Genomic DNA, 57671 nt, shown 5'->3' with positions numbered 1-57671 from the left:
TATTTAACTGCAAACTTAACTATTTTTCAGTTCAAAATGTGTATTTTCGCCCGTTAAATAGTAAACATGCATTTATGAATATTCAAGTTATCAATAAATCGAAGCATCCGCTTCCGGCTTATGCCACTGAATTGTCCGCAGGAATGGATATCCGTGCTAATCTTTCTGAACCTATCACACTGGAACCGTTGCAACGTTGTCTGGTGCCGACAGGACTATATATTGCCTTGCCGAAGGGATTTGAGGCACAAGTTCGTCCACGTAGCGGACTGGCGATCAAGAAAGGAATTACGGTGCTCAATTCTCCGGGTACGATTGATGCGGATTATCGTGGGGAAGTTTGTATCATTTTAGTCAATCTCTCCTCTGAAACGTTTGTGATTGAAGACGGTGAACGTATCGCGCAGATGGTGATAGCGAAGCACGAACAGCCTGCATGGCAGGAAGTAGAGGTGCTGGATGAAACAGAACGGGGAGCCGGTGGTTTCGGACATACCGGAGTATGATGAATGCTTAATGGAGAAAATAGAATGAAGATAAAAATAGGATGGCTGTTCGTGACGGTATTGATGCTCACTTCATGTGGGGGAATCCGGTCTGTGCGTACAGCAAAAACAACAGCGAAAGCAGATGGAGCTTCTTTGATGAAGGAAACATTGCTTTCTGCTGAACAACAGCGTAAATATGACTACTTCTTTTTAGAAGCCATGCGGATGAAAGGAAAGAATGAGTATGATGCGGCATTTGGATTGCTACAGCATTGTCTGGATATCAACCCCACTGCTTCTTCTGCGCTTTATGAAATATCGCAATATTATATGTTCCTTCGCCAGGTGCCGCAAGGTCAGGTTGCTTTGGAGCAGGCAGTGGCTTTTGCGCCTGATAACTATTGGTATAGTCAGGGATTGGTCAGTTTGTACCAGCAACAAAATGAATTGGATAAGGCTGCGGCTTTGCTTGAGAAGATGGTGACCCGTTTCCCGTCGAAACAGGACCCTTTGTTCAGCCTTCTTGATATTTACAGTCGCCAGGAGAAGTATAATGATGTCATTTCTACATTGAATCGTTTAGAGAAACGTTTGGGTAAGAATGAGCAGCTGTCTATGGAGAAATTCCGGATTTATCTTCAGATGAAAGATGATAAGAAGGCATTTCAGGAAATAGAAAGTCTGGTACAGGAATATCCGATGGATATGCGTTATCAGGTGATACTGGGAGATGTATATCTTCAGAACGGGAAAAAGCAGGAAGCTTATGATGCATACCAGAAGGTACTGGCTGTAGAGCCTGATAATCCGATGGCTCTCTTCTCGATGGCTTCTTACTATGAACAGACCGGGCAGAAAGAATTGTATCAACAGCAACTGGATACGTTGTTATTGAACAAAAAGGTGACTTCTGATACTAAAATCAGTGTCATGAGACAGGTGATTGCGGAAAATGAACAGTCGTCCGCTAAAGATAGCACTCAGGTGATTGCCTTATTTGACCGGATGATGAAGCAGGATATGGATGATCCGCAGATACCGATGCTTTATTCTCAATACCTGTTGTCGAAGAATATGGAACAGGAGGCTGTGCCGGTATTGGAGCAGGTGGTTGATCTGGATCCTACCAATAAGGCTGCCCGTCTGATGCTGGTTAGCGCGGCGGTGAAAAAGGAAGATTACAAGCAAATTATCAAGGTCTGCGAACCGGGCATTGAAGCTACTCCGGATGCGTTGGAACTTTATTATTATCTGGCTATCGCTTATCATCAGGCAGAACAGGGAGATAGTGTATTGAGTGTTTGTAATAGAGCATTGGAACATATAACTCCCGATACCAGAAAAGAAGTCATTTCAGATTTTTATTCTATCATGGGGGATATTTATCATACCAAGAAACAAATGACGGAGGCTTATGCTGCTTACGATTCGGCTTTGGTATATAATCCTTCCAATATTGGCGCATTAAATAATTATGCTTATTATCTGTCTGTGGAACGTCGTGACTTGGACAAGGCGGAGGAGATGAGTTACAAAACGGTGAAAGCCGAACCTAATAATTCGACCTATCTCGATACTTATGCATGGATTCTTTTTGAAAAGGGAAACTATGCCGAAGCCCGTATCTATATTGACAATGCAATGAAGAACGACGGCGAGAAGAGTGATGTGATTGTGGAGCATTGCGGAGATATTTATTTTATGACCGGCGATGTGGAAGGTGCGTTGAAATATTGGAAGAAGGCACTGGAAATGGGTAGCGAGTCGAAAACGTTGAAACAGAAAATAGAGAAGAAGAAATATATTGCGGAATGAAAAGAATCATTTATCTACTGTTGTTGGTGGTAGTGGTGTTGGCCGGCTGTAAGAGTTCGAAGCACTTGGCAACTTCGGAAACTAAGACTTCGACAAAGGCTCCGACATCCAGTTACCTGGCTTCCAAGCTTCAGTTGACTATTCCCGGCAAGAAGGGAAGCATGTCTGTAGGGGGAACCATGAAGATGAAAACTCATGAGCGGGTACAAATCTCCTTATTGATGCCTATTCTGCGTACAGAAGTGGCACGTATAGAAGTTACTCCCGACGAAGTTTTATTGGTAGACAGGATGAATAAACGCTTTGTTCGTGCCACTAAAGCTGAATTGAAAAATGTATTGTCGAAGAATGTGGAGTTTTCCCGTTTGGAAAAGATATTGATGGATGCCTCTCTTCCTGGTGGAAAGACAGAGCTGACAGGAAAAGATATAGGAATTCCTTCATTAGAAAAGGCAAAAGTCCAACTTTATGAGTTCTCCACACAAGAGTTTTCGATAACTCCGACGGAACTGACGTCCAAATACAACCAGATTCCCTTGGAAGAATTAGTAAAAATGCTGGTAGCTTTATTATGATGAAACGTTTCTTTGTTATTCTAATCAGTTGCCTTTGGTTGGCAGTTCCTCTTTTCGCTCAATCGAACAAGTTGATTCGTGAGCTGGAAAGTAAACGCGGTGCGCTGCAAAAACAGATTGCCGAATCGGAATCTATATTGAAGGATACAAAGAAAGATGTGGGAAGCCAGTTGAATAGTCTGGCTGTGTTGACCGGACAGATTGAAGAGCGGAAACGCTATATCATGGCTATCAACAATGATGTGGAGGCTATCCAGCGTGAGTTGGCTTCATTGGAGCGCCAGTTGCACGGGCTGGAGAAGGATTTGAAAGATAAAAAGAAGAAATATGAAGCTTCTGTCCAGTACTTGTATAAGAATAAGTCGATAGAGGAGAAGCTCATGTTTATTTTTTCGGCAAAGAATCTGGGGCAGACTTATCGGCGTATGCGATATGTTCGTGAATATGCCACTTATCAACGTCTGCAAGGGGAAGAAATCCTAAAGAAACAGGAGCAGATACGCAAGAAGAAAGCGGAACGTCAGCAAGTGAAAGCCGCCAAAGAGAACCTGCTGCAAGAACGTGAGAGCGAAAAGGTGAAGTTGGAAGAGCAGGAAAAAGAGAAACGTACGTTAGTGACTAATCTGCAAAAGAAGCAGAAAGGATTGCAGAATGAGATAAATAAAAAACGCAGGGAAGCCAATCTGCTGAATGCCCGCATCGATAAATTAATTGCGGAAGAAATAGAGCGTGCCCGTAAGCGTGCGCAGGAAGAAGCTCGTCGTGAAGCGGCTGCCCGTAAGAAAGAGGAAAGCAAGGAGGGAAAATCTGCTGCAACGGAAACGGCTGCTAAATCGAAACCTCTTGAGGCTTATACCATGAGTAAGGCGGATCGGGAATTGTCGGGTAACTTTGCCGCGAATCGCGGGAAATTGCCAATGCCTATATCCGGCGCTTATATTATCACCAGCCGTTACGGACAATATGCCGTAGAGGGTTTGCGCAATGTGAAACTGGATAACAAGGGTATTGATATTCAGGGAAAACCGGGTGCACAGGCGCGTGCCATTTTTGATGGGAAGGTGGCGGCTGTGTTCCAATTGAACGGATTATTTAATGTCCTCATTCGTCATGGCAATTATATTTCTGTTTATTGCAATCTTTCTTCTGCCTCTGTCAAAGCCGGTGATACGGTGAAGACGAAGCAATCTATCGGTCAGGTTTTTTCTGACGGCACGGATAATGGACGGACGGTATTGCACTTCCAGTTGCGTAGGGAGAAAGAAAAGTTGAATCCTGAACCTTGGCTGAACCGATAATTGAATAAAAAACACGTAGAATGAAGTTAACTAAAATACTAATATGCTTACTGATCTTCTGGACCGGAACACTATCCGCGTCTCCTTATTTTTCGTTCAAGAAATATCAGGTAGAAGATGGATTGTCTCATAATACCGTGTGGTGCGCCCTTCAAGATAGTTATGGCTTTATCTGGTTGGGTACCAGTGACGGACTGAACCGTTATGACGGGCGGGGCAATAAAGTGTATCGGAATGTTCTCAACGAAAAGTTCTCATTAGAAAACAATTTTGTAGAAGCCTTGATAGAGGTGGACAAGAATCTCTGGGTTGGAACAAACTCCGGACTTTATATTTATGACCGAGATACCGATCGTTTCTCTTACTTTGATAAAACGACGCAGTATAATGTGTATATCAGCAGTGAGATTAAAAAGATTATCAAGACGGAAAATGGTCTTATCTGGATTGCGACTTTGGGCCAGGGATTTTTTATTTATGATCCGAAAACAGAGGTGTTGACTCAAAATAGTGTTCAGACGTCTTTTGTATGGGACCTCTGTCAGAGTGCTGATCGGAAGAGGGTCTATATATCTTCCTTACAGGAAGGACTTTTGTGCTTTGACGAAAACGGCAAGTTTCTCCGGACGTATGAAATCTCATTAGATATAAATGCTTCTGATAGTTATAAAGTGAACTGTATTCAGAATATCGATGGAGATATTTGGATTGGTGCGGGAAGTAATCTGTTGAGCCGTTTGGATGAACGAACTGAAGCTATAGACAATTACAGTGGTTCGGCGTTTAATTTCGGAGCTGTTCATTGTTTGTTGAAGTATACGGATAAAGAGCTGTTGGTAGGAACGGATAACGGGCTTTATCTATTCGATCAAAATACAAACACATTTCAGCGGGCGGATAATCCGGCCGATCCGAGAAGTTTGAGTGACCAGACTATCAATGGAATGATGTGGGATGCCGAAGGGGCTCTTTGGGTGTTGACCAATTTGGGTGGGATTAACTATATGTCCAAGCAGACTAAACGTTTTGATTATTATTCGCCTGCCTATCTGTCCGGAGTGCCGGGAGCGGGGGAGGTCGTTGCTCCTTTCTGTGAGAATAAAGATGGGAATATCTGGATTGGAACTCAAAGCGGTTTGTATTTTTTCAATGTTGCCACCCGGGAACTTTCTCCTTATGCAATAGGAGGAGCTAAAAATCAAAAGTATGACATCCGTTCTTTAATGCTGGATGGCGACTATTTATGGATCGGTACTTATGCCGGAGGAATACGGGTTATCAATTTACGCACAGGGGCAGTGAAAGCCTATACTCATTCTCGTGGAATCCCCAATACGATTTGTAGCAACGATGTGTTGTGTATTTATAAAGGACGAAAAGGAGAAATTTATGTAGGAACGAGTTGGGGATTGTGTTGTTATGACCCGGTTCGAGATAACTTTATGACCATCACAAGCATCGGTTCAATGGTTTCTGTTGTCGATATCTATGAGGATATGTACAATCATCTCTGGATTGCGACTTCCAATAGTGGTGTGTTTTCTTACAATACAATGAATGCTCATTGGAAACATTATCAGCATGAACGGGAAGATTCGACTACGATCACCAGTAATTCGGTCATTACTTTATTTGAAGATGCGAAAGGAACCATGTGGTTTGGAACGAATGGGGGAGGACTGTGTTCTTTTGATGCTAAAGAGAAAAGATTCATTGAGTTTGATCCGCATAATACTTTATTACCTAACAAGGTTATTTATGCGATTGAGCAAGATCAGGGAGGTGATTTCTGGGTATCCAGTAATGCCGGAATCTTTAAGATTAATCCTGTTACCAAAGATCATTTCCGCCAGTTCACGATTAATGACGGCTTGCAAGGGAATCAGTTTATAGCTCGATCTTCATTGAAATCATCCGAAGGAAAATTGTATTTTGGTGGGATCAACGGCTTTAATGTATTTCAGCCGGAACAGTTTGTAGATAACAAATATATTCCTCCGGTTTATGTGACCGATATCCGGTTGCCTTATCAAACCGATGAGCAGGAGGTGAAGAAACTGCTTCAGTTGGATAAACCGCTTTATATGGCTGATAAGGTGACTTTATCTTATGAAAACAATAGTTTCTCCATCCGTTTTGTCGCTCTTAGTTTTGAAGATCCGGGGAAGAACCGGTATTCTTACATACTTCGGGGAGTGGACAAGGAGTGGATTCTGAATACTGATAATAATATGGCTTCTTACACCAATTTACCTCCCGGTGAGTATCTGTTCGAAGTCAGAGGCTCTAATAATGATCGCCAGTGGAATGAGAATACTATCACTTTAAAGGTGGTGATTACTCCTCCCTGGTGGCGTAGTACCTTTGCTTACTTCGTTTATGTCCTCATGCTGTTGGGATGGATCGGTTGGATGGCTTGGCGATGGAATCTCCGTGTTAAACGCAAATATAAGCGGCGGATGGAAAAATATCAGATTACCAAGGAACAGGAAGTTTACAAGTCGAAGATTAGCTTTTTCATCAATCTGGTGCATGAAATACGTACTCCGCTTAGTTTGATACGGCTTCCTTTGGAAAAATTATTGGAGAAAGAACGTGAAGGAAAAGATCTCAAGTATTTGTCTGTGATAGATAAGAATGTAAATTATCTGCTGGGGATTACTAATGAATTGCTTGATTTTCAGAAAATGGAGAGTGGTACGCTGCATCTGAATTTGAAAAAGAGTGATATTAAAGAACTTGTCAGTGACGTTTATAATCAGTTTACAAGCCCTGCTGAATTAAAAGGTATTGATTTGCAACTGACTGTGCCTGAACAAGAGCTGGTGTCTACGGTGGATAGGGACAAATTAAGTAAGATTCTTGTCAATCTGATGGGAAATGCCATCAAATATGCGCATGCGCATATTGACTTGAAGCTGCTTGTCACTGATGGGGGATATGAGATACAAGTGAACGATGATGGTCCCGGAATACCAAATGAACAGAAACAAAAGATATTTGAGGCTTTCTATCAACTGCCTGACGATAAGGTGGCCACAGCAGTAGGCACTGGCATCGGATTGGCTTTTGCGAAATCTTTGGCAGAAGCTCATCAGGGAGATTTGCGTCTGGAAGATAATGTTGGAGGTGGTTCTTCGTTTATGCTGTCTCTTCCGTTCAAAGAGTGGGAGACGGAAAAAACGAGCGATATTGTAGAAATATCCCCGGAGCATGCAGATGCTTCTGAAACGATCTCTTCGGAGTATGCTGGAAAGAAGTTCACAGTTCTGTTGGTTGAGGATAATGTTGATTTGCTGAATCTGACTCGTGAGTCATTGGCGGAATGGTTCCGTGTGTTGAGGGCTTCCAACGGTCGTGAAGCACTTGAAGTGCTTGCGAAGGAAAATGTGGATGTGATAGTGAGTGACGTAATGATGCCGGAGATGGATGGGCTGGAACTTTGCAGCAAGGTGAAGTCTGAAATCTCTTATTCACATATTCCGGTTATTTTGTTGACGGCGAAAACCACTTTGGAGTCTAAAGTCGAAGGACTTGAATGTGGAGCGGATGTATATGTTGAGAAACCATTCTCTGTTAAACAGCTCCGTATGCAGATCGAGAATCTGTTGAAGTTGAGGCAGTCTTTCCATAAATTGATGGTGAGCTTGGCAGGAGATACGGTTGCTGTTTCGACAACGGATTTTGCGATGTCTCAAAAGGATTGTGAGTTTATAGCTAAGATACAGGGAGTGATAGCCGAACAGTTGGCAGATGAGAACTTCTCGATAGATACCCTGTCTGAACAGATGAATATGAGCCGTTCTAATTTCTATCGGAAGATAAAGGCTTTGTCCGGAATGTCGCCTAATGATTATTTGAAGACACTTCGTATGAATAGAGCTGCTGAACTGATAATGGGCGGTACCCGTATTTCAGAAGTGGCAGTGCAGGTAGGATTTACTTCTTCCTCTTATTTTGCGAAATGTTTTAAAGCGCAATATGGTGTACTGCCTAAGGAATATACAGGTCAGCCTCCGATTTCAGGTGAGGCTTGATAAAGAAGGGATAAAAGCATATAAAAAAACTCCTGTCGTGCAATATCATTGGATATTTTCCGACAGGAGTCAAATATAAAATAATTAATCGAGTAGACTTTCTAATTAATTGAGTAGGCTTTATTTCTTTTTCTGTCCCGGGTAAGGCTCTACCATGCAACGTTTAGCCCATGCTTCATAAGCCTTTGTCATTTCAGCTACTTTTTCAGGGTATTGTGCTGCCAGATTATGCATTTCGCTCCGGTCTTCATTCAGGTTGTATAATTCCCATTTAGCGTTTTCTCCCGGACGAACCAGTTTCCAACCGTCATTAGAGAGGAATGCACGTTCATTGTAATGTTCGAATCCAAGATAATCATGTCCTTCACGATGTCCGGTCTTGAAGATAGGAACCAGACTCTTGCCTTCCAATGGAATGATGTCATTTCCTTTATATTTGGTAGGATAAGTAGCGCCTGCCATATCGATACAAGTAGCCATGATGTCCATCACATGTCCGATTTCGGGAGTCGTTTTGCCGACATTCTTCTTGATACCTTTTGGCCAGTGGGCAATCATTGGAGTACAGATTCCTCCTTCATAAGATTTGGCTTTCCAAAAACGGAACGGCGTGTTGGCTACGTTTGCCCAGCGTGCTCCCAGTGAAGCATAAGTTGTTTCCGGGCCAGGCAGCACTTCTTTGTTATGAGGATAAACCATTTTCTCCCCTTTACGTGTCATATCAGGACGGTCATTTTCTCCGGGAGAGTAGTTCTGACAATCTTCATTGCTGCATCCATTGTCGGAAAGGAATAAAATCAGTGTATTTTCAAGTTGTCCTGTCTTTTCCAGGGCGTCGATAACTTGTCCTATCCCCTGATCCATACGGTCGATCATGGCAGCATGAACAGCCATGGCACGAGCATCCCATTCAGCATGTGGGTTATCTTCCCATTTATCTTTGAACTGTCTATCAGACAGGAAATTATCCATGTTAGGGAATATACCAAGCTGTTTCTGACGTTCGTAACGGGCGTTACGGATAGCTTCCCAGCCAACTTTATAGGTATCCTTATATTTTTCAATATCTTCCGGCAGTGCATGCAATGGCCAGTGTGGTGCTGTGTAAGCCAGGTACATAAAGAATGGTTTATCGTCTTTGGCATACTCTTTCACTTCTTTCACTGCACGGTCTGAAAGCGCCTGTGTGATGTAATATCCGTCGGGTACTTCTTTCACGGGTACTTCACCTTCTACCAGACTGAATGGGTCAAAATAGTCTACTACTCCGTAGATAGTACCATAGTGGGTATCAAATCCGCGATTTACCGGATAATGACAAAGATCAGAATAGGTTTCGTGATATACGTGATGTGCGAGCCATTCGCGTTGATCTTTGCGTAGTGGAGTTTCTGCGATGTGCCATTTACCTACCATGCTGGTAGCATATCCTGATTCTTTCAATACCTCTGCGATGGTAACGGCATTGCGTGAGAGTGTTCCCCGGTAACCCGGCAGGTGGTCATCGAAGGTCATACGTCCGATTCCTGCCTGATGTTGATAAAGTCCTGTCAACAGGGAAGCACGCGTCGGACAACTACGGCTGGTGTTATAGAAATGATTGAAGCGTACTCCTTGTTTTGCCAGTTTGTCCAGATTAGGTGTGTGAATTTCACTACCGTAGCATCCCAGGTCAGAATAGCCTAGGTCATCTGCAAGAATTACCAGGATATTGGGTCTTTGATCGGACTTTTTTCCTTTGGCCTCTGCTGCAGAATGTCCAGCAACCATCAAAGCGGTTGGTAATAGTAAAAATTTAGAATTCATAAGTTTAATGTTGGTTTATAATTTGTTTTTCACTGTATTACTCTTTTCCTTTGTCTTTGTTTTCCTCAAACCATTTACATACTTTCTTGCTCAACTTTGCAACCAAATCAGGATGCTCATTTGCGATATTATTCTTTTCGAACTTATCCTTTTCCATATCATATAGTTGCGCATCGCTTCCGTCACCGTTCACTAATAATTTCCACTTTCCACTGCGTATAGCTAAATGGGGGCTTCTGTCATAAGGGTTTCCTGGAAAGCCAAAATGTTTGTTTCGTCCGAAGTCCCACATTAAATCGGTCTTGCGTTTGGCTTCCGATTTACCGAGAAGAACTTTTGAGTAGTTCTGCCCATCGCCTTTGTAACCTTTTTCTGTTTTGATTCCGGCTATAGAACACAAAGTCGGATATAAATCTACTGCGCATAATACAGACTCGTTATTTACCTGTCCGGCTTTAATTTTCTTTGGATATCTAACGATGAACGGCATACGGATTCCCCCTTCATAAAGACTATTTTTAGTACCTCTCAAATAAGCGGAACGTACAGATTTAAAGCTGGGTGCAGGACCATTGTCGCTAGTGAAAATAATGATTGTATTTTCTCCCACTCCCAACTCATCCAGGGTTTTGATGAAACGTCCGAGTTGTTTGTCCATTTCTGCAAGTACAGGAGCAAATGCTTCTTGTGTTTCCCAGCTTTTTCTTTCCTTTTGTTTGAATTCCGGTACCCAAGGGGTATGCATATCATCCGGCCATAGGTTTAGGAAGAAAGGTTCGCCTTTATGCTTTTTTACAAACTCAATACTTTTGTCTACAAAGTATTCGGTACGTCTCCAACGTTTTACACTGTCTTTATCCGACCAGATCCATTTGGTAGCAGTGATTGCTGGTTCCGGGTCCGGGCTTTCGTAGGTTGATATGTATTCGTCAAAACCGTAATTCTTAATAGAAGGAGCGTTATGTACGTCGCGTCCGCCTCCCATGTGCCATTTTCCGATGTGTCCTGTTGAGTAACCTGCATTTTGGAAAGCACGTGCCATGGAGGGTAACTTATCATCAAGGAAATTACGTTGTTCGCATCTCTTATTAGCAGCTTTGTCGTTCAGGAAAGTGTTGATTCCCACTTCAAGAGGAAAGAGACCTGTGGTCAATCCACAGCGAGACGGAGAACTAACCGGCGCAGAAGAATAATACTGGTTGAATAATAACCCGTCTTGTGCTAGCCTGTCAATATTAGGTGTAGGAGCGAATTTGCCTCCATAACAACCTATGTCACCGATACCCATATCATCGATATAGATAATTACTACATTAGGTTTTGTTTCTGCTTGTGTGTTAGCAATGGGGAGTAAGGCTCCCAGCCAGGGTAAATGTTTTTTCAGATTCATAATTATTGTGATTTAATTAACTTTAGTTTTTCATGATGACTTTTCGCAAAAGTAGGGAAGATATCAGAGAAGGAAGGAAAAATACTAATCAATAAAGGAAAAAAAATGGTAGAATGATAGATTTCTTCTTTCTTCTATTGAGAAAACACGAATAGAGAAGCTCGTAGAAACCGAAAACTTCTCTATTCTTCTAATTATTCTATGATAATACGATCATTGGAGAAAGTATCTTGAATGGGAGCTTTACTTCGCCACGGTTTTAGTCAGTAATTGTACCCATGAGTATTTAGTGTTTTCTACCCAATTATCCGGTGAGACTTCGATAGTACCAGTTTTTGCTGTTATTTTTTGTATGTAAATCAATCCTTTCTTTCCATTGGCAGTTTTGAACAGGTAAACTTTATCTGCCTGAATAGCTAAGACTTCGGAGGTTGGATCTGCCAGATTTTCTATCGGAGTTGCATCTACTTGGGAGATTGCATTAAATTCTGCTTGTGATAAAGAGGTTTCAGCAAATAATGTGTGTTGTAAACCATTAATTGTCATCAAACCATACTCACTTCTTTTAGCAGGTGAAACAAGAGCAGGTACTGCTTCACTTCCCGGAGACAAGATAACATCTCCGAGTGAGAAATCTACTTCGTTTGCATATTTCATGGCATCAGCAGCCATATAGGTGCGTCCAAGAAGCCATGTTGCATAGTAACAACCATAATAAGCCGAAGCTGTCTCTACTATTTCTCCATCTTTTCCATAATCCGGATCGGAGAATAAAACGGAAGGAGTAATCTCTACCAATAACTTACGTTGGTAAGTATTACCGTCGGTACCTAAAACGACTACTGTAATACAGGCATTCTCTTTTAAAGAAGTAAACTTGTAAGTTGTCTCGTAATTAGCGGTTCCGTCTTCAAATGACCGGGCAGTTTCTTCTATCAGGCTCCCTTGTATTCCAGTCTTGGAGTCTGCCTGATAAATTTCAAAACTCATGATCTCTCCCTGAACTTTAACAGTTGCTGTGTATTCTGCAACTCCTTTCTCTAATGACACTCTATTGTTTTGATCGACACCTGTAAATTCAATCTTGACAGGTGCTTCATAATCAACTTCATATTTATCTGCACAACCGAATAATCCAAATAAACTGATTGACAGAATTAATGCAATTATACTATTTGTTTTCATGACTTTATTTTTTTAAGTAAACATTCTATTTAGATTAGTATCCTGGATTCTGGTAGATATTCGGGCAGTTATTAACTTCATCCTGTGGTATTGGAGCCAAGTTCATGCGCTCGTTATAATTACGTGTGTCTAAAGTTACCCGTTGATATTCACCGTTAATTTTCTTTATTCCGACAGCCGGTAACCTCATTACATCTTTTGCTATCAGCCATCTTCTTATATCAAAGAATCGATGATCTTCAAAACAAAGTTCTACACGGCGTTCTTTGCGTATGCGTTCCCGAAGGGTTGCCTGATTATAATCTGCGGCCAGTAAGTCTGTCGTGATACCGGCACGACGACGTATCCTGTTAAGCTGGGCTATTGCTTTTTCTCTGGCTGTATTCGTATCTTCAGCCTCATTCTCGGCTTCTGCATAATCGAGCAGGATTTCTGCATATCTCATCATTGGAAAGTCCATGTAAGTGGTACCACCTTTTCGATGATCGATACGGTCATCCAGGAACTTTGTCAGGAAGTATCCGCTTCCCCATCTATATGATTTTGACAGGTCTATTGTAGCTGGCTTACCGTTGACTAAAGGCCAGGTAGCACCATCACATAGAATACTCTGTGCCAAACGGGGATCCCTGTTAGCATAAGGAGAATTTTCATTGTAACCGGAGTTCGGGTTAATAATAGCTTTCGTATTTGATTCGTAACCGAGAATGGGCTGTGAGCCGTCGAGCATATCATAACAGTCTACCAGCCATTGGTTCGGACAAGTCAGTAGTTCTTTATTTACATTCCAGGGGTCAAAGGCAGGCATCATTCCGTAAAGGTCATTTGCCGGTGCACGGAGAAATCCCATGATTACCTCACCATTGGCACGGGTATTGAATAATCGTGTGTAGCTTTTTTCGGGAGTGGTCGGATCTTCATATAAACGATAGAAATCTCCATTGTCAGCATATTCAATCATATCGTAGGCAGCATCAGCCGCTTCTCTCCAAGTTACTCCGGACGCATTGTGTAAAGGACTTGCTGCATAAAGTAATGTGCGTGCCAGATAGCCTAGGGCTGCTCCCCGGGTAGCTCTTCCGTAATCTGCTGCATCGTATTTGTCGGGCAATACTCCCGGCTCTGCAAGTTCTTTGAATTCATTAGCAATCCAACGGACTGTGGTTTCTAACGATTCACGTTTGATTTCGTCATAAAGCAACGGATCGAGTTCTTTGTCTCCGATTACTAATGCTCCGTAGAAACGAAACAGTTCGTGGTGATACAATGCACGCAGAAAGCGTACTTGGTTTTTCAGGGAAATCTTCTCTGCATCCTCCAATGGTGAACGGTCTACGTTGTTCAGGAATGTGTTTGCAGAGCGGATGGCCTTATAGTAGAATATCCATGGATGGTCACCGCCAATCAAACCTTTGGAAGCATCAATTCCCCCTTTGATAAATTTCTCGAGTTCGGGAATAACTGCCCCTCCGGCACGGGTTGTATTTCCGGCTCCATCGTCTGTTGCGTTGTCAAGCATACAAGGCGAACCACCAATGTTTGCCAAAAAACCAAAACTGCCAAGGCGGTCTCTCCCCATGCGCATACGTGCATACAAGTCGTATGCAACTTTGCGGGTCAATGTAATGTCCGAATAAACTTTCTCTGTATCCGTAAGATCCAGTTCGGTTTCTTTCATCAGGCTATCTGCACTACAACTGGCAAGCAGGACAGCCGTTACAAAGGATATAAATAGTTTTCTCATAAATTATTCATTTCAAACATTAGAAATTCAGGTTGATACCAAAATTTATTACTTTTTGTTGTGGATAGAATTGTCCATTACTATTGTTCGATGATTCAGGGTCTACCTTCTTTACGTTATCCCATGTAAAGAGATTGTAGGCATTCGCATATACTCTAAGTGAACGTACTCCGAATTTTTTCAATAGTTTGCGAGGTATAGTGTAACCTAACTGAATGTTTTTCAGACGCAAGTATTTGGAATCTTTCAACCAATAGTCAGATTTATAATAATTAGGATGCGCGGCAGTGGCTGCCTTAGTGAAACGTGGGTACGTTGCTGTTGCTGCTGTTTCTGGTGTCCATCTTCCGATATGCTCTTCGTAATAATTACCCCAGAAATTATCCCATGCAATATCCTGTTGCAGATAGATGGATGAACGGGCAGCTCCCTGAAGCAATATACTAAAATCAATTCCTTTCCAGTTCAAACCGGCAGCAAGAGAGAAAGTCATTTCGGGTACCGGATTATAGCCGATAGGAGCTTGGTCGTTAGAATCGATCACTCCATCATGATTCAAGTCTTTATATTTAATATCTCCAGGTCGGCTTACTTGTCCGAATTGAACGGGAGAACTTGCTACGTCTTCATAAGAACTAAAGAAACCGTCGGAAATATAGCCGATAAACTGTCCGATAGGATTTCCCGTTTGTGACATATAGGCATAGGGCTTTACAGATTCACTTTTCTCTACAATTTCATTGTGTGCATATCCATAAATCCCTTTTATGGAATATCCGAAATCTCCTTTTTGATCTTGATAGCCTATTTCCAAATCATATCCCTGATTTGTTACGACACCATAGTTTATGGGAGCCAATCCGTTTGAACCGGCTGCTTGAGAATATCTTTCCGGTTCACATAGGATATTACTACGACGCTCTTTAAAAAAGTCGATACTGGCAGATATTTTATCTTTCAACCATTTGGTCTCAAGTCCTAAGTTATATTTCCGTGCAACTTCCCATGTGATATTTTCATTGGCGCTTTTTCCTTGAATCAGACCTTTAATCGCAGGATTATGTGTCTCTCCAAAAGTGTAGCCTAGTCCTTCATCGTATCCTGAACGATAATAGTAAGAGAAACCTCCCAGCTTGTCATTACCAACTTCACCATAAGAGAAGCGTAGTTTAGTAAAACTTAAGATAGGGTTTTCTTTAAAGAAAGGTTCGTTAGTCAGTACCCATCCCACTGATGCTGCAGGAAAGAGCTGATAACGGTGTCCTTCCGCAAAACGGTTTGAGCCGTTATAGCCTGCGTTAACTTCGAATAGATAGCGATTCTCATAATCATAGTTCACACGTCCTACTAAAGCCTGATAGATATGAGGTACATAAGAATAGCGTCCACCGGGAGTGGAAGTGTAACTCATATTATAAAGTACCAGTCCGGATATATTATGCCCGGAGAAGGATTGTTTATAACGAACTGCCGCTTCAGCATACTTGCGATGTGTAGCTGCCGTTTTATTGGTGGCTTTTGTTGGCAACACCATTTCAAGCCCTTGTTTATAAGTTCCGTTTACAGGATTATATTGATAGATATTGGGACGCTGCTGTATGCTTCGGTTATTGCTCCAGCCTGCATCGTAAGAGAATTTTCCGTCTATACTTAATCCTTTTAACAGTTTTCTTAGGTTATACTTGAATGCAAAATCTGTCTCAAGTTTATTATTGAAATCAAGAAAAAAACCTGAATAGCATAATGTCACGAGTGGATTCTGTCTCCATATACCATCGGCGGCGGCATAAGTTCCATTCGCGTTTAAGATTGGGAATGCTTGAGGAGAATTGCGATAGAACATGCCGAACAGGCGCAGTGCTTCCTGTCCGTCAGCATCATAGCCATAGGGGCGGTTCTGACTTCCGAAACGATAAGCAAGATTCACGGATACCTTGAAATCTTCAGTTAGATTGATATCGATATTCGAACGAGTGGTGAGCCTACTGTACTTATATTCCGAATTATAACCTTCTTTGTATAAGCCTTTTGCTACATCGGGTGAGGCTGCTAAAAGAGCTTGTATTGTCTCATGTTCTTTAATTTTGTCTACGTCTGTCTCAAACATACCGGTTTGAGTGAAGTATCCCACAGAGACGAAGTAACGTACTGTTTTATTTCCGCCGGATAGGTTTACATTGTATTTCTGTTGGAGACCATTTTTCGTAAACATATCTACAAAGTCATTGTCCGGGTGTGTAAACGGACTTTTCTGGGTACGATATAGATAGTTGTCATATTCTGACAGGAAAAGGCCGCGAGTATTACCGGTATCGGAAGGGTCAAAGCCATCATTGATAGCACCCTCACGCATGAATCTTGAAACGGATTCTGAATTTAGGGTTTGGGATATGCGATTGAAGGAAGTAACACCAAATTCAGATGAGAAAGAAATTTGAGTTTCTCCTTCACGACCTCTCCGGGTAGTTACCAATATCACACCATTGGCTCCTCGTACACCGTATACGGCTGTTGCAGAAGCATCCTTTAACACGGAGATAGTTTCAATATCATCAGGGTCGATTTGCGCCATAGGTCGTTCTACCCCGTCAATCAGTACTAAGGGGCTAGAGTCGTTCAATGAAGCACGACCACGAACAAACATCGTAGCCTGATCACCGCCGGGACGTCCGCTCTCTTGTCGGGTTACTAGTCCCGGGATGCGGCCACCTAAAGCGTTTGTGACACTTGATACAGGCATGCTTTTCAAGTCTTCAGTTCCGACATTAGAAATTGAACCGGTCAGAGATACTTTTTTCTGTGTTCCATATCCCACCACAACAACTTCATCTAATTGTGCAATGTCTTCTTCCAAGGTGATATTGATAAAAGGATGATTCTTTTTTATGGCAATAGATTGTTCTATAAAGCCGATCATTGAGATAAGAAGTGTTTGCTCTGCTTCGTTGGACAATGTAAGAGTAAATTTTCCATCCAAACCAGTCACTATTCCATTATTAGTCCCTTTCTGAAGGACAGTAGCGCCAATCATCTCCATTCCTTGGGCATCTTTAACAATTCCGCTAACTTTGGTTTGTGCACAGACATGCCAGATGGAGCTGGTTAAGCATATGAATAATATTATTATCTTTTTCATGTTTTCTATCTATTAAATAGTTTTGATGCCCGTTACCAACCTGGATTCTGTTGGATGGAAGGGCTTTCCTTGATTACTTTCAGAGGAATAGGATGATAATACATGTAATCTTTAAAATTGCGTGCTTCATCTACTGTAATGCGTGTATAATGAAGCCCGGAAGCATTTTCTTCTACTTTCATTCCGATAATAGGTTCTCTAAGTTGATTGCCATCCATCCAACGTCGCAAATCGAAGTAACGATGTTCTTCAAAACAGAGTTCGATACGGCGTTCTTGCTTCACTTTTTCCATAAAGTTGTTATCGGTCACCCCATTAAGAAATTTATCATTTGTTCCGAATCCTGCTCTGGTACGTATTTTTTGTACGGCTTCTATTGCTGTCAAACCATAGCCTTCTGGATCCGCATTCATGCCGTAAGCGTGGTGCATGGCTTCTGCGTAGGAAAGTAGGATATCAGATAAGCGAATCATCGGGAATAAGTGGAAAACGGTACCCACATTGGCCTGTCCGAAGTTCAGTGTTTTGTCCAGGAATTTAGCTAAGTAATATCCCGTATTGGTCGAACGGTTCTTCACTTGGTTGAGTCCGTCTATGGTTGTGTTATCACTAATTCGCGTATAAATGGTATTCTTTCCATAAACCGAACCGTCATATCCGATAATTGCTGTCAAACGCGGGTCTCTGTTAGTATACATGCTTGCACCGTCAGAAGAATGGGTATAATCGCTTCCATCTTTCATGGTAAATGCATCGATCAATTGCTGTGAAGGTACTGTACCTCCTCCCTGATCTTTTGAGATTGTAGGGGGATAATGTCTGTTTTCCAGACCATTGTCCTTAGCAGCTGTATAGAATAGGATATATTCCGGATTAGGATTGGCATTGATAAAGATCTTGTCGTACGTTTTAGCAGCAGTAAGAGCTATCAGATTATATTTTTTATTTCCATTCGGAGATATTGTTCCGTCTGCATTTAGATTGATTACATCTGCACAAGCTTTGGCTGCAAGTTTCCAACGTTCCGTCACATCCGAGCCGTCAGTATAGCCTAGTAGTGGATCGTTATTATCCGTTCTGTTGTAGAGTGGGCTTGCGGCATAGAGTAATGTCTTGGCTTTAATAGCAAGTGCCATTCCTTTAGTCATACGGCCATAAGAACCATTCCCACCTTCCGGATCAACTTTCAATACAGCGGCAGCACTCTCACATAACTGTACGATGTGATTGACGCAGTCTTTGAAAGAGTCTCTTGCCTTTGTCTGCAGTTCAGGATCGTCGACTTCGTAAATACGATCGACAATAGGAAAGCCTCCGTAGTGTCTTAACAGGTTAAACTCAAATAAGGCTTGTAAACATTCAGTTTCCGCACAATAGGTATCTTTAAATGTCTGGATGTCTTCTTCTGTCTTATTTTGTAACACCAAGTCAGCCTCACGCAAATATTTGCGGGCAAAAATGGCCTGTTGAATTCCCTTGTATGACTTATTCCAACATTCTTCAATCGGATTTGAAGAAGTGACATACCCACGAGACAACTTATGAATATCCGAATCAATGATTGTACTTATTCCATCATTGGTGGCTGCATCTAAAAAGGCATTTCCTACGTGGTTGAAGCCTTCGGGAATATATGCATACACCTGATTAATCGGTTTCAGATAGTTCTGTTCATTCGTAAAAATATCATCAGGCTGGGCCCAGTCATAGGGCATGTCATCCAGATAATCACAACCGGAAAATGTTAGTGTTGCGCTTATTGCCAAATAAATTATCGATTTTTTCATGCTATCAGAATTTTAAGGAACAACCTATACTCATGTTTCTCGTCAAAGGAGCTGCCAGTGAAGGAGCTTCAGGATCAACCCATTTATATTTTGTCCAGGTAATCAGATTCGTTCCGCTAAGGAAAAGTCTCAATCCCTTAAGATGGATTTTCTGTATCATTTTTGTAGGAAAGTCATAGGCAACTTCCAGTGTTTTTAATCTTAAGAAATCAGCATCCTTTACATTTAATGTACTTATCTGCCTGTTATTAAGACTGGCATTGTCCAGTGTTGTTAAACGTGGGAATGTTGCATGCTGGTGTTCTGGTGTCCAGTAATCAAGTTGATGTTCAAATATGGTTCCGTTATCTGTGAAAGGATTCATCACAATGTCCGAATATTGATGAGAGACTTTTGCGGCTCCCTGAAATAATGCGGTGATCGAAAATCCTTTGTAGCCGACTCCTAAGTTAATACCATACATGATTCTGGGAATGTCTCCGTAACCGATAGGTACCATATCGTTTACATCAATCTGTCCGTCTTTGTTTATATCTTCATAACGTACATCACCTGGTTGGACATCAGAGAATGTTTGTACAGGAGAGGCTGCTATTTCTTCCCAAGAATTGAAAAAGCCTTTTGCAATGTATCCTCGATTTTCTCCTAAAGGCCGTCCCTGATTCTTCAACCATTCGTATGGCTGATCTACTTCACCGTTTGCAATCAGTTCATTCGTAGAATAAGAGAATGTACCACCTATGAAATAGCTCCAGTCTGCAATATTTGAATTCAACATGGCAGATAAGTCTACTCCATGGCTATTGATTTTGCCTATATTCTGCTTAAATTCCTTTACATTGCCGACAAGAGAACTGATTTTGTTATTTACTACATACATATCATGACGGTTGTCTTTAAAAAATTCTGCTGTAACAGATAACCGGTCTGAAAATAGTCGGGTATCTATTCCGATATTCAGAATTCTAGCTTTCTCCCAAGTCAATCCGGGATTTGGAAGTATATCCTGAATGTATCCTCCAAGCTTTGTTCCCATGTTTACCCCTGTGATATAGACTTCGTTTTGCGGCCACATACGTCCCCTGTAATAAAAGGCGTCTACGCCGGATGAGTTGCCGACTTGTCCATAAGATGCTTTTAGCTTCAGGTAGGGCACTATTTTTTTTGTATCTTTCCAGAAAGATTCGTTAGAAACAGTCCATCCGGCAGATATTGTAGGGAAGAAACCGAATTTGTGTCCCGGACCAAATTTATGAGATCCCTGATAAGCTCCGATAACATCGATGCCATATCTTTTATCATAATTATAGCCGAACCAACCATTTACGCTTTGGAATCGGGTTGGCAATACCATTTCATCATTGCTTTCATATTGTTCATAGAAAGCTAAAGCCGAAACTCCATGTTTTCCAAAGGTACGGTTATAATCTAATTGAGCCACGATACCGGTCCGGCGGAAAGAACTGGTATTATCTACCTTGTTTATCATCGAATCATCCTCGCGGGTCCGGCGGAGAACATTCTCATTCGTCGCATCCTTTTCGTAATATGCGAAAGTTATCGTACGTCTGATAGAAGAAATTGTGCGTGAATCCATGGATAGAGCAACAGAAGCTTTTAATCCCTCTGTTATGAAGGAAAGATCCTGTGAGAGTTTTGTGCGGAAAGAACCATACAATTGTTTGTCTTGGAAGTAGCCGGAGCGATTTAGCATTGCCCATGGATTTTCACGGAATGCATTTCCTGCTACAATTTTCCCATCTTCTGCATTGATAACATTGCCGTATTGATCTGTATATCCTTGGTCATTGTACCATTCTGGGAAGATTCCTTGCGGTAATGTGACTAGATTTTTATAGATATTTTCGGCTCCGCTGCCAGGGCCATTTTGACTTTGATACCAGCCATACAGATTTACATCCAGTTGGGTAGTGCGAGTTACGGCAAAATCGATATTGGAACGGATATTAAACCGTTCAGCAGAGTGATTGGTATTATAATCATGTGAATCATCTGTATTGAAGTAGCCATTGTTACGAGTATACATTGCATTCACGAAATATGTACTTTTTTCTGTTCCTCCTTGAATATTAAGATTATAGCGTTGACTCCATCGGATATCCTTCAAATATTTATCAGCCCAATCTACATTGGGATATAAAATGGAATTAGGATCATTCTTAGCATAATTCATTATATCATAGTTCGAATACAAGGGATCCAGATTGTCATTATGGCGGGCTATGTTGTGCTGTCTTGCATAATCGGCTGCGTTTAATGACTTTAATTCTTTAAGTGGTTGTTGAGCTATAATTTGAGCTGTCAATTCAACCTGCGGTTTCCCCTTTGCTCCCTTACGAGTTGTAACCAGAATAGCTCCACTGCCTGCACGCATTCCATATAAGGCTGTTGCTGCAGCATCTTTCAATACGGTAATTGATTCTACTTCGTGTGATGACAAAACAGCAAAATCCCGTTCCTGTCCATCAACCAGTACTAATACATCGGGCGAATTACTTCTTTGTCCTCTTATCCAGAATGAATTCTGTTCATTCACTAATCCACCACCTTGCACTTGTCGGGCAAAATAACCAGGTACCAGTCCGGCTAATACTGCCGAAAGATTTGTAACAGGTAGATTGCGTAACTGTTTACCCGAGATTGTGTAGGCTGAACCGTTATAATCTCCCATAGGGAGTACACGATATCCTAAATCCAAGGGTACATCTTCTTTGTTTTGGACATTTTGTGCCTGGCTTATAAGAAAACTAGGGAGTAGTCCAACCAACAAAATTTTTCTTAAAAACTTCATACGTATAAATTTTGAGTTAACACCATAGTAGATTGATTGATGATGAGGCCACCTCATTTATCACCTTCAGTGTGGTGACGATCGCTGATGGGTGTATGAGAAGCCATTTTATTGTTATCATTTTGAGACATGAGAAACCAATATAGTTCCCCATGTCTCAAATTTTTAGATTACTTCCATGATTCTACTCGTAAATCATTCACAGGATCGCGACGTAACACTAATTGTTCTTTCACTTTATAGCGTTTGTTTGCTAATTCATAGGTGTAATTCAGGTTGATTTCCGGACAAGGTTTGTCTCCACTGTTGAAGGTGTAAGTCGGACTTTGGGCAATATAGCTACCATTTCCTTCAACGATCGTAACTCCTCCTTCTATACCTTCTATTTGAACATTGTAGTCTGAACCTGATTCGTCGTTGTTGTCGATTGTCAACTGGAAACGATTGATGTTGCTTTTTGTTAAGTTTGCTACTCCGGGTCTTAACAATTTATTTTTCGCGAGAGTACTTAGTTCCAATGTATTATTATTTATCAAGTCTTTTTCTTTATACACCACAGTGGTACCTTCTATTATATTTCCATTATCATCTACTTCACTTACTTCACCTTGAAGGTAGTAAACTCCGGAAAAGGAACTGACATACTTGATTGCTACAATAGAATAATCCGCTCCCTCGCGAATAGTGTTCATGGAACTTTCTGTAACTTTGAAAGGGAGGGCATAATGTGTAGTCAGACTTAATGGATCTGTATAAAAAGCATCTGTAAACTTGATTTCAACATCTGCTACAGGTAAATTAGATTTCCGCACTTTAAATATCTCCGGATCTTCCAATATGTAATATTCTTCGGGGAGAAGTGTAAGAGGAGTACCCTCTAATAAAGAAGCATCCAAGGTAAATTTAGCCCAATCATTCATGTCAACTTCTCGTTTACCTCCTAATGATACTCCTACATATATAGGCATATCACGGTCTGATATTACTGTACGCAATGGGTTCTGTAAAGCAAAACCAACATTTGTTGTTTCATAATCATGCGTATAATCTTCATAGCAAGACGCTAAACAAGTCGTCAAAGCGAGCAATATTATTTTTGCAATTTTCATAATCGTATATAATATTAGTTATTATTCCACCCCATATTATTTTTGAGGTTTGGGTTCTTTAATAATTCGTCGTTAGGTAACGGCAAATAGTAATAGCGAAGTGCATCCAACGGACGTTGTTCTATTTCTTTTATTTCATAAGAAAGACCGTTATCTGTTTTTGTCACTTGTATTCCTTCAATAGTGGTATCTAGGGGAAGTAAACAGCGGCGTAAATCCCAAAAACGGTGATCTTCGAAAGCAAATTCTATGCGACGTTCATTTTGGATTAATTTCCGGAATGCGTCTTTACCTTCAGAAGCTACTTCTGACAAATAGGTAGCATCTGTGATACCACCTGATTTCTCACGTATGATTTTTAAGACATCATAAGCACTATATTTACAGTCGTCACCTTTACCTTCAGGTCCCCATGCTTCATTAGCGGCTTCTGCATAATTCAGCCAAACTTCTGTTTTACGTAATAATGGGTTAAAGTGCCGAGAATTCAATGTTTGAATTGGGTCCAGCATATTTTTTTGTGTAGTAGACAAGAACTTAGATAAATAATATCCCGAACGACTGGCATAAATGTGAAAACTCTCTGAATCTTTTCCACCTTCAGATACATCAATGTTTGAGTTATAAGCTCCAAACTTTTTTCCTTGATAATATAGATTCATATTGAATCGGTTATCTCTAGCTATCAGATACGGATCTTGCTCGTCATATAATGAACGTGAATCTGTTATTGGATAACCATTTTTGGCAGGAAAGGCGGCAGCTAAATTATGGGAAGGAATTGTTTGTGCATTTCCCAAATAAAAAGGAGGATAGTGTCGGCTTTCCATACCATGTACAAGTCCCATGTAGGTGCGGAAAATAAAATCGGCCGGGGTATCACTGCCAGCGTCAGCCAAATCTTTAGCAGCCATCGCTGTAAAGGTATAGTTTATCCCTGCGTTTTTGAGCACTTCATTGGCAAAAAGAGCAGTACGTTCCCAACCAGCTTGATAAGTAGCTTCATTCAATACAGTAAAATTACCCATGCCATTTATTTGAATTACATCCTTGTCTTGATAAGCCGGACTTGCTGCATAGAGCAAAGTTCTTGCTTTAAGAGCATTTGCCGCTAATCCGCAAGCTCTACCAATTTTAGATTTTCCGACAACTACATCATCTCCTGTGTAAGTTACAGGCAAACGTCTTGCAGCTTCTTCACAGTCGGAAACAATCTGGCTGACGCAATCTTTATACGAGTCACGTTTAAACAGGCTCGGCTTCGCAGATTCCTTATCACCAATGAAATGGTTGGTGATCGTATATCCCAATGCTTCTCCTTCGTCTGTTCGTCCTCCATAAGTTTGTAACAATTTGAAGCTGCACCATGCTCTTAAAAAATAGGCTTCGCCAAGTAAACGAGTCTTTATTGCCTGATCAGTTTCTTTACTTACACGATTGTATATTACATCATCTGTAACTCCTTTTTCCATGAATAGATTGATGCTTTGTATCTTATCATACATATTGTCCCAATTTCCAAGTGGATTTGTTGATCGGCTGAATGCTCCCATGCTAGCCCGGTATACACTCGAACCATAATTTCGGGTTAGTGCATTGTCTGTTGCAGCATCTAAGAAATTATCATCATAATGATCCGGAACAACCATTAAATCTGCATATACTTGCGTCAAAACGGCTTGTGCCATATCGGGATTAGTCCATACGGTCTCACTGGACCATTCATTTGTCAATTTAGGGTCAAGCAGATCTTCACAAGAAACAATACTTCCCCAAACACAGGCTAACAGTATTAATTTGCTTATTTTCATATTTGCATATTTTTTAAGTTTAGAAAGAGACGGATAAACCGCCGGTTACAGTCATATAGGCCGGATAATTTGTGATTCCGGCATTTAATCTTTCCGGGTCCAGATCCTTTATTTTAGAGAAGGTAAGCAAATTTGTACCACGTACGAATAGTTTACATTTGTTTGCAAAGAATCTACCTGCCTTATTTTCAAATGTATAACTAAGTTCTATATTTTTCAAACGGAAAAATGAGCCATTCTCTGTCCAGAAACTGGAATCACGAAAGTTATTGCTTTCTGTCGTTGTTGTTAATCGGGGCATTGTACCTGAAGGATTATTAACCTCATGGTAGCGATTTAATGCTAATTCAGAGTATCCATTCAGACCATTATTCCAATAATAAGCGTTTGTACATAATTGAGTAATACCTGTATGAAGAGTTCCTAACATATAAAGTCCAAACCCTTTGTATTTGAGGTCTACATTGATTCCCCAAGTGGTTACAGGAAAACTTTGCCCTAGGCTCATACGGTCATTATCATCTACAATCCCATTGTTGTTTAAGTCAGCGTATGCAATATCGCCGTTTTGATATATACCGTATGATTGTAATGAGTGATCTTCTAATGGAATGTCTTTTCCAAATAATCCTAGTGCTTGTAAGCCAAAAATAGTACTAGTAGGCCGTCCAATGGCTTTACGATAGCTTTCCACTCCTTCTATTTCATTCCATTTATCTAATTTATTTTTTGAATAAGTCATATTGGCTCCGACTGTGTATAAAAAGTCCCGTCCGATATTCCCTTTCCAGTTGATTGCAATATCTATACCTTGATTAGTCACTTGGCCGATATTTTCATACATGGTATAATTCCCTGCTGTAGCGGCATATTGGGCGTTATTCACTCCGATGATATCTTTTCTACATTCATGGAAATAATTGAGTTCTGTGCTTAGGCGATTATTAAAGAATAATCCTTCGATACCGATATTAAACTCTTGAGAGTATTCCCATGTTAAATCAGGATTTCCCCAGCGAGCTAAACTAACTTTATGATCTGTTTGATCCTGGAAGAAATTATAGTTGCCATTATTATTCCAACCAGTTTGATACAAGAAGAATCCAGTATTACCTGTATAGCCTAATACACCGAAACTTGCTTTTAGCTTCAGGAAGTTAACAGCTTTTGCTTCTTTCATGAAACTTTCGTTAGAAATTATCCATGAAGCTCCTACAGCCGGAGAAAAGAAAAAACGATCGTTTTTATCAAATTTGTTGGATCCCATGCCAGCCAGAGTCAGCTCGGCTAGATAGCGTTTGTCATAACTATAGTTTAAACGCAGAGAGATGTTGGCATCTTTAAAATCTTGTGTCATTCCTGTCATCTCATTCTTTGTATACCGGAATGCGCCAATTGCTGAAAAGTCATGCACTCCTAATGTGCGTTCATATCCTATATCTGCACGCATACCAAAATAGCGGTAGGTATTATTGGAGGCTATCTTTTGCGTTTTGGGCAAATCCAGCTTTTTCATCTGTGTATATCGGGTGATAGTTTCACCGTCTAAATCACTATAAGTGTCAATGGCATAAGTTGGATAAGTATTCCTTAATTCTTGACGTAAGTAACTATAATTGTCAAAAGTTACATAAGCATTAAATGTCAATCCCTTAACGTATTTATTGAAGTCAAAATTTGCTCCAAGGTTTGTTTGGCTATTTACATACCTTTCGGAAGTGTCACCTCCATAAACCATATCTGCATATAAATTGTCTACTATCCGTGTGCTGGCTCCGAAGAATGGCGTGCCATCTTCATTGGGGGTAAACTGTCCCGATAATGTTTCATTAGGAATAATGAAAGGGTACTCATTGGGACGATTAGAAGATAATGTACTGAATATGCCTGCACCATCTTTTGCTCCCCAGTTTTTCAGTTCCACACGAGCTGCAACATCTGCTGTTACTGTAAGAAAATCGGTGATTTTAATATCCAGATTACCACGTGCATTCATACGGTGTAAAGCCGAACGTTCTCCAACTTTTTCTAATCCGGAACCACCAGTATATCCACCAACTAATGCGTATTTCACACCTTCATTACCTCCATTAAACTCAATTGTACCTTTTCGGTAGATATTTTGGTTCAATAAGAATTCATTGTAATAATCAACATTTGGATACAATACATCATTGACTCCACTACTATTTCTGTATCCTTCTAATTGTGTGTCAGTATAATAAGGATTCATTCCATCGTTTATACGAGCTTCATTAAACAATTTTGAATAGTTGTAGGAATCCAGATATTTAGGTACACGTGTAGAGGGTTGTACACCGTATTCTACCCCGACACGAACAATTCGTTTATGGGCTTCTCCTCTTTTAGTACGTACCAAAACCACTCCGTTTGTGGCGGCTGCTCCATACAGGATTTTGGCTGTAGCATCTTTTAAAACTTCGATGGATTCTATTTCTTCCGGTAAAATATCATCTATCGGGCGTTCTATTCCGTCAATAATAACCAAGGCTGTATTTGTTCCATTATTGTGTTGTCCGCGTACATATAATGTTGATGTGTTATAGCCCAAGCCGCCATCACCGGAAATAGCAATTAGCCCGGCAGCCTGTCCTTGTAAGGCATTGGATAATTGTAAATCAGGGTATTTTAATACATTTTCCATAGATAACTTGGATACTGTACCTACCAGGTCCCGCTGATACGTTTTTCCACCGTCTGCACGTTCGTGTATGTCCCTTTCTGAAGCATATAGATCTTCATTTTGTAATTTGATGACAGTGGGCTGTTCTTTTGCGAGGTTTATTACAACATCTTTATAACCGAACGCTTCAATTAATAAGGTTCCATCAGCTTTTGTTTTGAGTGCAAATTTTCCATTTGCATCTGTATAGTTTATAATAGAACCTTCACCGCTCAATACTGTTACTCCGCTTAGCGGTTTACCTGTGTTGTCTGTCACCAGCCCTTTCACTTCAATAAGGGCTGTTTTTTTCTTTTTAGGTTTATCCTGTGCTTCTAGCGAAGTGGCTATGCCGGATAATATAGCAGTGACAAACAGAATAAATATGAATTTATTATATCTTTTCATTTGATTAAGCCATTTTAATTACCAATATGGGTTTTGTTGCAAATTATTCAATGCGTCTACGTCATGTTGAGGCAAAGGATACCAGTAATTCTTCTTTGTAAAAGAACGCACTTCCGGAGTTATATCAATTTGTTCATAATCATAAGTCAATGTAGACTTGTCCGTGATACTTCCATGGTTAGATTCTCGTGGTGTGAATAATGCTCCCTTAATAGGATAAGTATCCTTGAATGTTTCTTCCAAGATCATCCAACGGCGGATATCCCACCAACGATGATTTTCAAACATTAATTCTACGGCACGCTCACGGCGATAAGCTTCACGGAATTTATCAGGATCGGCTACAATATCTGATGGCAGATCTGTTAAGCCAATTCGTCTGCGAAGAATATTAATAGCTTCTGCAGCTGATATAGGACATCCCTCAATAGTTGCCGTAGCACTTCCGCAACCCTCGAATAGCGCTTCTGCATAATCTAAATAAATTTGCGAAGCACGGATATATATGGTGAGGAAGCGATAGTCCCACCAACAGTTTGGATTGTTCTTTTCAAGATACTGATTGCATTCCGGCCACATGAACTTTTTACACATAAATCCTGTGAACATTCGTTTGTTGCAGTCTTTTTGAGTTAACATGTGCTGATAGGCTGCTCCTCCTTTGTAGGTTGTAATGTAATAGGTACGTCCATCAGCGTAATGTCCCCAAGTTGTTCCAGGTAAAAGGATGTTGTTATAGAAACGGGGATCACGATCCTCAAATGGCTTATGGTCATAGTCAAGTGCATAGCCGCTTCGTGGGTCATCAATCGGGTAATAAATACCGTCTGCTCCCTTCTTGTCAAACATGTTGACGATATTCAAACTTGGGCAGCACATGGAATTTCCATCTGGTCCCGAACCGAATGCAAGATCCTCATATTGCCAGAATGTGCGGATAGTGCGTTTTTGGTTTTGATTAGCAGCGTTAGGAAATTGTCGCTTGACCCAAATGTACTCCGGTTGATGTACAGGTGGATATTTAAAATAGAAAACATTCGTATATTCTTCTTTACTAGCCAAACCATAGGGATAAGGGGCAGACTTGCTTCCATCCATATAACGTATTACTTCATAAGCGGATTTTGCTGCGGATTTTGCGCGTTCCGTGTCATAGCCTTTGTTTTCTGTAGAATTTAAATTATTCTGCATCAATGGACTTGCATCAAACAACTGTGTCCATTCTTTAAGTGCCATTGCTGCAATTTTTGTGGGTCTTCCATAGTTTGGATCATCCCAACTGTCAGGTAACATGTAGATTGCTTTTTGTATATCTTCCATCATCCAGTCGTGTGATTCATGGTAGGTCATACGGGGAATATCATCATCTCCACCTTCAAAGACCTTGTCAATAATAGGCATTCCCCCATATCTTTTAATTATCTGAAAGTAGAACCAGGAACGATAGAAATAAGCTTGTCCCAGAATCTCATTTTTTTGTTCAGGTGTCAAAGAAGCCTTATCGATATCATTAATAATGCGGTTATTGATACGCAACGCCTTATATGATCGAGATATAGCTGTACTTCCGGCATTACCGATTTCGAAAGTCTTATTTGACTTGGCATTACTTAACCAGTTTCCGGAATGTAAAGTAAAAACGGCAGATGAATTATCTGTGGTTGCCATCTCGTCTGCAAAGAGACCGACAAATGCGCGTCCATTTTCCCAATTATCCATTACCATAACATTTTCCAATTGGTTGAAAGATTGATCTAAGAAACCTCGTAAGGAATAGTAATCCCTAAAGATATCATCTTCTGTCAATCCTACATCTTCCCTTTTATCTAAGAAGTCTTCACAGCTTGTCATCCCACCAAGAATGAAAACTGAACAGATATATAATAATACTTTTCTCATCTTTATTTCTTTTGAATATGATTAAAATGAAACTCTTAGTCCTAAAGTGTAAGTACGGACAATCGGATAGCTGCCTACACCTCCTGTTTCAGGGTCCACGCGTTTGTCCCCTTTCCAGAAGGTTAGTAAATTATTCCCGTTCATGTAAACCTGAAGATTAGAGATATGTGCTTCACTCAACCATTTTTTAGGGAATGTATATCCTATCTCCATGTTCTTTAATCGTATATACGAATAGTCGGAATAGCGATAAGTACTTTCCACTTTGTTGTATGTATTGTTCAAGTGTGTAGCAGGTCGCATAACACCCGATGAATTAGCTGTTTCCGGCGTCCATCGTTCCATGGATTTTGGTTGAACACGTATGTTTGAAGCTGGAAAATCCCACAGATATTGATCGAACTGTAACTTATATATATTGCGTGGCGAATAGAGCATTGCACTGAAGTTAAGTCCTTTCCAATTGAACCCGAAAGAAAATCCGATGGTAGTCAATGGGTAATTCAATTCGTCTACAACTACCTTGTCGTTTGAGTTGATTATTCCGTCTCCATTGAAGTCTATATAGATAAGGTCTCCAGGAATTACTTGCGATGCTGTAGTACCATTTATAGCTGTTTGTGCGTAATTGAACACATCGTCTATCGAACCATAATTACCGATCGCAATAAAACGGTTTTGATAATCAATCGGTTTACCTGCAGCTTTCAAGTGCTCATCCGCATTTCTAGGATCATCTTTATAGACAATCCGGTTTTCGCTGGCTGCAAAAGTTAAAGCTCCCCAGTAATTAAAATTACGTCCGATTTTGTCATTCCAGCGTAACTCTAATTCTAAACCATGATTTTTCGTTTCTCCTCGGTTGATAGCGTTAAAAGTAGCTCCTACAATGGAAGATGTGGTTTGTGGAGTCATTAGAATATCTTTACGATTCTCTTTAAATAAATCCAAAGTTAAATCTAACTTATTCCATAAGCCAATTTCTATTCCAAAGTTATGTTTAGTCGCTTTTTCCCATGTTGAAGTCAAGTTAGCAATATCTCCTTCTGTATAGAGCGGGCTATGTGTGACTCCTTGTGTATTTCCTAATTCAATACTTCCTAAAGAATTAAATAATTGGATGTAATTCCAACGTGCAGCAGCTGCATCACTACCGACTTTTCCGTATGAATATCTAAATTTTAGGTTAGTCAGCACATCTCCAACATGTTTCTTTATAAAAGGTTCTTCTGAAGCACGCCATCCCAAAGAATAGGAAGGGAACAGGCCGAAGCGTTGCCCTCGGGCAAATTTTTCCGAACCTGTATAAGAGATATTCATCTCTGCCAAATAACGTTCTTTCCAGTTATAAGTAACACGTCCCACCCATTCTTCACGATAACTTGGGAATTTGATAACTTTATCATCTTTTGAATCAGATACTTGACGGTTCATCAGAGCTAACGCTGTTACATTATGACTCCCGAATGAATGATTATATTCCACAGAGAATTCGTAATATAACTTACGATTATAACCATCCAAATTGTCATAAGAAACGTTGGGAGGTAGTTCAATATCCTCATCATTTGGCCATCGTTTTTCCAAAATCATGGGGTAAGTGAGAGAACCATCTGCATTGACTGTCGGATTAGAATAATCATATTCGCGATGGTATTTAATAATACTGTTTCTGGATTCAAAATCATTGTTACCCCAAATTTCACCAGTCTTTATACTAGAACGAGTAGTGGAAGCAGAGGTGTATGAAACTTTAGCGGCAGCTTTTAGTCCTTTAGTCAGAAAGTCCAGTTTTTGTTCCAAACGAACATCATACCATCCCTGAAAGGTTTTATACAGTTGTGATCCATTTGTATTCATATTACAAACAGGATTATAGCCGGCAGTAGATCCATCTCCCCAATAGCCATCACTATACTTTATCGGGAAGGAATTGGTTGGTGCCGCAATGATTCTAGTGTACACATCATCAGCAAAGTTGTCATTGCGGTATCCCATTTTCCCTGCAATATTTACTGATAAGGAAGTCGTTTTAGTTAAATTAAAATCTAAATTTGAACGCCAGTTATAACGGCGATAGTAGTTCCTTGGATCAAAATTCTCCTGTTTCTGTAAATCATAAATATCACCGTCATTTTGATAACCGATGGAGGCGAAGTAACGCATGAAATTGGTTCCTCCGCTGATATTCACATTATATTGTTGGGAAAAACCTGGTTTAACCAACTCATCCCACCAGTCTACTTGTGGAAAGACATCATTATAAGGGCCGTAGTTGCCTGTATCAAAAGCATTTGACCAAGCATTGATAACAGATTGTTTAATTTGTTGATTCCAGTTGTTGTCATTAGCTACAGCTTCATTATACATTTTCATGGATGTAACATAATCTGCCCATTCCATATTTGCAGTAGTCTGTTTAATACCAAAGCTTGTAGAAAAATTGATGTTTGGTTTCTTATCTTGTCCGCGTTTGGTTGTTAACAATATTACACCATTTGCACCTCGAACCCCATATACGGCTGTAGCAGAGGCATCTTTTAGAATAGATATAGACTCGATTTCATTCATGTCAACATCGTTCATATCCCTTTCTATACCATCCACTAATACCAAAGGGTCAGAGTTTTGCCAGGAAGCCTTGCCACGAATGTACATTTTGGTATCACTAGCTCCAGGTTTGCCTGAAGTATTGATAGCTACCAAACCATTTAGTTTGCCTTGTAAAGCCTCTGATACAGAAGTGATATTACCTCCTTTCAACAATTCTTCTCCTTTAGTTTGGGTAATAGCGCCTACACTTGATACCTTTTTCTGAATACCATAACCTACTACCACTACTTCTTCTAGTTGTTTGCTGTCTTCTTCCAGAGAAATGATAGGCTCTTTTTTCAGATCATCCACTTTGATTTTCTTTTCTTGATAGCCGATATAAGAGATTTTGAGTACAGCATTAGCAGCTACAGATAGCGTAAACCGACCATCTATGTCAGAAATGGTACCATTCGAAGTGCCTTCAACAGTAATATTTACTCCTATTAAAGGTTCATTACTTTTTGCATCTACAATTTGTCCTTTAATGCTATGATTCTGCCCCCAAAGTAGAGGAGGAGAGAGTAGCAGAGCTAGAAAGAGTAGACACATCCACTTAAATTCCAAGTTTTGATGTTTCATAGTAATAACGTTAAAAAGTTGTGTGTATAAAAAACATTCTTATTTCTTTTTTGGGTAAGGTGCTACTATACAGCGTTTAGCCCATATTTGGTAAGCCTTTGTCATTTCAACAACTTTTTGCCATAGCATTATTGATGAACAATAATGCTATTGGCAAAATGAGATAATTTGATTTTATAGTAATATTCTTTAAAGATCTCATATGTATAAATTTGAAGTAAACGTCGTGCTAACTTTATTGATTATTCTGAACTTTATCCATTAATACTTTCATCCAGTATCCTCCGATCACCGAACGGGCTCTGAAGCCTACCCATCTACCGCTGTCTGTATGGTGCCAGTCGCTGATAGGTACACGAGATACTGTTTCATTGATATATTTATAGACAGGATCAGAGAATTTCTGGAAGGTTTCCTTATCTGAAGACATAGCTGCCGTCCACATGATCCAGTCGGATTTTGTGTATTCTTTACGAGAGTCTAGAGGGAGCCCATAAGGATTCTGTTTTGTCAAATAATAGTTAATCTCTTTTCTGATAACATTATTAGGGAATAAATTCAGGTTCCACAACTTATCCCAAACCATGTTATATTTTTGACTCCAGGTATCTTTACGGTCAAAAGCCAGACGGTAATGATCTCCCTCATTCGCCATTTCTTCCCATTTCACTGCCATTTTCTTAGCTATAGCAGCATATTTATCTGCCACATCGTTCAAACCGAGCATACGAGCCATTTCGCTGTATCCAGCTACGCCCATGATCGCTTTCACTGAAAGATTGGCATTATGAGCCCAGTGACCAGCAAAATCATCCGTGCAAAGTTGGTTTTCCGGGTCCTGTCCAAACTAAGATATAAGTATGTAACCTGCTGTAATTTAGTGTATTATTCATTATTGTGTTGTTTTTGTATTGTTATAAGAAGATGTATCAGGTAAAAACCAGAGATTTTGCCTGATAAAAAATAGCTTTTATTTTTTATCAGGTATATTAATGAATAATGTGCTTGAATTATGAATTATTTTGTCTTTCCCTCCCCCAAAAAACAAAATCAAAAATAGATAAGTGTATGTAATAAAGTATATGAATTTAAAAGTCTTTTTTCAAACGCTCAATCAATACTTCTTTAATAAGCTCATACCCTTCTTGAGGATTGAACATCTCATTAGGACGTATTAGATTTTGGATATCCCCTAAGAAATCCATATCGTTCATCTTTTCTTCCATGTTCAAAATGAACTGTTTGTAAGTAGGTGGTTGTCCGGCAACAAAGTCCATATATCGTTTATAGCAGCGAATAATTTCATCCGGATTTACTTCATGTAAAGTGAGAGCTTTGTATAAATCAAATAAGTCACGACCTTTTTTACGCTGATATAATGCGCGTAACTTAGTGCCTAACAGTTCATTCAGTCTATAAGTCGTTAATTCACATTGTCCTGTAAACCAACTATTGTCTACAGAAAAAGGAATCTTGACTAGCCCTAATTCGTTGAAGTGTTCAAAACAGTTAATCTCCACTTTCAATCGAATTTGCACAGTCGGTGGTATCTCCGATTCCATACGAAAAAGCATTGTGTTATTAAATCTTTTCTGTTTTGTGACTCGGTCTGGCAAGAAATTCAAGACTTCACCTAGTCTATACATAGTAGATTTAATTGGTTCTGCATCGATTTGTACAAGATCAATATCCTCACTATATCTAGGCTGCGGAGAAAGATATAATTTGTGTAATGCAGTTCCACCCCTAAAAGCAAGTTTGGAAGCTAAAAAATCATCACTGAAGATGGCAACTAATGCCCGACTAATAATAAGATCTTGCTCAACTTGTTCGTTTGCATTCCATGGAACATGTGTTCTCCATTGCATTATAGCAGCTCTGTTTATCATAGTTCGTCTATTTCTATATCAATATTTATATTTATTTTCCAACGTCTATTCGCACCCTTCAAAATTCGAGGATGGCGTGAACTCAAAGGTATATAATTCAAACGTTTATCATAAATCCGTAACTGTTCATATAGTGTATCTGCCTGTTCTGATTCATTGAGAATACAATCCAAAATATAACCTAGTCTCTGAATAGTTGCTACGGATGTATTATCAAACAAATAATCTTCCACTGCGTTAGAGAAATCTGTCTTTTCAACAAGTTCAGCTAATACAGTAGACACTCGTGATAATCCACCTACATATTGCTCATATTGTACAAGGTCAATAGCTGTTAACTCTGGATTAGAAAAAAGAATAGTTCCTGTTTCTGAATTCTTTTCTTGTAAAAGTCTATCAGGAATCTGTTTGCGATATATCCAACTCAAAAAACTATTTTTATTTTCTGAAACAGACGATTTGGGAAGAATAGTCATTACTGAAAACTTTTGTGGACGTTGATGGGCAGCACCTAATAATTCAGCAGCATTTAACAGGCAAATGTAATAGGGTTTTTTCAGAAAACTCATTAGCTGTTCAATGTAATATATTGGCGGTACAATACGTTTGGCAGCATATTGTATGGGAACAATTACATAAAATCCTTTATAAACAGACAAAATTTTGCCCTGCATTTTTAATCGGTAAAGTTCATTCTTAATTACTTGTTCTGATGAAGCAATGAAACAAGAACGAAGCTCTTCAACACTAAAAGTTGAAGTCCCATTGATTTCTTTTTCTCTGATCCATTCTCTTACTGTCATTTCTTGATATGCTAAATTCAATGCAAAGATAATCATAAATAGATTACTTTTGCATTAAAAACAGGCATTTTATCCATTAATATATCATCGAAAGAATAGCTTATTTTTGTCTTAATCATTAAAAGTGACTATTCGAGAAATGCCTTAAAATGAAGTTTCCCCCTGCTACAACTGTTTTGTAACAGGGGGGAAATCCTTTCAGACGTATTTCTTTAACCTCTTCTAGTAAAGACTAATATTACCACTCAATCTGTTGATCTTCATCTGGTATTTGGGTATTGATGTTACGTTCAAGCGTTAATGTACCTTTTACTTTATATGGCACTATTGCTCCCGGAGCAGAAGTAATGTCATCATAATTATACTCAATCGAAAAGGAGACATAATGATGTTCCAAGTATGGACGAGTAGCATCTTTAATTACCGCAACACTGTAATCAGGTGTACCAAACAATTCGAAATTAATCCTATCATCTTCCGGCCATACTTTCAATGTTTTTGTTTCCTGATCAAATTGCATATATATTTTGTAGGTACGGCGTATCTCTTTGTCTAAATTCTCACCGACTAAACCTGCGTAAAAGAAAATTGTATTTTCGTCTACTACGTATGCAGTACGTGAATTGGCAACCATTGGCTTTTTATCAATGCTTCCATCCGGATTACGAAAAAACACTTCCATAGTAGTTGTACTATAACTTCCTGAATAATCATTGAACGGAATAACCCTTAAGAGTGCTTTTGCATAATTCTTACGCGGATGACTCATATAATTATAAGAAGCATCATCAACTATAGTCAGAGGTAATACCCATTTTTCTACCATGTCAATTCCGTTTAATGTAAAATCAATATTCATAGTTTCCGCATAAGAGTCGGCAGGGATATGAACCGATTCAGAAAAACTGTAAAACTTCTCATCCAATAGCTCATAGAACAATTCAGTTCGTGTACTAAAACGTTCCTGATTCATAATATTCAAAGTATCTGGATCTATGGCGACATGTACATCCAGATCTTGAGAATTCATAGTGGTTCCACTCACTGTTAGAGGTAACTTATACGTTACTTTACCATCTGTTTTATACCGCACATAGATGTTCATGACACCCTGATCGTTTATGGGAGCTGCAAAAGATATGTATTGCTTATACTGTTCTTCTGTCCATTCATCATTACAAGATGTAGCTAATAGCAAAACGGACAATACAATCCAACAATTATATATAGTTTTCATATTATACTTTTTTATATTAATCATTATATGTCCATCCAGGATTCTGGGTTAACAAATTATTCCGTTTTAACTCATCATGGCTAATAGGCCAGAAATATAGTTTGCGCGAGAAGGTTGAAGGCAGATCGTTTATAACCACAGGAGAATGAAATAGAACTTTTTGATCTTCCGAATCAGTCATTAACGTATTGCATCCATATACTTTCATTGCCTCTTCCACCGGAGCATCCTTCCATCTACGTAAATCAAAATATCGATGCCCCTCACCCATTAATTCAATTTGGCGCTCACGTTTCAACTTCTTACGAAATTCATCCTTATTCCCATATACAGTAGTAAGATCATAATCAGGCACACCGGCACGGCAGCGAATCGGTCGAATCCCCTTCTTCATTTCATTAATGTCACGCTTGATGGAATAACTAGTAGAGCCATCCCACGACGAAATGTCATACGTGGATCCATCTTCCAGCTCATTCAAAGCTTCCGCATATATCAGTAATATTTCTGCGTAGCGGATTGCAGGCTCTGGTTTTTTAGTGATGCGGTCGTTTATTTTGCCTACTGCTGTATCATCCGGACTGACAAATTTCATAATTCCTATTCCACTACGTAACCAGAAATTTGTATTCGTATATCCATTACCATTACCACGATAATAGAATATTTGTACATCTACCGGCTGGGCAGGGGTTAGGGATGAATTTTGTAGCATAGGCCATATAGCTCCATTAAATCCGACGGAAGCGTAGAAGCGAGGTTCACGCCCGGCATATTGCTTGGAGACTCCAGCACGTAAGTGTTCATATCCTTCAGTTCCTGCTTCTGTTTTGCTGACAAATCCATTTGCACGTTCGCGCATGTCACTACGACCAGGAATATTTAATTCACGTTCTTTACCCGGACAATCATCCCCATTAGCCATATAATAGGCATCACATTGTTTTTGTGTCATACCATGTGTATTCCAACCACCATAAATTGATGGGAGTTGATGCCTGACCATATCCGCCAGATCACGGTCACCCTGATTTTTACCACGTGTAAAAATCAATTCTTTATTATCTGAGGCTGCTAAATCACCATCAAAGAGCGAACGGTATGACTCAAACGGATCTATATTTTTGTACCCATCCGGCCAATCCTGTTTCGAGAAATCGTTATCTTGATAGGGAGTAACGGTTTTAGGAAAGCCTGGACTTGATTCTGTCTTTGCTAACGAATAATGCAACTCATATTGCCCGAGTTTCATCACATCAAGTGCAGCTGCAGCAGCTTTTGCCCATTTATATTCGTCATATTCCTGCGCAATGAGACATTTACCATCATGGTCCACCAAGTCAGTAAATCTTTCTGTATCTTCCGGGCGAGGATTGTTTATCGGACTTGCCGCATACAGTAACACTTTGGCACGCGCAGCTAGAGCGGCTCCTCTGGTTGGACGAGCTATGTGGTTGGTTCCTCTCTCCAATGGTAAATCTTTTGCAGCTAAAGCCATTTCGGAAGCAATGTAGTTGGCACATTCGTCATAAGTATTGCGTTGCCGTGCCAAACCTTCATAACTATCAGTGTAATCAAGTCCTTCGTCCGGCAACAAAGGTATAGGACCATACCTACGAAGTAAAAGCCAGTAGTAATAAGCTCTTACGAAGCGCGCTTGTGCTTTAAAGTCTGCTTTTTCCTGTTCCGTAATCTTCATATTCATGTCAACATTTTGAATAAAAATAGAAGCTTGACGAATGCCTTTATAGCTTGCTCCCCAAGAATGTCGGAAGCCTTCATTATATGTACCGTTCTTAAATGTTTTATAATCATCACGGTCACCGAAATAAATATCATCGGCAAAGCAGAACAGATTATTATCTTTACTGGAAACATCCATATTTTCTCCTGACAGATATGAAAAAGCATGTGCTAACCACCTTTCTGTCCGTGTTTCATCAGTAAACACATCTTCAAGTAACATGCGGTCTTTGAAATACTTGTCAGAATCCAAGTTGTCCGCACAGGATGCAATTCCTACTCCTAATAGGATATATATGCATATATAATATATTCTTCTCATTTCACGTATATTAAATTAGATATTAACAGATAAACCTAGAGAAAAGACTTTGGAAAGTGGATACTCGGTACCTGTAGAACTACCGAGTTCAGGATCCCATTCTTTGAATTTAGCGAATGTCAATAAGTTCGTTCCGATAAAGAATACGCGTATCTTATTAAATTTCAGTTTGTTTACAACTGTTTTAGGTAAAGTATAGCCAACTTCCAGAGTTTTTAATCGCAAATAAGAACCATCACGCAACCAAAATGTAGACTTCCGGAAATTGTTATCATTTCCACCGAAACTTAAACGAGGATACGAAGCATTTGGATTTTCATTAGCAGGAATACCAAACCTGGCAGCAGTTTCTGCATCCACCCAGCGATTTTCCACCAAATTCTCCAATACGTTTCCCCATTGGTTGTCTTTGAAAGCATATACGGTAGAGCCCTCAATAAAGAATGAAGACTTGCCGGCTCCTTGAAAGTGAACATTGAAGTCAAGTCCTCTCCATTGTGCCGAAATACCAAATCCGTAAATCAAGTTCGGTTTGGTAGTGGCTCCAATAGCCGCTTTATCTCCATCATTAATGACCCCGTCACCATTCACATCCTTATACTTGATGTCACCTGGCTGTACTTTACCAAACTGTTGTTTAGGACTATTACGAATATCATCGTAATCTTTGAACAGACCTAACGCAATAAGTCCTTTTGCCTGATTGACACGATATCCTTTTTCTAATTGATAAGGATAGACAGTATTTGTTTCATCTCTCTCCAGAATTTCATTCTTACTATAAGTCATATTACCTCGAATGGTGAGATTTACTTTACCTAACTTTTGTTTGTAAGCAAAATGACCGTCAAATCCTTCAGATAATACACTACCGACATTGGCTTTAGGATTACTTCTTACGATACCTACCATACCTGGAAGAAATTTTCGCTCCATGTAAATGCCATCACGTTGCTCGTGGAAATAATCGACTGTAGCTGTCAATTTATCATTAAATAGAGATAAATCTACTCCAAAATCATGTTTGGTAGCAATTTCCCATGTTACATTTTCGGAAGCCAACATGCTATATGTCATACCATCAAACTTTTTATCGTATCCGTAATCTCCCCAATTCCATCCGGGGAATATCTTTTCTACATCTTTGTCATCCACTTTTTCTGTATACTTACCGGAAATGGTATATAAATAAGGAAAGCGTGTTCCCAACTGATCATTTCCGACTTTTCCGTATGAATAACGTAGTTTAAACATGTTCATCCATTTCAGATGATCCTTGATCAATTTTTCTTCAGCTATATTCCAAGCAACAGAAAATGCAGGAAAAAAACCGAACCGATGTCCGTCAGCAAAGTTCTCCGAACCGTTGTATCCAAAATTGAAATCGACGAAATAACGGTAATTCCAGTTGTAACTGGCTCGTCCGGCTATTCCCATATGACGTTTGGCAATACTGTTTTTTACATCTGTACCAACATCAACAGTTGTTTTATAAGCATCCTGGCTATATTTGAGAGTTGCTCCTACATGGTGTTCTTTAAATCCACGATTATACTGTAAAAAAGCTTCGAGGAACTCTCTGCGATTACCTGATGACTTACTGGTCTGTTCCATCTTCTGTTCTTCCCTTTGTCGATCATACACTATTTCGCCCGCCGAATTACGGAAACGTTGTGCACGCCATGTTTCAGGCATTTTCTTGTGGTTGATTTCATTATCATTATTGATGTCAAATCCAAAACGTCCTTCAAAGCGTAGCCCTTTTGTTATAAAATCCAGTTTTTGTTCCAAAGAAATGTTTGTCTGTACTTTATTATTCCAAAACTCTTTGTATCCAGTTTGCGTAGCAAGCACCCATGGGTTCGAGCGATCATCTTCTTTACCAAATGCCGGTATATAGCCGTTAGAATACATCAATGGAACACTAATCGGATTTTGATTCATCAATGATTTCCATACATTTTCCCCTTGTCCCGGTGCATTTCGTTTCTTTAAAGAACCGGAAACTCCAACTTTCAGGAGAGTACTTTTAGTTATATCAATGTCCGTGTTCAATCGATAATTCCAACGTTGACTACTTGGGTTGCTATTATAATCCTCACGCATAGCGTCGTCTGTTTTATACATTCCTCCTTCGCTGATATAACTAAGTGAAACAAAATAGCGTGCAGTAGCCCCACCACCATTCATGTTCACATTAGCACGATAAGTCATCGCTCCATCTTTCAGCAACACATCCTTCCAATCCACATTCGGATAAAGATCAGGATCAAGTCCTAATCGTAAAAGCTCCAATTCATCATCTTGGTATATAGGTTCTTTATTACGAGTAATGCGTGATTCATTCATCATGCGTGCGTAAGTGTAACCGTCTGCAAATTCGGGTGTAATGGTGCGTGTGTTGTAAGACGTTTCAACTTTTGCGTTTATATTGATTTTACCGGCTTTACCGTGTTTGGAGGTAATCAAGATTACCCCGTTAGCACCACGGGGACCATATATAGCTGTCGTAGAAGCATCTTTCAATACAGTGAAAGACTCAATGTCCTCTATATTCATTTCGTCCAGGCTACGTTCAAATCCATCAACTAATACCAGCGCAGAATTGTTTGCTCCGAAAGTGGAGATACCCCGAATCCAGAATTCAGAAGTATTCACTCCCGGCTGCCCTGATGTCTGCATGGCGAGAATACCTGCTACATTACCTGCCAAAGCATTTGAGAGGTTTGCTGAAGGATTTGATTTCAGGTCGTCTACATTTACAGTCGTTACCGCTCCTGTCACCGTCAGTTTTTTCTGCACGCCTGTTCCGGTGATGACAACTTCATCAATCTCTCTTGCATTGGCTTCTTTCATTGTAATATTCACTATACGTTGCTGCTTTATCAGCACTTCCTGTTTATCAAATCCAATATATGAAAAGAGCAGCCTTGAATATTCTTCAACATTTATTTTGTAACGTCCGTTAATATCTGTGATAGCTCCCAAGCCAGCCTGGTCTTTTACTGTTACATTCACACCAATCAGTGGTTCCTTATTCTCATCTGTTACAATTCCTGTAACTTCTATCTTTTTTTGCGCAAAAACGCTTATAGAAATCAATAATAGACAGAAAGTTATCAATTTCTTAATATTTATGCATTCCATATTATTCGGTTATTATTTAACTTCATCCGATATTCTTTTATCTGATTGGTCTCTAATGAGGTCTTCCGGTATTTTTTCCAAAGCAATTTTACGGATACGATGATTATTTACATCTCCCACATAAAATATATTGTTTACTTCATCGTATGCCAATGCGGCTGGAGAATCAAAACGAGCCTCTTCGCGTAATGCCCCATCTACATAACCATTGGCATGTATATTCATACCAACGCTTCCTCGTCCTGCAAAAGTTGAAGTAATTCCGTCTGGTGTCAGCTTTCGAATACAATGATTATCACGATCAGTAAAGTAAAAATCGTAAATTTCATCTTTTCCGGCTGCCTTATACTCTGGATTCTTGACAAACACTCCTTGGTAGGGTCTGCTTAATCGCGCCTTAGCTCCAATTTTATCATCATAGCCAGCTTGACCTGGTGCTCCGCATACGACATACGGATTGGTAAATGTTTTCTTGTCTTCATCATAGTTTGCACGGAGGATATAGTGACGGTTTATTACCACTATATATGCATACTTTCCGGATGGGTGAATGATATAATTGAATTCCCAATCTATATCTTGAATAGCGTACAGCTTTTCTTGATGTTCCTTATTATTGTTTATTCCCCACTTGTGATAATCATATCTTATCACCATACCTTCTCCGAAGTTATTATAATATAATTCTCCATTTCTGGGATGCACAGCAGAAGCTTGGCATCCATTACCGGTAGTCAATCGTTTCTGATCCAAAAAGTTACCTTGGCGAGTCATGAAGATGTTACTTGCACCATTAACATCTCCTTTTGAGCATGCAATTATCATTGTATCACCATCTAATGTCCAGGTAATACTGCGAAAACGTCCTACTCCATCACTTCCGGCAGCCAATCCAGTCGTTATGTATTCTCTTTCTAAATCTAAAATTCGTATAGGCTTTTTACCTTGATCACCATTGTCTTGGGTTAAATAAAGAAGATTCGGAAATTTTGGATCAAATGAAAACCACGTAGGAGAATCTATCTTTCCACAATCATTAAATGGACCTTCTTTTTTTATTTCTCCATTTCCTAGTTCATCCACATAGCCACATAAAGTAGTGACAAGCATCTGTTGGACATATTTATATTTCTGTGGTATAGTTACAGTTGGGGTTTCGCCGACTGTTAGTTCTATCGTACCTTCATAACACTGGTCTGGAGTAATGCAATATAAACAATTGCCTTCTACACTAATAACCTTAGCTTCTTTTCCACCTACCCTAACTGAAATAATAGAGGGATCAATGCCAAAATTACTACCATAAATAATCATACGTACTTTTGTTCCTCCTGATTTAGGGGTAAAGTCCGTTACCTCTACTGGTTGACTTGGATCATAAGGGGCTGCAGTTGTATCTTTGTCGTCTTTACAACTGCTGAAACAGACTGTAAAGATGAATGCCAACATCATGCATTGTAGTCCTATGTTCCCATGTTTCATAGTTTTACATTTCATAATACACTAGATTTAAAATTATTGATTATTCTGAACTTTATCCATTAACACTTTCATCCAGTATCCTCCGATCACCGAACGCGCTCTGAAGCCTACCCATTTACCGCTGTCGGTATGGTGCCAATCACTGATAGGCACACGTGACACGGTCTCGTTAATGTATTTATAGACAGGATCAGAGAACTTTTCAAAGGTTACTTGATCCGGAGACATAGCTGCCGTCCACATTATCCAGTCGGATTTTGTGTATTCTTTACGAGAGTCCAGAGGAAGCCCGTAAGGATTCTGCTTTGTCAAGTAATAGTTTATTTCTTTTCCGATTACATCGTTAGGAAATAAATTCAGGTTCCATAACTTATCCCAAACCATGTTATATTTTTGACTCCAAGTGTTCTTTCTGTCAAAAGCCAAACGGTAATGATCACCCTCATTCGCCATTTTTTCCCATTTCACTGCCATTTTCTTAGCTATAACAGCATATTTTTCAGCTACATCATTCAACCCGAGCATCCGAGCCATTTCACTGTATCCGGCCACTCCCATGATCGCTTTCACGGAAAGATTGGCATTATGAGCCCAATGTCCGGCGAAGTCATCCGTGCAAAGTTGGTTTTCCGGGTCCTGTCCAGACTAAGTTTTTTTTAGTTATTTAGTTTATTATCAGATATGTATAGCTAACATGTCTTGTTTCTGTGTTGTAATTAGTTGGTTTTTCGAGTGTTTTTGTAGTCTATAAAAATGATTTATTTCTAGGATTTGGGGTATCCCAGATTGTTTCAACAAATTCTAATTTTAGAATAAAATATCAACAGTTCATGCATGATAAAGAAATAATATATCCCCAAATGTAGTTTCAGGGATCAAATAAGATGGAATAAAGACATGATATATTAGTGGCGGTTTAAAACAGACTAAAATGATTCCATCCATTCACTTGACCGACAGATGTTTTTATATCCTTATCTCCATTATAAATCGCGAAACATTGTTCCGTTGGAGTATTAGATAGTTTAGCCCATTTTGAAATACCTTTAAAGAAATCCGGTGAATAAGTTGCTCCTGATTTGATTTCATAGGCATACTGTTTCCCGCCAACCATTCTTAATAAGTCAACCTCATTGCCAGTACTATCACGCCAAAATGATAATCCCGGTTCAACACCTCTATTATAGGATTCTTTTACAAATTCATTGATGACAAGATTTTCAAACAATCCTCCACGTAAAAAATGAGTAGTTATTTGTTCTGCATTTTGTATGTCAAGTAAAGAACAGGCTAGCCCTGTATCATAAAAATATAACTTAGGAGTTTTTACCAATCGTTTGGCATAATTGTTATAATCAGGTTTCAGTAAATAACAGATATAACTTGCTTCTAATATAGATAACCAGTTAGTAGCTGCTGTGACAGAAATTCCACATTCATTTGCTAATGATGAAAGATTTAATAATTGCCCTATGCGACCTGCACATAATTTGAGGAATTTAATAAATTTACTTAGATCCCCAATATTACGTAATAATCTCACATCTCTTTCTACATATGTTTGTATATAGAAAGGATAATAATCATCCGGATTTATAGCTTTATCATAAATACGTGGATAAGCTCCCTTAAAAACTTCTTCATTTACACTGGATGGCAATATTTCTCCTTTTTCCATTTCATAATGCGAAAACGGTAGTAGCTTGAGTACTGCCGTACGTCCAGCTAATGATTGATTCACACTTTCCATTAATAAGAAGTTATGAGATCCGGCCAGCATATACATACCTTCTTTATTCTCTTTATCGGTATGCGTTTGGATATAAGAGAAAAGTGACGGAACTCTTTGAACTTCATCGATAATTGTTTTATCCGGGTAGGTGGAAAGAAATCCTCTCGGATCATCTGTAGCAAATAGTCTCATATCAGGATCTTCCAAAGACACATACTCATAGTCCTGAAAGGAATTCCTCAATAATGTTGATTTTCCAGATTGTCTAGGTCCTGTCAATGTAACAATCGGATATTTATTTGCCATTTCAATTAGCTTGGATTTCAGTATTCGTTCTATCATTGCTGCTCTTATTTTACTGTTTGCAAATTTAATCTTTAAAAGTGAATTTGCAAAACTTCTCTGTTTTTTAATTTAAAGTTCTCTATTTATATTAGATTATATTAGATCTTTTATAATCATATCTGCAGCATACTATAAGTAATTATAATTTAAGCAGCCTGTCATTGAGCTGGATTTAAACAATGGCAAGCTGCTTATTATTTATCTTATATTCAATAATATACCTTCTATCTGTTCTACGGAGCGTATCAAAGCTATTTTAGCATCAAAGAATTTCTTAAAAACAAGAACTTACATTCAACAACTGATTCGCATGAATAATTAAGGTTGCATTGCTTCATTTTAAACAGTGATGCTTATGACTAATTATTTTCTAGTGCTGTATTCAATCGGAGAACACCTTCCAAAAGAGAAGCTCCACTTGCTTGTGCGCCCATAGAAGCAATATTTCCAGTAAATATGGATCCCCAATAATAGTTACAATACATTTCCGGATAAGTTCCACGAGTCAAGTTTGCGCTCAACGTTTCTGCATTTTTTCGCAGGAAAAGAATCAGATTCTGCCTAAGTGTACTATTAGCAGCTTCATCCAATGCCAAATTGACTATATAAGGAATCAAAACTGCTTTAAAGATGCTTTGGTCCATAGACGGACCTTCATTACGCAAAATGCCATTAGTTAAGCACCTATCACTGGTTGTGACATAGCTAATAACTTTTTCTGCACATGTCAGATAATATTTTTCATTTGTAATATGATACAATTGCCTACTTGCTTCTCCATACGTACCTTGCGTATAGGTTAAAGGAGGTTCCTCTATTCTACCATCTCCCAATGTTAAGTAATTATTATCGTAGGCAAATTTATGAAGTATTTTAGCATCTGATAAATACTTATCTTCATTGTATTTTTTATACAATTTGGTAGCCATCAAAGCACCGGGAGCATTGGTACATATATTCCGGCTTCGCCCATTAGAATTATTTTCATTATTCCAAGGAAGTCCAGTTCCTTTATCATCTGTCCATTTTCGTGTAATAATGTAAGTGTCATACAACCTCTTGGCTGTATCGGCAAACTTATTATCGTCTAACACTTCTGACATTCGCAATAAAGTCAGACCAATCCAACACATATCATCAGTATATGGATTTGAAAAGCCTGTAGGATCGTTGTTGTCGTGATGATAATTATTTCCATGATTTTGAAACCATCTTTCAAAATATTCTTTATATGTCGCAGCCAATATAGGATTATTATCTTTGATACGTTCATAAGAATACAATACCACATCAATAGCATGAGCCTGTTGCCAATAAATATAAGTATTAGCCGAATTTCCAGATATATTTTGGGGGGATACCCAAAACGTTCCTTTCGTTTTATCCATAAACTGTTCAATAAGTACATACGTACAACTATCTGCCAAAGGTACTCCCTTATTCGATGGAATAGCAGTAATGGTAACTCTTTCTGATTTTCTTCCGTAGTTATCCACCACAACAACAGATATGAAATAAGGCTCTGCGGATGTCAACCGGAGTAAATACCCTTCTCCTTTCTGAATCGTATTCACTCTTTTTTCGCCATTGGAACCTTTCTGCTTATAATAGATCTCTACCCCTAGCATATTGGTCACAGTAATCGGATTCGTCCATGTTAGATAAAGTTCATTGGGATTTTGTGTAATCTTAGCCTTCAAATTCGTCACTGGTGTAATAGTTATTTGCGAAGTATCGGTGCTACCCTCTATTGTATTGGTATCCTGTTCATTTGTTTCCCCACAGGCAATACATGAAAATATAAAAATTAAAAACAATACATATTTATTCATTGCGATTAATAATAAACGACTGAAATGCTATGGATATTTACAAATATCCATAGCATTTACAATCCCCATTTATAGTTTATTTATTCTTTGACCAACCTTTAATTTCCTTCTTCCCATTCGATAGCTTGGTCTTCATCCGGAATTTGAGTATTGATTTGACGTTCTAATGTCAACGAACCCATTACATGAAATTCAGTTTCGACACCGGGAATCGTTGTATAGTCTTTGAACGTATAGTTGATATTATTGATAATAATGGTTCGGTGCATTAAGTAGGGACGGATAGCGTCCATTGACTCCGTGATACTGTAAGAAGCAGTGATCTCATTATTAAAATCATCTTTACCGAGCGCAAACTGCATTTTATTATTTGGATCTGCCGGAGAAAGCGTTACTGTTCCATTATTGTTGAATTTTGCTTTAATCCGATACCCTTTCCTGTCTTGACGAGTTTCATCAAATAAACCTGCATAGAAGAATAACGTTTCATCGTCAACTACATACATCATGACATAATTTTTCACGTATGGTGCATCTGTTTCTGAACCATTCAAATATGTTTTGTAATTTACAGCACTATAATTTCCTGAATAATCATTGAATGGCATCACACGAAGCAATGCCTTCCGATAGTGCTTTCGATAGTTTGGGGTATAGTTTCCATCAGGTGATTCTTCGATAGTCAATGGTAATACCCATTTGTCTGATAAGTCGATGCCCTCCATTGAAAAGTCGATAGGCATTAATGCTACATCTTGCCCGGCATTGATCTGCACCGTTTCTGAATGAGAGTAGAATTTTTTTGGCAATACTTGATAGTACAAGTCGGTACGATTATTGAAGCGTTCTTGGTTTAGTACTTTTAAGGTATCTGTATCCAAACCAACATGTACTGTAATGTTACGTTCATTGGTGGTAGATCCGCTCACAATGATTGGTAACTGAAATGTCGTCTTTTCATTACCAGATCTATAGCGTACATTGATTCGAGACACACCATCACTGTTAATGGGAGCTTTAAATGATATATAATGTGTAAACTGTTCATTTTCCCATTCATCATTGCACGAACTACATAAGCCGGCTATGGGTAACAGATATAATAAGATATTTTTCAGTTTCATATTCTAGTTTTTTTAGATTAATCATTGTAGGTCCATCCCGGGTTTTGGGTCAGAAGTTTATTTCGTTTCAGTTCACTGTGCTTGATGGGCCAAAAATACATTTTCGGTGAGAAAGTAGCAGAAAGATTTGATATAGGAACCGGTGTGTGGAACAGGTCTTTATTGGCATTACTCATAAATGTATAACAACCGTAAACAGGCATTGCTTCCTCTACTTCCGCATCTTTCCAGCGTCGAAGATCATAGTAGCGTTTTCCTTCAGCAAAGAGCTCAATCTGACGTTCGCGTTTTAGTTTGATGCGAAATTTAATCGGGTTACTATATGTATCTGCATCATAATCGGGCACCCCGGCACGCATGCGTATTGGTTTTATACCTGTACGCATATCTTCTACGTTGCGGCTGATTGTGTAAGTGATGGAGCCATCCCAAGAAGGAACTTCATAACTAGCAGTCAATTCATTCAAAGCTTCTGCATACATCAGCAGGATATCAGCATATCGAATAGCTGGTTCATCTTTATCTTTTACCTTGGCTGCATCGCTATTATAATAGGTATCATCAGGATGCACATACTTAGCTACCCCAATGCCGGTGCGCAACCAGAACATACTATTTGCATAACCATTTCCATCTCCGCGATAATAGAATACTTGTTGATCTTGATTCTGAACTTCTGGTTCATTACCTAGATGCCAGTACATACCATTATAAGCAATGGACGCATAGAAACGTGGTTCACGTTCAGCATATTGCAAAGATACTCCATTTGGAAGCGGTTTGTGATCTGTATTATTTGTTGTATAACCAGTTGCGCGAGGGCGAGTATCTATGCGTCCTTGATAAGCTGGAGTACCTGCATATTCAGAGTTCATTCCCGGACAGTCAGTACCATCGCTCATATAATAGGCATCTACCTGTTTCATGGTGGCGCCGTGCGTATTCCATCCTTTAGCTACAGTGGGCAATTGATGAATGACCATATCTTTGATGCGTTCACCGGAAATATTTTTTCCACGAGTAAAAATCAATTCAGGATTGTCCATAGCAGTTACCTGTCCGTTGAATAGAGAACGATAAGATTCGAACGGATCAATATTCTGCCAACCTTCTGGAAAATTTTTATAACTATATTCCGGGTGAATCGGAGGAGCGATGGTAGCAGGAAAAGCAATAGAATGAGTCGACCGGAAATCGGCTGTATAAATATGGTAAACGCCTAGTCCCATCACATCTTTGCAAGCAGCTGCTGCTTTAGCCCATTTACTGTTGTCGTATACAGGATTTAATAAACGTTTCCCGTCACGGTTGGTCATTTGCTGTGCATACGCATCATCGTTGCCATTCATTAGCGGACTTGCAGCATAAAGCATTGCCAAAGCACGGGTAGCTAAGGCGGCACCGCGAGTAGGACGGGTAATGGAAAGCTGGTCTCTTTTCAAAGGTAAACCCTGTGCTGCCAAGACCATCTCTTTAGCGATATAATCTACACATTCATCGTATGTATTGCGGGGAAGTTCCAAATCTTCGTATGACTGATTGTAATCAAAACCCTCATCTGGAACCAGTGGAATAGGACCATACTTCCGGAGTAACAACCAATAGTAATAGGCACGAACAAAGCGGGCTTGTGCTTTGAGGTCAATGATTTCCTCCGCACTATGCTCAATGCTCATATCTGCATACTGGATGAAAATAGAAGCCTGTCGAATACCATTATAACAACGGTTCCAAGTATCTTGGAAAGTGTTTTCATCGTATGCTCCTTCACGGAATTTATTATAAGATAAAGCACCGCCTTTGGTTGCATCCACTGTAACATCATCATCGCCATAATACATGCAATCATCAAACACAAAAGGTGTATTACGTTTACTTGCAACATCACAACATTGTCCCAACAAATAGGTATACGCCTGTGCCAACCATTGTTCTGTTTTTTTATAGTCGGTAAAAACTTTATCAATTGTTTCTCTATCCTCAAAAATGTAATCAGAATCCAAATAATCGGAACAAGAAGTGGAACTGATCGCAAAAATTGCGACTAATAGTATATATATTTTTTTCATATCATTAATCATTTATAAGTTAACGCTCAAACCTAACGTTACGGATTTGGACAATGGATATTTCTCTCCATTATTGCTACCCATCTCCGGGTCCCAGAGTTTGAAACTAGACCATGTAAGTAAATTGGTTCCAGTCAAGAAAATACGTACATTATTAAAATGTATTTTGTTAACCAGTGCTTTGGGAAGTGTGTAGCCAATATCAACCGTTTTCAGACGTACGTAGGAACCGTCACGCAACCAGTAAGTAGAGTTGCGGTAGTTATTAGTATAAGCATAAATCGTTGTATTTCCATTTCCTTGGTCTGTGTAACTTAGGCGGGGGAAAGTAGCATTGGGATCCTCGTTGGCTGCAATACCTAATTTCTCGGCAGTATCCGCATCTACCCAGCGATTATCCAAAGTTCCTTTAATAATATTACCCCATTGCCCTTCGCTGAAAGCTCTGATACATTTCCCGGACAAGAAAAACTGCGACTTGCCCGCGCCTTGAAAATGCAAATTGACATCAAGTCCTTTCCATTTAACAGAAAGTCCAAGACCATAAATCAGATTCGGACGATTAGTAGCTCCTACTGCTACAATATCGTTGTCATCCACTACACCATCACCATTTACATCTTTGTATTTAATATCACCGGGCATTACAGGACCATACTTTTGAGTAGGACTATTGCGAATATCATCGTAATCCTTGAACAGTCCTAATGCAATCAATCCTTTATTCTGGTTCACTCGATAGCCCTTTTGCATTTGATAGGGATATACATTGTTAGCTTCGTCTCTTTCAATAATCTCATTTTTGCTGTAAGTCATATTACCACGTACTGTCAAACTTACCTGATTGAACCTCTGTTTGAAAGAGAAATTGCCATCGAATCCCTTGGAATTTACTTTACCGACATTTGCAAAAGGACTCTTTCCTTGCAGGCCAATCATGCCAGGCAAATACTGGCGTTGCATGAAAATTCCGCTACGACTTTCATCAAAGTAATCAACTGTCAATTTGAATTTATCATCAAACAAAGCCAAATCTACTCCCAGGTCTTTCTTCGTTGCCACTTCCCAACTAACTTGGTCGGAAGCTAGTTCTGTGTAAGTTAATCCTGTGAATCCATAAGAACTACCGTAGTTTGCCCAATCATAACTATTGCCTTCGCCAATTGCGTACAGATAAGGGAAACGTACATCTGCATTGTTATGACGAATCTTATCATTACCTACTTTACCATAAGAGAAACGCACTTTGAACATACCCATCCATTTCCAATTCTTTTTGATAAATGATTCTTCTGCAATGTTCCATGCTAAAGAGTATGCCGGGAAGAAACCGAAGCGATGCCCTTTTGCGAAATTCTCCGAACCATTATAGCCGAAGTTGAAATCTACGAAATATCGATAGTTCCAGTTATACGCAATTCGCCCTGCCAATCCTTGATTACGTCTGTTGACACCATTTTTCAGATCATCACCTAAGTCTTGTGTTTTGATGTACGAGTCCTGTGTGTATTTCAACGTAGCATTGAGATGATGTGCCTTAAAACCGCGTTCCCAATTAAGCATCATATCTAAAAATTCACGACGGTTACCGCTAGAACCACTTTCTTGATGCATATTGCTACTGTCCGAAATTTTCTTGAATACCAAATTTCCATTTTCATCGCGTGAACGTTCGGCACTCCATTGCTCAGGCCATTTACGACGATTGATGTGATTGTTATTATAGGTATCATAGCCGAAGCGTCCAACAAATTTCAGACCTTTGGTGATAAACTTCAAATTCTGTTCCAACGTAATATTTGTCTGAATCACATTTTCCCAGTTTTCATTGAATCCAGTCTGTGTAGCTGCTACCCATGGGTTTGTTTTGTTGCCTGTACCTACTGCCGGAACACGACCGTTGGAATAAAGTAAAGGAGTACGAATGGCGGTATAGCCAAAAAGTTCACCCCATACATCTGCATCACCCAGTCCCGGACTGTTTCTCTTAGATAACCAACCGGATACACCTAACTTTAATAGTGTAGTTTTCGTGATATCAATATCTGTATTCAGACGATAGTTGTAACGACGATAGTTTGCATTAGTGTTGTAATCGTCTTTCAACGCTTTATCAGTGTTGTACATGCCTTCTTCATCAAGGTAACTAATAGAGGCGTAATACCGTGCAGTAGAACCACCACCGCTTAAATTCAGGTTAACGCGGTGTTGCCATGAGCCTTTCCTCAACAATAAATCCATCCAATCCACATTCGGATAGAGATCTGGGTCTAATCCGTTTTTTAGAATCTCCAGTTCCTCCGGTTGATATACAGGTTCATAATTGCGTGTAATTCGTGACTCATTCAATAGGTTTGCATACGAAATCCCGTCTTCAAATTCAGGTGTAATAGTGCGCATGTTGTAGGTGGTTTGTGCCTTTATGTCGATCTTGATTTTCCCGGATTTACCATGTTTAGTGTTAATCAATACAACGCCATTAGCTCCTTTAGAACCGTATATTGCAGTAGCGGAAGCATCTTTCAAGATAGAAAAGTCTTGAATATCCTCAATGTTGATTTCATCCATGCTACGTTCGAACCCATCTACTAAAATATAAGCACCGGTTCCAGCCCCAAATGTGGAAATACCGCGAATCCAGAATTCTGAAACATTTTGTCCTGGTTGACCGGAAGTCTGGCGGGCTAATACACCTGCAACGTTACCTGCCAAAGCATTAACAACACTAGACGACGGATTAGCCATCAGATGTTCCATGTCTACTGTAGTGATGGCACCGGTTTGTACCAATTTACGTTGTGCACCGGTACCTGTGATTACAACCTCATCAATAGTAGTAGCTACATCTTCTTCCATTTTTATATTGACCGAACGCTGTTCCTTAATCAATACTTCTTGTGTCTTATATCCAATATATGAGAAGACCAGTCGGTTATAAGGTTCTACTTTAATGGTATATTTCCCGTTGATATCAGTAATGGCTCCTAATCCGGGAACATCCTTGACGATAATATTCACACCAATAAGCGGTTCCTTATTACTGTCAGAAACAATACCCGATACAGTAACAGTTTTCTGAGCCATTGTGTCGGTTACTACACATAGCAACAGTATACATAAAATTGTTATTTTTTTCATTTTTATACGGTGTTTATTCATTAATATCTTCTTCAGGCACATCTTCTTCAAGGCCAATCTTTCTGATTCGATAGTTGTTGGCGTCTCCCACATATATCGTATTATCACGCTCATCCCACGCAATTCCTTTAGGCCGGTTAAAACGTGCATCTTCTCGTAAGCGGCCATTTGCATACCCCCATGGGTTTGAATTCAAACTAGCGCTACCACGTCCGGCATAGGTAGTCACTTGACCCAAAGGAGACAAGATACGAATGGCATGATTATGCCTGTCTGTCAAATAGAAGTCATATTCATCCGAATTTCCGGCATATTCTGGGTTCTTTACAAATACACCAGAGTAGGGATTACCGAATCGAGCCTGATTACCGACCCCATCCTGATAAACATAAGTGTCTTTGTTACTATTAACACCTGCAATGACATAGGGAGCGGTAAAGGTTTCCCCATTGAAATCTGAGCGAAGAATATAATTGCGATTGATGACCATGAAATAAGCATATTTACCAGTTGGATGAATCATAATATTGAACTCCCATTCTTTGTCTTGCACTTTTAATATTGTCTGAGCGGCATCATCTGCTGTACCAGGTCTGACAGGGGTTGTTCTCTTTCCTGTTGCAAATTCCTCTATAACATATTTCTTTACCCGATAAAGCAGACTGTTCTGGTAATTGGAGAAGTAGAGGTCGCCAGTAGTAGGATGTATTGCAGCAGCTTGGCATCCTTGGTTCTGTGCGATCACCCTTCCATTGCCCCACGTGAACCCACACGGCTTCGTTCCTCCTTCAATTCGATCGAACATCATAACAGCCGTACTATTAACATTTCCTTGCGCTAATCCTACAATCATGTGATATTTTCCATTGTCATCTTTATAGAAATCAATGGTTCGGCAACGCTGTGAGCCTACAAATGAGTTCTTGGGAATCATTGTATAGACCTGCTTGTTTGTGAAGTCAAAACAACGAATACCTTGTCCTACACCTTCAGCGTCCCCTGCGTCTTCTGCATCATATAGCAAATTATGGTCCTCCGGGTCCCAAGTCATAAAACAGGGATTCGTAATGGAGCCACAATCATTAAACGGACCATCTTTTGCTGAATTGGAACCTTGCTCACTAGTTGCACCACACAAGGAACTTACCACCACTTGGCGTTGATATTCAAACTTAATTTCGGCTACCTCGGCTGAATAGATTTCTTCTCCTTGTTTGATAGTTACCTGGATTTCACCCGAATAAGCCTTCGTTGGTACAATACAATATATGACAGTTGATTGTACGTTGACCACAGGCGCCTTCTGTCCGCCGATAGTGACTTCTATCAGAGACGGGTCATTGCCGAAGTTTTCTCCATGAATAAGAACCTTCTGACCTGCAGCACCATTAGTCGGACTGATTTCCTTGACACTAATAGGAAGCTGCGGATTAAAGGGACTGCCACCACTTCCTTGAGCCGGAGTGACTTCTTTTCCATTATCGCAACTCTGTAATAGAAAAGTGGTCAATGTAAACATTCCCCATAAAATGCCCAAACAGGCTTTCATTACTTTTTGTTTCATAATAAATTAGATTAAATATGTTAATAAAATCGCATAAGCAATAAGTATTACTTGTTTTTCTGTATAGGATATTTATTTCTGAAAGTAGGGTGCCACTTCCAAGATGGAAGGTGCGTTACTCTTGACGGAAGGCCATCCATCGTTACTCCAAATCAGTTTATCCATTAAAACATATCTTCCGTTTTCGGCTTCTTTCTTCTTGTAACCGTGGTAAATGATCCAGTCAGTTCCTACATCATCCTGAATCAGAATGGAGTTATGTCCAGGTCCTGCCCAGGTTTCATTGCCACTCATAATGATTTCACAATAATCATACAACATATCCCTTCCTGTCTTATCTAAATAAGGTCCAAGCACATTCTTTGAACGCCCTACCACAGTTTGATATGTACTGGTTGCTCCATTACAACAAGTTCCTATGGAAGCAAACAAGTAATAATATTCTCCACGTTTGTATATGTTGGTCCCTTCAAAACGATTTCCACAAATACGCTTCTTCAGGACTGGGGTTCCATCCGTTTTTTTCTTTATTTCCAGACCATTATCCGTGAGTTCTGTAGCATAGATACCCCGAAAACTTCCCCAAAACATATATTTTTTGCCATTGTCTTCATAAAAGAACTGGTCAATGGAATTTTGTACCCCAATCACTTTCGAGTCGATCAAACACCCTTTGTCTATAAATGGTCCTAGAGGAGAGTCTGACACAGCAACTCCTACATTACTTCTCCACTCATCTCCCCATATAGCCCATGAATAATAAAGCACATAATGATTATTGAAATAACGTATCTCTGGTGCCCAAATATTGTGGTCGCCACCCCAAGTGGGGCGAGTAGCATCCGTGAAAGCTGTACCCTTATACTCCCAATTCACCAAATCTTTGGAACGATAAATAGGAACATTTCGAGTATTCTCTGTTCCATAGAGATAGAAATAACCATCTTGGGCACGAATTACTGTAGGATCTGGTGCGCTAAAAGCAATAATCGGATTGCAATAACCACGCACTAATGTCAATATCCGGACAGACTTATCTATTAACACTGTTTCGCTATCGGCATTCGTTAGACACAGAGGAAGTAGATAGTACGTAGGATGTAGTTTGGTTGATTGAATAGTTAATTTCGTAGAAGCTTGATTATTCCCTGCAGAATAAGTCAATCCACCAAGAGTATACGAGTCATCAGGTAGCAACTCATAAGATGTTCCATGAGCTGCATTATAATCATTTACCAACTGTACAGCCTCTGGTGCAACACTTAACGTACAATGAAATGTACTCTGGTTTGTGCCACTAAAATCATAATAAGATTTAATGTCTACTTCTACTTTTTCTTGGTTTAATAGTATTTCTCCGCTAATACTCTCCAACTTGACAATAGCTGCTTGGACATCTATCGTAAGAAGTAAATTTCTTTTGTTTTCTTGAGCGCTAACCGATGCACTTTCTAACCGAAGAGGGAGTACATAATTAGTTTTTTCCCTCTTCCATCTTGAGAAGATTTCAGAGGAATGAAATTGAATTTCTATACTTTTTTGTTTCTCATTCGCTTTCAGTGTTAACATTTCCTCTAGCTGATAAAGATCTTCTGGAAGCAGTTGAAAGTTTGTTCCATTGTTAGAATTATAAGCTTTCAATTCACTGTCACTCCAAGTTTTCAATCGAACAGATATCTCTCCATTCAAAAGGGTACTCTTGCAAACAAGCACATTGTATGAAACGAAATTCTGGTCGGGCACTAGATTCAAATTCTGGAATCCATTCTGTTGTAAATACACAGATACATTAGTCTCATCTCCTTCTTTTCCATTCGACTCTTCATTATTATCGCTTGTCGAACAGGAAAACCAGAATAGTGTGCTCAATAGCATTACTAGATTCCATCGAAGAATTGATACAGTAGATAAGTTACACATAATATCACTCCCTAATAGAAAATTACTTGCTACCACTCAATTTATTCATTAACACTTGCATCCAGTATCCTCCAATCACGGAGCGTGCTTTGAAGCCAACCCACTTACCACTATCAGTATGATGCCAGTCACTGATAGGTACACGAGATACTGTCTCGTTAATATAT

General features: G+C 39.5%; 31 protein-coding genes and 2 pseudogenes. 5 read left to right on the top strand and 28 right to left on the bottom strand.

Annotated features, from left to right (window positions below; all coding sequences use genetic code 11):
* The first annotated feature begins 74 nt into the window (after positions 1 to 74).
* Genes dut through KFO40_RS11350 form a run of 5 tightly spaced genes read left to right on the top strand, consistent with a single transcriptional unit; the run spans position 75 to position 8213 of the window.
* Complete coding sequence (gene dut / locus KFO40_RS11370; protein ID WP_004307331.1) at positions 75 to 506, top strand: dUTP diphosphatase; 432 nt, start codon at positions 75 to 77, stop codon at positions 504 to 506.
* Between the two features lie 24 nt (positions 507 to 530).
* On the top strand, positions 531 to 2303 hold the full coding sequence (locus KFO40_RS11365) for a tetratricopeptide repeat protein (protein WP_022200118.1): 1773 nt from the start codon (positions 531 to 533) through the stop codon (positions 2301 to 2303).
* A complete protein-coding gene (locus tag KFO40_RS11360) occupies positions 2300 to 2878 on the top strand; it encodes a DUF4292 domain-containing protein (protein WP_004298193.1) in 579 nt (192 codons plus the stop codon). Before KFO40_RS11365 ends, KFO40_RS11360 begins: the two co-directional genes overlap by 4 nt.
* Positions 2875 to 4176: a murein hydrolase activator EnvC family protein gene (locus tag KFO40_RS11355; RefSeq protein WP_004309528.1), complete on the top strand. Its 1302-nt coding sequence runs from the start codon at positions 2875 to 2877 to the stop codon at positions 4174 to 4176. The genes KFO40_RS11360 and KFO40_RS11355 overlap by 4 nt, the downstream gene beginning before the upstream one ends.
* Before the next feature lie 20 nt (positions 4177 to 4196).
* Complete coding sequence (locus KFO40_RS11350) at positions 4197 to 8213, top strand: two-component regulator propeller domain-containing protein (RefSeq protein WP_211146374.1); 4017 nt, start codon at positions 4197 to 4199, stop codon at positions 8211 to 8213.
* 120 nt (positions 8214 to 8333) lie between these two features.
* Here KFO40_RS11350 and KFO40_RS11345 read toward each other — a convergent pair whose 3' ends face one another.
* The 28 genes and pseudogenes from KFO40_RS11345 to KFO40_RS11210 form a co-directional block, all read right to left on the bottom strand.
* Positions 8334 to 10019 carry an arylsulfatase gene (locus KFO40_RS11345; RefSeq protein ID WP_004322447.1) on the bottom strand — a complete coding sequence of 562 codons (1686 nt, stop codon included), beginning with the start codon at positions 10017 to 10019 and terminating at the stop codon, positions 8334 to 8336.
* A 37-nt stretch (positions 10020 to 10056) separates the two neighbouring features.
* Positions 10057 to 11409, bottom strand: a complete 1353-nt coding sequence (locus tag KFO40_RS11340) for a sulfatase (protein WP_211146373.1) — start codon at positions 11407 to 11409, stop codon at positions 10057 to 10059.
* A gap of 243 nt (positions 11410 to 11652) precedes the next feature.
* The gene (locus KFO40_RS11335) at positions 11653 to 12594 is read right to left on the bottom strand and encodes a hypothetical protein (protein WP_008024146.1); all 942 of its coding nucleotides are present in this window, start codon (positions 12592 to 12594) and stop codon (positions 11653 to 11655) included.
* 34 nt (positions 12595 to 12628) lie between these two features.
* Positions 12629 to 14338, bottom strand: coding sequence for a RagB/SusD family nutrient uptake outer membrane protein (locus KFO40_RS11330; protein ID WP_087317665.1), 1710 nt, complete (start codon positions 14336 to 14338; stop codon positions 12629 to 12631).
* Positions 14339 to 14357: 19 nt separating this feature from the next.
* A complete protein-coding gene (locus KFO40_RS11325; RefSeq protein WP_087317666.1) occupies positions 14358 to 17474 on the bottom strand; it encodes a SusC/RagA family TonB-linked outer membrane protein in 3117 nt (1038 codons plus the stop codon).
* Positions 17475 to 17506: 32 nt separating this feature from the next.
* Complete coding sequence (locus KFO40_RS11320) at positions 17507 to 19261, bottom strand: RagB/SusD family nutrient uptake outer membrane protein (protein ID WP_134985485.1); 1755 nt, start codon at positions 19259 to 19261, stop codon at positions 17507 to 17509.
* 4 nt (positions 19262 to 19265) lie between these two features.
* A complete protein-coding gene (locus KFO40_RS11315; protein WP_211146372.1) occupies positions 19266 to 22073 on the bottom strand; it encodes a SusC/RagA family TonB-linked outer membrane protein in 2808 nt (935 codons plus the stop codon).
* Between the two features lie 170 nt (positions 22074 to 22243).
* Positions 22244 to 23182: a DUF1735 domain-containing protein gene (locus tag KFO40_RS11310; RefSeq protein ID WP_211146371.1), complete on the bottom strand. Its 939-nt coding sequence runs from the start codon at positions 23180 to 23182 to the stop codon at positions 22244 to 22246.
* Between the two features lie 14 nt (positions 23183 to 23196).
* The gene (locus KFO40_RS11305; RefSeq protein ID WP_211146370.1) at positions 23197 to 24993 is read right to left on the bottom strand and encodes a RagB/SusD family nutrient uptake outer membrane protein; all 1797 of its coding nucleotides are present in this window, start codon (positions 24991 to 24993) and stop codon (positions 23197 to 23199) included.
* Positions 24994 to 25012: 19 nt separating this feature from the next.
* A complete protein-coding gene (locus KFO40_RS11300; RefSeq protein WP_211146369.1) occupies positions 25013 to 28084 on the bottom strand; it encodes a SusC/RagA family TonB-linked outer membrane protein in 3072 nt (1023 codons plus the stop codon).
* Between the two features lie 18 nt (positions 28085 to 28102).
* On the bottom strand, positions 28103 to 29983 hold the full coding sequence (locus KFO40_RS11295) for a RagB/SusD family nutrient uptake outer membrane protein (RefSeq protein ID WP_211146368.1): 1881 nt from the start codon (positions 29981 to 29983) through the stop codon (positions 28103 to 28105).
* Positions 29984 to 30004: 21 nt separating this feature from the next.
* Entirely contained in the window at positions 30005 to 33157 is a 3153-nt protein-coding gene (locus KFO40_RS11290) for a SusC/RagA family TonB-linked outer membrane protein (protein ID WP_211146367.1), read from the bottom strand.
* Positions 33158 to 33392: 235 nt separating this feature from the next.
* Positions 33393 to 34004 (bottom strand): annotated as a pseudogene (locus KFO40_RS11285) (glutaminase domain-containing protein); the annotation flags it as partial.
* Positions 34005 to 34245: 241 nt separating this feature from the next.
* Positions 34246 to 35046 (bottom strand): nucleotidyl transferase AbiEii/AbiGii toxin family protein, encoded by an 801-nt coding sequence (locus KFO40_RS11280; protein ID WP_004298164.1) that lies wholly within the window; start codon positions 35044 to 35046, stop codon positions 34246 to 34248.
* Positions 35043 to 35849, bottom strand: a complete 807-nt coding sequence (locus KFO40_RS11275; RefSeq protein ID WP_049702264.1) for a type IV toxin-antitoxin system AbiEi family antitoxin — start codon at positions 35847 to 35849, stop codon at positions 35043 to 35045. The genes KFO40_RS11280 and KFO40_RS11275 overlap by 4 nt, the downstream gene beginning before the upstream one ends.
* A gap of 238 nt (positions 35850 to 36087) precedes the next feature.
* Positions 36088 to 37086 (bottom strand): DUF4973 domain-containing protein, encoded by a 999-nt coding sequence (locus tag KFO40_RS11270; RefSeq protein ID WP_049702263.1) that lies wholly within the window; start codon positions 37084 to 37086, stop codon positions 36088 to 36090.
* A 16-nt stretch (positions 37087 to 37102) separates the two neighbouring features.
* Positions 37103 to 39151, bottom strand: coding sequence for a RagB/SusD family nutrient uptake outer membrane protein (locus KFO40_RS11265; RefSeq protein ID WP_087319067.1), 2049 nt, complete (start codon positions 39149 to 39151; stop codon positions 37103 to 37105).
* A gap of 15 nt (positions 39152 to 39166) precedes the next feature.
* Positions 39167 to 42289 carry a SusC/RagA family TonB-linked outer membrane protein gene (locus tag KFO40_RS11260; protein ID WP_049702262.1) on the bottom strand — a complete coding sequence of 1041 codons (3123 nt, stop codon included), beginning with the start codon at positions 42287 to 42289 and terminating at the stop codon, positions 39167 to 39169.
* A gap of 21 nt (positions 42290 to 42310) precedes the next feature.
* A complete protein-coding gene (locus KFO40_RS11255) occupies positions 42311 to 43795 on the bottom strand; it encodes an IPT/TIG domain-containing protein (protein WP_004298154.1) in 1485 nt (494 codons plus the stop codon).
* 18 nt (positions 43796 to 43813) lie between these two features.
* Positions 43814 to 44422: pseudogene (locus KFO40_RS11250) on the bottom strand (glutaminase domain-containing protein); the annotation flags it as partial.
* Positions 44423 to 44696: 274 nt separating this feature from the next.
* Complete coding sequence (locus KFO40_RS11245) at positions 44697 to 45854, bottom strand: ATP-binding protein (RefSeq protein WP_049701665.1); 1158 nt, start codon at positions 45852 to 45854, stop codon at positions 44697 to 44699.
* Positions 45855 to 46216: 362 nt separating this feature from the next.
* Complete coding sequence (locus tag KFO40_RS11240; protein WP_248005578.1) at positions 46217 to 47689, bottom strand: glycoside hydrolase family 76 protein; 1473 nt, start codon at positions 47687 to 47689, stop codon at positions 46217 to 46219.
* A 98-nt stretch (positions 47690 to 47787) separates the two neighbouring features.
* Positions 47788 to 48813, bottom strand: coding sequence for a DUF4973 domain-containing protein (locus tag KFO40_RS11235; protein WP_008024164.1), 1026 nt, complete (start codon positions 48811 to 48813; stop codon positions 47788 to 47790).
* A 17-nt stretch (positions 48814 to 48830) separates the two neighbouring features.
* Positions 48831 to 50882, bottom strand: coding sequence for a RagB/SusD family nutrient uptake outer membrane protein (locus KFO40_RS11230; protein ID WP_008024166.1), 2052 nt, complete (start codon positions 50880 to 50882; stop codon positions 48831 to 48833).
* Positions 50883 to 50894: 12 nt separating this feature from the next.
* Positions 50895 to 54020, bottom strand: coding sequence for a SusC/RagA family TonB-linked outer membrane protein (locus KFO40_RS11225; RefSeq protein ID WP_008024168.1), 3126 nt, complete (start codon positions 54018 to 54020; stop codon positions 50895 to 50897).
* Positions 54021 to 54033: 13 nt separating this feature from the next.
* Positions 54034 to 55584 carry an IPT/TIG domain-containing protein gene (locus KFO40_RS11220; protein WP_211146366.1) on the bottom strand — a complete coding sequence of 517 codons (1551 nt, stop codon included), beginning with the start codon at positions 55582 to 55584 and terminating at the stop codon, positions 54034 to 54036.
* 72 nt (positions 55585 to 55656) lie between these two features.
* Positions 55657 to 57459 (bottom strand): family 43 glycosylhydrolase, encoded by a 1803-nt coding sequence (locus KFO40_RS11215; RefSeq protein WP_225450165.1) that lies wholly within the window; start codon positions 57457 to 57459, stop codon positions 55657 to 55659.
* 67 nt (positions 57460 to 57526) lie between these two features.
* Positions 57527 to 57671, bottom strand: a 145-nt coding sequence (locus KFO40_RS11210; protein ID WP_211146376.1) for a glutaminase domain-containing protein, incomplete at its 5' end; no start/stop codon positions are given.

It is taken from the genome of Bacteroides sp. 1001302B_160321_D4, from assembly GCF_015667765.1.
GTDB classification, from domain to species: domain Bacteria; phylum Bacteroidota; class Bacteroidia; order Bacteroidales; family Bacteroidaceae; genus Bacteroides; species Bacteroides xylanisolvens.
The sequence above is the reverse complement of the archived record's forward strand: the minus strand, read 5'-3'. Positions and strand labels throughout refer to the sequence as shown.

Excerpts from the sequence above, each read along its gene's own strand:
- KFO40_RS11335 (WP_008024146.1), bottom strand. The coding sequence starts at position 12,594 with ATGAAAACAAATAGTATAATTGCATTAATTCTGTCAATCAGTTTATTT.
- KFO40_RS11265 (WP_087319067.1), bottom strand. The coding sequence starts at position 39,151 with ATGAGAAGAATATATTATATATGCATATATATCCTATTAGGAGTAGGA.
- KFO40_RS11320 (WP_134985485.1), bottom strand. The coding sequence starts at position 19,261 with ATGAAAAAATCGATAATTTATTTGGCAATAAGCGCAACACTAACATTT.
- KFO40_RS11215 (WP_225450165.1), bottom strand. The coding sequence starts at position 57,459 with ATGCTATTGAGCACACTATTCTGGTTTTCCTGTTCGACAAGCGATAAT.
- KFO40_RS11310 (WP_211146371.1), bottom strand. The coding sequence starts at position 23,182 with ATGAAAATTGCAAAAATAATATTGCTCGCTTTGACGACTTGTTTAGCG.
- KFO40_RS11295 (WP_211146368.1), bottom strand. The coding sequence starts at position 29,983 with ATGAGAAAAGTATTATTATATATCTGTTCAGTTTTCATTCTTGGTGGG.
- KFO40_RS11345 (WP_004322447.1), bottom strand. The coding sequence starts at position 10,019 with ATGAATTCTAAATTTTTACTATTACCAACCGCTTTGATGGTTGCTGGA.
- KFO40_RS11230 (WP_008024166.1), bottom strand. The coding sequence starts at position 50,882 with ATGAAAAAAATATATATACTATTAGTCGCAATTTTTGCGATCAGTTCC.
- KFO40_RS11280 (WP_004298164.1), bottom strand. The coding sequence starts at position 35,046 with ATGATAAACAGAGCTGCTATAATGCAATGGAGAACACATGTTCCATGG.
- KFO40_RS11270 (WP_049702263.1), bottom strand. The coding sequence starts at position 37,086 with ATGAAAACTATATATAATTGTTGGATTGTATTGTCCGTTTTGCTATTA.
- KFO40_RS11325 (WP_087317666.1), bottom strand. The coding sequence starts at position 17,474 with ATGAAAAAGATAATAATATTATTCATATGCTTAACCAGCTCCATCTGG.
- KFO40_RS11315 (WP_211146372.1), bottom strand. The coding sequence starts at position 22,073 with ATGAAGTTTTTAAGAAAAATTTTGTTGGTTGGACTACTCCCTAGTTTT.
- KFO40_RS11275 (WP_049702264.1), bottom strand. The coding sequence starts at position 35,849 with ATGACAGTAAGAGAATGGATCAGAGAAAAAGAAATCAATGGGACTTCA.
- KFO40_RS11290 (WP_211146367.1), bottom strand. The coding sequence starts at position 33,157 with ATGAAACATCAAAACTTGGAATTTAAGTGGATGTGTCTACTCTTTCTA.
- KFO40_RS11225 (WP_008024168.1), bottom strand. The coding sequence starts at position 54,020 with ATGAAAAAAATAACAATTTTATGTATACTGTTGCTATGTGTAGTAACC.
- KFO40_RS11365 (WP_022200118.1), top strand. The coding sequence starts at position 531 with ATGAAGATAAAAATAGGATGGCTGTTCGTGACGGTATTGATGCTCACT.
- KFO40_RS11255 (WP_004298154.1), bottom strand. The coding sequence starts at position 43,795 with ATGAAATGTAAAACTATGAAACATGGGAACATAGGACTACAATGCATG.
- KFO40_RS11245 (WP_049701665.1), bottom strand. The coding sequence starts at position 45,854 with ATGATAGAACGAATACTGAAATCCAAGCTAATTGAAATGGCAAATAAA.
- KFO40_RS11330 (WP_087317665.1), bottom strand. The coding sequence starts at position 14,338 with ATGAGAAAACTATTTATATCCTTTGTAACGGCTGTCCTGCTTGCCAGT.
- KFO40_RS11240 (WP_248005578.1), bottom strand. The coding sequence starts at position 47,689 with ATGAATAAATATGTATTGTTTTTAATTTTTATATTTTCATGTATTGCC.
- KFO40_RS11300 (WP_211146369.1), bottom strand. The coding sequence starts at position 28,084 with ATGAAAAGATATAATAAATTCATATTTATTCTGTTTGTCACTGCTATA.
- KFO40_RS11340 (WP_211146373.1), bottom strand. The coding sequence starts at position 11,409 with ATGAATCTGAAAAAACATTTACCCTGGCTGGGAGCCTTACTCCCCATT.
- KFO40_RS11235 (WP_008024164.1), bottom strand. The coding sequence starts at position 48,813 with ATGAAACTGAAAAATATCTTATTATATCTGTTACCCATAGCCGGCTTA.
- KFO40_RS11305 (WP_211146370.1), bottom strand. The coding sequence starts at position 24,993 with ATGAAAATAAGCAAATTAATACTGTTAGCCTGTGTTTGGGGAAGTATT.
- dut (WP_004307331.1), top strand. The coding sequence starts at position 75 with ATGAATATTCAAGTTATCAATAAATCGAAGCATCCGCTTCCGGCTTAT.
- KFO40_RS11355 (WP_004309528.1), top strand. The coding sequence starts at position 2,875 with ATGATGAAACGTTTCTTTGTTATTCTAATCAGTTGCCTTTGGTTGGCA.
- KFO40_RS11220 (WP_211146366.1), bottom strand. The coding sequence starts at position 55,584 with ATGAAACAAAAAGTAATGAAAGCCTGTTTGGGCATTTTATGGGGAATG.
- KFO40_RS11360 (WP_004298193.1), top strand. The coding sequence starts at position 2,300 with ATGAAAAGAATCATTTATCTACTGTTGTTGGTGGTAGTGGTGTTGGCC.
- KFO40_RS11350 (WP_211146374.1), top strand. The coding sequence starts at position 4,197 with ATGAAGTTAACTAAAATACTAATATGCTTACTGATCTTCTGGACCGGA.